The sequence below is a fragment of the Bacillus sp. F19 genome, assembly GCA_023823795.1.
Classification (GTDB): domain Bacteria; phylum Bacillota; class Bacilli; order Bacillales; family Bacillaceae; genus Bacillus_P.
In genome coordinates, this window is sequence record CP085710.1 from 4,785,770 (window position 1) to 4,843,440 (window position 57,671).

The following is a 57,671-nucleotide window of genomic DNA, read 5'->3' on the forward strand; positions in this document are numbered from 1 at the left end:
AAATAGTTATAGTGAATTTTTCAGAAATCTAATTCACTTTTGTTTCACGTTTAATAAAGAGAAGGTTATTTCATTATTTTTATATCTGAATTTTAAATTGAATAAAACTTTCCGCAATTTCTTCCAAATATGTGCGGTTCATATTTAGAAGCATACTGTTTTACATAATTTACTACAATATCAATTGTAGCAGCATAATCTTTACTAAGAGTGCATACCGGCCAATCAGATCCAACCATTATTCTTTCAGGCCCAAAGGCATCAAACACAACATCTAAATACACTTTGAAATCTTTCTCTTTCCATTCGTTCCAATCGGCTTCTGTCACTAGTCCTGATATCTTCACATAAGTATTCTCCCTTTCCGCGAGTAATGAAATGCCAGTCTCATTTTTATAATTCAAATAGATCAATTGTATAATTTTCTTTATTATTGATAGAAAGATGTAACGGACTCCCTTTTACCACTTTTCCACAAAGACTAAGAACAAATTCGCTGAACATAGAATTGGACCAAGAAAACCATTCTCTCGTATACTTTTCAGGCATATCTGCATGAAAACCTTCGTGCATAAAACCCGTATTTCCATCTGTGGAAGTCATGATCTTAAGAATCCTCAGCTTTTCTTCATGTGAAACAGCAGTCATCCCTTGAATGGACAATGCAATAGGCCAGACATACTGTCCAGGAGTATGAGGGCTTCCAATTCCTCTAGCCTTCAGCCCTTCGTAGTAATAGGGATTTTCCCGACTCAGTATATAGCTGCGCGTATTTAAATAAGTTTCGTCCCTAAAATCTGAGTAACCAAGATAGGGGATAGATAATAAACTTGGAACATTCGCATCATCCATAAGGTTAAATCGCCCGAGCCCATCTGTTTCATAAGCATAAATAGAATCAAATACTGGATGATTAAAGACAGCATACTTTTCAATCCCTGTGTTAATTTCATCAGCAAGCTGCTTACATGCCTGCTTCAGCTCCATATCCTTTATTACTTCGCCACATATCTCTGCAGCGTAATTTAATACAACAGCAGCAAACATATTTGACGGTACCAAAAATCCGTATAAACAAGCGTCATCACTTGGCCTGAAGCCACTCCAAGTCATTCCCGTCTTCGCTGTTTTCGATCCCTTTCCATCACGGATTAGTGTGTCATAATAACGGCTGGTCTCCCTTATAAATGAATACGGGGAGTTATTTTCATGATCCTGTTCTGCCGTCCATACATTTATAATCTTTTTCAATGCTTCTACAAATAAATGATCAAAGTGATCCACTCTGCCTGTAGACTTCCAAAATAGGTAAGAGAGCTGAATAGGATAGCAGAGGGAATCAATTTCATATTTTCTCTCCCAAATTTCGGGAAGCATTTCTGTTTGATCAGTCTGATACCCTTTTCCATTTGCAGATTCGTTAAAGGCATTGGCGTAAGGATCTATATTAATGAACTGCAATTGACGCATAATCACCCCTTTGATCATCTCAGCAATATTTTCGTCTTCTTCTGCTGCCATTAGATACGGGCGCACCTGTGCTGCCGAGTCACGAAGCCACATAGCAGGAATATCACCGGTGATGACAAATGTTGTTCCATCTTTCTGAGGCTTTAGAGTTGTTTCATACGTATTAACAAAGCATTGTTCAAACATCGTTTGCAGTTTTGCATCCTCAGGAAACGTTTCTTTAACAAGTGCAATTAATCTGTTTAGTGATGCTGGAATGACTTTATTTTTCATAAATGTTTCCCTCCCTTGCACCCTAGTGTGATAATTTCACAGGGTCTTACCTTTTCCTCAGCAATGGATTGAAACTTTCTATTTTTTCTTCAATTCCATTACTTCGGGTAATAAGAACTTGGCATATTTTAATGAAGAGCAGTTATTTTAATTTGATTTCAATAACTGGGACTATAACATTGGGCTTAATAACTGGGATTTCAAGAACAACTTCACCAGCTTCAACTACCGGCACGTTATGGTGGTGTATATCAGACTCCATATATTCATAGAATTTCACTTCGGAATGATCATGTAAAAATTGAACATATTCTATTTTTCCTGCTAGTTCGCTTAGATGAATTGTCCTGAATGGCCAAGAAAAAATATGAAGATAAATAGTTTGATCTTTTTGAGTTAATCGGCAATCTGGAGGAGTGGGAAACTCACTTTCTCCAGCACCATATATGGATGAATCATGATACTTCATCCATTCCGAAATTCCTTCCATAATTTCCATTGATTTTAAATCCCATTCTCCTCTGGCATTTGGACCGATATTCAATAAAAGATTTCCATTTTTAGATACAGTATCGATTAGCATTTTAATGACCATTTCCGGCGACTTCCAATGAAGTTCATCCCGGTCATATCCCCAGCTACCATTCAAGGTTTGACAGGCTTCCCACACGATATCTAAGCCGTCTTTTTTTATGGACCGTTTTGGCTGATATTGCTCGGGTGTATAAACACCACGATTCAGATCCAGCCGATTATTTAAAATGATATGCGGCTGCAGTTTAAGAATTAATGCTTCCAGCTCTTCAGCCTTCCAATCTTTTGCCCCTTTGCCTTTGGACCAGTCCCAGTCCCTGTCCGGATAGGAAAAATCAAACCATAGATAATCGATTTCCCCATAAGACGTTAACAATTCATGAACTTGTTGATGCAGAAATTTTACATACTTGTCAAACTCTCTTTTTTTAGCCTTTTCTTCTTCGTTTTCACGGAGTGAATGCAAGCCATCAATCGTAAACTCAGGGTGATGCCAGTCGATGAGGGAATGATAGAATCCTATTTTTATTCCTTCCGCTCTGAATGCATCTGCAAACTCTCTTACAACATCTTTTCCATAGGGTGTATTTGTAACTTTATAGTCCGTTGCATGTGAGTCCCACATGGCAAATCCTTCATGGTGTTTTGTTGTGAGAACAGCATATTTTATGCCTGTCTTTTTTGCATTTTTTGCCCATTCCCTCGCGTTAAAAAGATCGGGATTAAATCGATCCATATATTTTTTGTATTGATCTGAGTGAATTTTCTCTTTCGTCATCACCCATTCATGTCTTGCAGGCAATGCATACAATCCCCAATGAATAAAAAGACCAAATCGATCCTCTATAAACCACTGAATATCTCCGTAATGATTTGGCCAGTCATATACGCGCTTCGTCATAAACTCAACTCCTTCTTATTCCAAATACAATGACAGCAGGCAGGATGAACCTCCTGATTTATGTCATCTCTCATAATCAGATGGTTAAAAGGTTACCTCTATGCATTTTTCACTGGATTCATAGATTCCGCAAAGAATCTTCATTATCTCTACTCCATCCTGTACCGGACTAATCGGCTCTTTATTTTCAAGTAAGCATTCAACAAAATGATCGATCTCTGAATGAAAAGCTTCTGTAAAGTTAAAGGTTGCATGATTGATTTGAGGCGTAATATTAAGGATCGTATTGTTTTTCTCAGATACAATTTCTAAGGAAGGCTCTATTTCTGCTCCGCCTTTATCCCCATAAATTTTTATTGTTGTCTCATCTTTTTTTGCATGCAGGGTGAAGCTTGCATCTACAAAAAGAGTAGCCCCATTTTCAAAGCGAATCAGAGCATTTGCCATATCTTCTACATTATTTTTTGAAGCGTCATAATCTGCAGCTTTATAAAAAGAGAGATTCTTAACATTTGAACGATTTCCTAATAAATGATAAGTGTTGCCTGAAATAGATTTGACCTTTGGGCGGCCCATTAAATACCAGCATAAATCTATTACGTGGACACCAATATCTATCAGTGGACCACCGCCGGAACGCTCCTTATCAGAAAACCATCCGCCTGGATTTCCCAAACGGCGAATACTTGAAGCTTTTGCATAATAAATCTCGCCGAGCTCTCCAGCATCAATAAACGTTTTTAAAATTTGGGTATTGCTTGCAAACCGCCTTACAAATCCGACTTGAAGAATTTTCCCGCTTTTTTTGACTGCATCTTCAATTTCAAGAGCTTTTTCAACACTTGTGGTTAATGGTTTTTCTACTAAAACATGTTTTCCAGCATTCAACGCTGCAATGGCAATTTCGGCATGTGTATTATTCCATGTGCATATACTGACAGCTTGAATTTCTCTGTCTTCTAATAATTTTGTATAGTCCGTAAAGTATTTTTCTGCATTGTATTTATCTGCTGTTGTTTTTGCTCTTTCTTCGTTTAGATCGCAGACAGCGTAAAGTTCTGCACGCTCATGCATTGAAAAGCTGCGTAAATGCATTTCTGCAATTGAACCCGCACCAATAACCCCTACTTTAAGTTTCCTCATTGATAATCCCTCCGATTTAAAATCTACTTCCATAACCTTTTGATATTGTTCAAACCAATTTCAATAGCTTTGAGGCAATCTTCCATGCCTTCAAATTCAAGTGAAATGTACCCGTCATATCCAAAGGATTTGAGAACTTGTATAATTCCTGTAATATCCACATCACCTTGCCCTACAATTGCACCTCTTAAAAAGTTTCCAGCAGTTGTCTCGAAGAATCCTTCTCCCGGGAATTGAGTATGCGGACGAGTATAAAAATCTTTAAAATGGACCATTGATGCTAAAGGAATGGTGCGTTTTACTGCAGATAATGGATCTTCATCCACACATAGAAAATTACCAATATCGAGAGTTGTTCTAAAGTTTTTTCTATCAACCGAGTGAACAATCTGTCTAATCCGGTCTGCATGCTGAACATAAAAACCATGATTTTCGATGCTGGTAATAATTCCATATTGAGCAGCATAGTCAGCAATTTCTCGACAAACCTTGATGATAATCGGCAAATCACACACAAACTGTTCAATAGAAGTATGTTCTTTTTCTCTTGATGCAATATCATGGCGCATTCGCTTTACTCCAAGTGCATGTGCTATGTCAACCTGCATTTTCAGCTGTTCTAATTCTTGATTAAATTGAGCTTCATCTTTGTCAACGAAATTGGCGCCTACCGCATAATTAGAAATCTCAATCCCTGCCTCTTTTGCTTTTTCTACAATATCGTTAATCAGTGAGCTATTATCACTTAGCGTAAAACCAATGGGGACGATTTCGATATGTTCTCCGCCATGGTCTTTAAGCCAATCAATCGCATCTAAAATGCTCATATTTCCTGATCGAAGTGCGGAATAAAAACTGTAAGAACTTACACCTAGTTTCATAGATATCCTTCAGTAGTATGAATGGGAATTAAGAAACAATTGAAATCAAGTATATTTTATGTAAACAAATTAATAGTAAGGCTTCATCCCCTTAATGAATGGGAATGAAGCCAGACCTTTTATTTCTCTTCTGTATATCGGTCGTATGCTTTCTGATAGATTTTAACCAATTTATCCACGCCCATTTTATCAATGGTTTTGATGTATTCGTTCCACTTCGAAATTGGCTCTTGACCTGTGATAAACTTAGCTTCCATTTGCTCTACATAAGCTTCAAGATCAGCATTGATAGCAGCAACTTCTTTTAGCTCCTCAGGAGTTAGAAAAACCTGCGGCATTGCTACTCGTCCAACTGGTTTGATTTTATTTTTTGTTTCAGCCACAACAAATGGATCATATGCATTTCCTTCGTATACAATTGGAGAGTCTAAATGAGCCCATGTAGGAACATTTATCCCATAGTTTGGTGTTAAAGTTCCTTTGTAATCTTCAATCGATGTTCCATCTTCACGAGGTATTAGTCTTCTTAGATTCTTATCCTTATCTGCCCATTCCCAAATATCTCCTTCATCCAGAATGCTCAGGAACTCGTTCCCTTCCTTGGAATAAGAATAGTCCACCCAGCGCATAGAAGCTTCAGGGTTTTTATTGACATTGGTAATGGCAAACTGTCCGACACTTTGTCCGGGGCTAATGGCAATAACAGGTTTATCGGCACCCTTGCCGGTAACAGGCTGCATCATAGGGTTTGTTGCATCATTTGGCATACCAAGAAAATCTCCAGGCGCCCAGTTTGCAAACAATCCGACGCGATTAGCTTTTCCTTTTGCCCCCTTTTGGTCCCAAGACTGAGAGAATACTTCATTATCCAGTAACTCTTCTTTATAAAGCTTATTCATATATTCGAGATAATTCTTAAACCCTGGCTGAGCTGCTCCATACTTCACTTTGCCGTCATAGGTGCCTACGCCTATAGACACAACACCAAAGAATCCCATAAACCATTGATTAATATCCCACATCTCAGCTGCAGTTAGCGGAATTTCATCTTGTTTTCCATTTCCATTAGGGTCTTCTGTTTTAATTCGTACTAATAAGTCGTACAATTCATCACTTGTTTTAGGCAGTTCTTTCACATTTAAAGCTTTTAAAAATGAGCCATTATACCACATAGGATGAATATTCCACTGCAAGGTTCTATCTACAGTCGGCAGAGCATAAATATGACCATCCAGGGCAGTTATACTTTTCTTTACGTCCGGATACTCTTTAAACATCGCTTGTATATTTGGAGCATACTTTTCAATTAAGTCATCTAATGGAACTAACAGTCCCTGTTCGCTGTATTTTATAATTTCACTGTTCGTCAAGGAAGCGCCATAAAATAGATCAGGAAGTTCATTACTGGCAAATAAGAGATTCTTTTGTGTTTCAAAACTATCATTAGGAGGCGTATCAAACTCAAAATTAATATTAGTTTTCTTCTCCATCATTTTAAAATACTTCATATCTTCCCACTTCGCTTTGCCAACATTGGGGCCAAACATAGATAATGTAACTTTCTCATCAACAATCGGAAAACCTTCGCTGTTAATCTCTGCACTTTTGCTTTTTTCAGAACTTGCTTCCTGATTGTTTGAACATGCAGAGAACATACCTGCCAATAGAATTGAAATCATTGGTAAAGCTAATCTTTTTTTCACAGTAATCCCCCTCATAATAATTTGATAGTAATAAATGCTAACCTTAGTCTTTAAAATACTGCCTCCAAAAAAAGCAGGCCATTATCCTTTAACAGAACCAATCATCACACCTTTGACAAAGAAACGCTGCATAAACGGATAGATGATGATAATCGGCAAAGTTGCTACAATGATGACGGCATATTTCACAATATCCGCAATTTCAGCTTTTCGCTGCAACGCCTCAGCAGTCGCCCCAGACATAATATCTGCACTCATTTCCTGTAAGACAAGGATTTGTCTTAAAACCAATTGTAAAGGATATAAATCCTGATCTCTCAAGTAAATAAGCGCTCCGAAATAACTATTCCAATGTCCTACTCCGTAAAATAAGGCCATTACAGCAATGATAGGAGCTGATAGTGGAAGAATAACCTTGAGAAACAAATTGAAGTTGCTGCATCCATCGATTTTTGCCGCTTCTTCCAATTCATTTGGGATTGACGTTTGGAAAAAAGTGCGGCAAACAATAATATTCCAGACTGAAGCTGCACCAGGAAGGATTAAAGCCCACATAGAATCCATTAACCCAAGGTTTTTCACAATAATATAAGTTGGAATGAGTCCTCCGCTGACAAACATAGTGACAAGCATCATTCCCATGATAAAGCCTCGGCCAACAAAATCTTTCCTTGCTAACGCATAGGCTGCAGGGATTGTCACCATCAGATTAACTGCTGTTCCTACTGCTGTGTAGATAATGGTATTTTTATAGCCAAGCCAGATTTGCTCGTTTTGGAAGACACGTTCATATCCTTCAAATGTTAGGTTGATAGGGAAAAGCCACATCTCCCCTGAGTTCACAAATTTCGGATCACTAACAGATGCACTGATAATGTAGATTAGCGGATACAATACGATGATAAGTGCCAGTGATAGATAGAAGTAGCATAAAAGCTTAAAAAATCTGTCAGCAGCTGTATCTTTAATCATTCCAACACCCCTCTTTTTACCATAAGCTCGTCTCCGATTTTTTCCGAGCAATTTGGTTAACAATTATAAGCAAGGCTGCATTAATGACGGAATTGAATAATCCGACCGCAGCACCGAAGCTATATTGACCTTCTAAAAGACCGACACGGTAGACAAAGGTAGATATGATATCAGATGCTTCCATATTCAAAGGATTTTGCAGAAGCAGCACTTTTTCAAACCCGACTGATAATAAGCTTCCTGTATCCAGAATAAACAGAATAACCATTGTTGGAACAAGAGCAGGAATATTGATATTCCAAATCCTTTGCCACCTTGATGCACCATCTACAATGGCTGCTTCGTGCAGCTGCTGGTCAACGCCGGCTAATGCCGCTAAATAGATAATGGTTCCCCAACCGGCGTTTTGCCAAATTCCCGACAGTACATAAACAGTCGAAAACCATTTAGGATCTGTCAGAAACGGAATAGGTTCCATCCCCAGCATCACGATAAGATTATTAATCATTCCTGTTGTTGGAGATAAAAATGTAATAATCATCCCAGACATAATAACAATAGAAATGAAATGGGGTGCGTATGTGACGGTTTGAACGGTTTTCTTAAACATGCCATCACGTATTTCATTCAGGGCAAGTGCTAGAATAATAGGGATGGGAAAGCCTACAATCAGGCTATATACGCTGATTTCGACCGTGTTTTTAATCAGGTCCCAGAAATAATAGGATTCAAAAAATCTCATGAAATGATCAAATCCTACCCAAGGGCTCCCCCAAATACCTTGTACTGGATAATAATCCTTAAATGCGATTTGTATGCCATACATTGGCATGTAGTGAAAAAGGATTAAGTACATTACTAAAGGAAGTACAAAAAGATACAATTGCCAATTCTGTCTGACATTTTTCTTGGTTTTCTTTCGCTGTATTCTTTTAAACTCCTGATCTTCCTTCTTTTTTCTAAACTTGATAATCTTACTCGCAGGCTTTAAAGTTTCAGTAGATGCACCCTCATTCTTCTCTTTAAGAACACCCAAGAATTCCCCTCCCTTTATCAGTATTTCTTTCTGTTTTAATTTTTTCACAATTTTGAATACGGGGTAAATATGTCATATATTTTTGTTGTGTAAGCGCTTAAAAACGCTGGAAATCCAAGTAAATAACAGTTTTTACACATTAACGTTAAATTCTACATATGCCGGTTTCGCAAAGACTCTATTTAAAAATCCGCGATTTATTGTTATTCTTATGATAGATTTTATTTAGAATTTTCAATCTTGTTAACGCTTTCTTAATCAGAAATAATTTCGGACGGTGGTGATAGTTAATGGGGTCTAACACTTTGATTGGAAAATTCTACACTCTGGCAGAGTGGATATTAAAAGCTATGTATCTGCATTTGTTGTGGATCATTTTTACTTTAGCAGGAGGGATTGTATTAGGGGTTATGCCTTCATCTGCAGCTGTCTTTTCAATCATTAGGAAGTGGCTTCAAGGGGAGACAGAGTTGAAAACCTTCCCTTTTTTCCTGTCCGTTTATAAATCAAGCTTTAAAACGACGAATTTAGCAGGCTTTATCTTTTTATGTTTAAGCATTGTACTTCTGGTTGATCTGCAGCTGAATGAACTTACTATTAAATCTGCTCTTATCCATTTACCTCTTCTGCTGTTTGGTTTGTTATTAAGCAGCACCATGATCTTATTCTTTCCTGTTTATGTGCACTATGATTTAAAATTCTTTCAGCATATTAAGCAGGCATTTATCCTATCACTGGCACAGCCATTGTGTGTAATCGCCATTTTATTATGGATCGTAACAGCGTATATCCTTTCGCTGTATATCCCTATTATCTTTTTATTCATGGGGATCTCTGTTGTAACTCTTCCAATAATGTGGTTTTCCCTGCATTCCTTTAACAAATTGGAGACAAAATGAATGAATTAAAAGATTAAAAGGGGTGTTGCTATGAAAAAGATGACTTCGAGATTATTGCTGCAATACATCTTTTCTTATTTGATTATATTTTTTGTTCCATTTTCTGTAATGGCCTTCATTTTATATCACAATTCTGTTTCCAGTATAAGAGAAGAAATTGAACTGTCAAATTTGCATAATTTAAATCATGTGAAAAACCTGATAGACAGCCGCATGCAGGAGCTTAGCAAGATCGGAACTCTAATATCATATGATCCAAATCTTACTCCTTATATGATAAAGATGAAGGAAAATCATCCTGAGGCAATAAAAAGCCTGGATAAATATAAAGAAAACAGCTCTATCATAACGGACCTTTATCTCTACTATAATGAGCAGGATCATATTTACTCTTCTGAAGGACTAATGTCAACAAATACATTCATAGAATACAAGACAACCTATACGGAAATGAAGACATTTCTGAAAGATATAGAGTCCTCAACCTACCCTTTTATAAGCAATAATCTGAAATTATCCAACAATACAACCGCCTATATTTATCCGCTTCCCTCAGGGGCTGTAAAGCAATACGGCAGTGTCATTTTTAAACTGAAAGACTCTTTCTTTAAAGACATGATTAACAATATTCTTGGTACATACGAGGGGAAAGTATTTATTTTAGATCATAATAATAAAGTAATTGCGACCAACAATAGGTATTCCGAAACCATCGATTTAAACCAGATCGAAAAGATAGCTTCTTCAAAAAAATCATTTATTGGAGAACTTAAAATTGATGGAAACTCCTATTCTATTTCATCCGTAAATTCAGAAAGAAGCAACTGGTCATTTGTTGCAGCCATACCTACTGAGCAATTTTATGGAAAAGTATCAAAATTCAGCACGTTTATATGGCTGATTATACTTGGGATCGCAGCCGCGGCTTCAATTCTTGCCATCATGCTGGGTTTATACCAATATCGTCCGATCAAAAAAATAATTGAATTTATTAAAAATAAAGATGAAAGCTTACAATTTACGAGTATTAACGAACTGGATACCGTGCGCAGCACTTTAGAAAACATTTATCTCAATCAGGAACAGTTAAATAAAATCGTATTGCATCAGGAGCCACTCGTACGTGATCAATGCTTAATGATGCTTTTGCAAGGACAGATGGATAAATATATACAGTCAGAAGGCTTATTGGAATCGCTGAACATTCAAATTGATGGTCCCTATTCATTTGTATTTACGACAGAATTAACAAGCAGGCAGCTAAGCACCATTGATATGAAGGAACTTGAGCTTTCCTCAAGCAGTTTAATAAAAGAGGTGACTATTTTTAGTGTTGAATTAATTAATAATAAGACTATGGTTTATGTGGCCAATGGAAATTCTGATCATCCTTCTGTTAAAGAAAGACTTATTAATGAATTTCAAAGAATCCTAATGAAGCACAATCCCAATCCCAAAATTGGTGTAGGTGAAACGTATAAAGGAATTAATCACATAAATCGTTCTTTTATTGAAGCATCAGCAGCCTTGGAATTCGCAAAATTAAGCGAGAAAAGAGATATAATTGCATTTACAGAAATAGATGAACTCAATGAAAAAATGTGGATCCCTAAAGAATACCTTTTAAAATTGTCGATGAGCTATAAACAGGGGGATGCTGAAATTGCATCTGAAACAATCATAACTTTGTTTAATTGGCTTCGAGACAACAGTTCATCTATTCATTTACTAAAAGGGATGACCTATGACGTTGTAAACACAATCACTAAAACAGTGAATGACATGAATGTATCCTGTAATTTCGGCAAAATCTATCAATTGATAGAAAGACAGTCATTTATCGAGATTGAAAAAAACTTAATTGAAATGACAATTGATATCTGTGCAGAAATTTCAAAAACAAAAGAATCTCAAAAAAATCAATTAGAGCAAAATATTCTCGATTATCTTACAACCCACTACGCTGAGTACGAATTAAGCCTTGAAGGAATGGCAGAGCAATTTGGCTTATCAAGCTCTTATCTGAGCCGTTTTATAAAAGAACAGACAGGAACAACTTTCTCACAGTATGTATGGAACTTACGGACAGACGAAGTTAAGAAACAACTGCTGCAGACTAATTCTTCAATTAAAAAAATTATATCTGAGGTAGGATATATTGACGTACCGAATTTTATCAGGAAATTCAAAAACTCTGAAGGAATTACACCTGGTCAATTCAGAAAATTATATACAAAAGCCACGGAATAACTGAGGGACAGTCAAAATAACACAAGAAGCCTTTTCCTGAATGTGAAAAGGCTTCTTTTCTTCTTTCTACTTAATGTGAGTGAAACCAGATTGAATGACCGCTGCAGATACTTCATGGTCCCGATATACACCTATTAGCTTTCCATCCTTCCCGGCTGCAAACAGCACAGACCGTTCAGCTTCCAGCAGGAACTCATATGTTGATCCGTTTTGTGTATTTTGTATTTCCATCTCAACATCTTCCCCGCATTCCGAAACAAAGATAAACAGATCCCCAGAATGAAAACTGAGCTTGCGCCCATATATACCTGGGTAATCGCCTTTTATCCATTTTAAATCTTCAGCGACACCAGCAATATTCAAAGCATGCTTATAAAGGCTGGAAATTGGTTCATTTCTTTCGTTTAGTTCAATTGATAACGGTGACCACAAAAGCTTCCCTTTTCCGATATTATATTGCTGAATCTCTGTTGGCTGTATACAATCAAGCGGGATCTCCTTTATAACTTCTGCTATTCGTTTGTCTGGGAACGATGCGAGATGCCTTGTATTATTAATGAACATAAATTCTTCTCTTCTAATATTTCCAACTGAAGTTTTACCGACAATACGCTTTGCTCTTTCAGTCTTATTCCAATACTCATCCAAGCTTATTGGTCCGGTATATAGCAATGTAGCTTCAGTAGCTTCCACTATTTCAAGAAGCTTTTCAAAAGCATTTGTATTAAAGGTATGCGCACTTGGCACTATGATTAATTTAGACGGATTTATCCTTAAATCATCCAGATGATATTCACTTATAGCCCGAAAAGCTACATTTAATTCATAGGCCATAACTCTAGTTAATCGTGAAGTAGAATCAAAAGCCAAACGCCTATTTGAAAAATCATTGGAAAATGGGAAAATAACAGCCACTTCTTCAATCTTTCTTCCTTCAAATATGTGGCTGATGTCTTTCATAAACGCCCCAAAATCATACGATACATTAGCCTCTGGCTTTTCTGTGCCATCGGCTCTTAATGCTCCGATATTAGACTCATTTATATTGTTCATAAAATAATTTGTATTCCATATCCATTGAACAGCGCCAGCCCCGGCCCCAGCGAAAGAATAAGCATATTTCCTTTCGAGAATATTCCTTAACTCTTCTTCGTTTCTCTTTGCGAGATTATCTGGACGCTCGACATACATGATTCCTGTTTCTTGAATTAAATTTGGTTTATTTGGAGCTTTAGTAAAGATGCTGTCCCATAAAAGCTGATCCATAAACCACCAAGAGTGATTCGTTGTATAGTCTACAGCCTCTTCATAAAACATCGGTGAGGGTCTTTGAGACGTCAAAGCTTCATCCTGTCCCACTGTGACCAATTGATCTGGTGTGAAATGCTTAATTGCTGCTGTTAAATCTTTTGCCCATTTATTATGCATATCCATGGTGTAGAAGGTATAGTCGAACCATTTTAGTCCGCGATTTCCCCAAGCCATGTTTTGAATATGTGAATTGATCTCACTAGGTTCAGGGGTATTGATGCTGTTGAAATCAGAAATTTCTGCCGGAGTTACATTCCAATTTTCTTGAAGGTTTTCAATCGTTTGATGTTTACTCTTTAACCAATTGCGGAATTCCTTTTTATCGTACGAATCATGAAGAGATCTCGGTCCTGAAAATCCCCGATTTGGATCAAACATAGATGGCTCATTAATTAAGTCCCAATTTAAATTCTTCGTCTCTTTATGTCTTTGCACAAATGTTGTAACAAACCGTTTTTGCGCTTCTACACTCCTTGGATCTAAGTATGGATTTTCTCCATCCCACATTTCCGGTGTGAATGAGAAAAAGCAGAACGTAACATCAATTTCATATTTTTTCGCACAAAGAACAAACGCATCTAAAGCTCTCAAGACTTCCTCACTTACGTGCCCGTCAACAAACATTATGTTGCGGTAAGCGGTCCAGATGCCTGTTCTTACATAATTAATATTTGCCTTTTTCATCTGGGCAAAATCACGATCCCAGACCGCAGGGTTTGGCAGAAATAAAAAATAGCGCGATACATCTGAGGTCATGTAAGTCATGCCGACAATAGGTAAAGGCTTCCCGTTCTTTCGGAAATAATCCCGATCGACTGTTAAAGGCTCCCCTTTACTTAATAAAGATCGATCCATTCCCCAGAATCCCTGCTTATAAATCCTTTTTTCTCCTTCATTTGATGTCGCCGTACACACAACATCATATAAGCCAGGTGAGATTGTAAGGTCAGGATGAATTCTTTTAAAATCCAAGTAGCTTGAAACAGCTGCATTAAAACTATGAGTAAATACTTCAGCATGATCTTTTGTAATTTTTATCTCAAAAGTCCATTCTGTGCTCTTCTTATGAATTGACTGAAATTGAAGGGAAATTGCCGGTGATTCATTCAATTCATAACAGGCATAATTAGTTTTCAGCCAAATTTCTGTAACGCCGCAGTTAATGTATTGGGAAAGACTTTCTATTAGGTGAATGCTTTGTTCATGATAAAAAGAATTAGACAGCTCTTGATTAATAAAAATCCATCTTCCGCCCGGAAATTTCCCCTTATAATTTTCTATCAATACAACAGGAGCCGTTATTTTTCTTTCTCCCTTATTTTCACCTGTAAGCAAAGGGTAAATCCTGGCATCCATAGGTCCGTTAGAACCCATTTCTTTTTCTATTGAACTTTTTTTTGTTACATGCAAAATAAAATTATAGGTGTCTTCTTTAGAAAATAGAGCTTCAAAGCCATCAAGTAATGGAATTTCCTTATTATGATTCAGGGTTTTTACATCTCCAGATTTTACTGAGAGCGCTTCATGTATGTTTAAATGCATGTGATAACCGGTTTGTTCTCTTTCTATTTCCCACGAACCATTTGTAAAGTTACAAGGCTCGCGAAAAGGAATACCGCCAAGATATAAAAGCCCCTTACCCTTTTCTAAAAATGTCGATATATCGCCCCAGGATCTTTTAGGAAAATAAGGACCATGCATGTGGATAAAACTGCTATATACAGGATTCCTAAGTTCCATTTCCAAATTCTTCGAATCCACAACAGTAAACTTTTCCTTTAAAAGATTTAACCATTCACGTGTTGGCCTTAATCCAGAAAATGGAAACGTTTCATCATAAAATACCAGAACCTGCTTCAACTAAAATCCCCCCATATCTGTAAAAAAATCTATTGCCGATAATAAAAGAGCACCTCATAATTGAAAAGCTCTGCATCAGTTTACCATTCCTAGTGGTTCGTACAATATGTGTATTATGACTAGGCTTTGTAAGAATTTACTTTCCATTAAAGACCGTCTATTTCTGCTAATCTTGTATCAATATATTTCCACAGAAACATCCTATATTTTTTGTAAAAAGACAAATGAAAAAGGGAAAGGAACTTGTTATTCCTCCCCCTGTCCATTGTTTACTTAAACTTTTGTATAAAAGCAATTGCTTCAGTAATATCTTGTATTGGATTTGTTTTAACTTCTCTTTCTATTGTCAGGTAGCCCCTGTAATCTACCTCTTGAAGAGCTGCAAAGTAATCTGTAAAATTCACATGGCCCATACCCAGCGGCACTTCCATAAAATATTCTCCTGAACTAACCATCTCGGCAATTTTCTTATGATCTGTTCCGCTGTCATGGCCAAGGAACCCATAAACATAGCTTGGATCAACTGGTTTGTATTGGATTCCATCTTTGACATGAGTATGGACGAGATACTCTTTAAGCAATTTAACCCCCTCAACTGGATCATCTCCAGTTACCATAACCATATTTGCAGGATCAAAATTAACGGAAACACCATTTGTACTGAGCGAGTCTAAAAATGATTTCAGCCGTTTAGCCGTTTCAGGGCCTGTCTCGATGGCAAAGTAAGCATTCAAGCTCTTCGCATAAACACCCAGCTCCTCACATGCACTTTGCATAGAATCATATATTCTGGAGCCGGGATCCTCAGGTATGATTCCAATATGAGTAGTCACAATGTTTGTACCCAGCTCTACTGCCAAATCTAAAATTCTTTTTGATTTCTCTATTTTTAATGGGTTAAGACCATGATCTTGAAATCCGTGTCCGCCTAAGTCCCCACAAAGGGCACTTATCTCTAAGCCTAATTCTTCTATCATTGATTTAAGATTTTTTCTGGCTGCTGATAATAAATTTTCAGGACTCATTTCACCTGAAACAGCGTAGATCTGAACACCATCCGCACCGAGCTTTTTTGCTGTTATTAAGCCTTCTTCAAGCGGCAATTGCAAACTGTCAACAATAATACCCGTTTTATTCTTTAATTTCTTGGTATCCATTTTAACTCTCCCTTCCTTTATAAGCAGCTCTGTTTTGTCGTACTCACATTCTAGAATTTAACTTCATCCCAGATTCGGCGGACGTTATCCATGCCAATTCTGGTGCCTTCCTGACAGTTTTCCATCCCCTCAAATTCTACCGTTAAATATCCATCGTAGCCTGATTGCTTGACCAGCCTTAATGCTTCACGGATATTAATATCCCCATGCCCAACAATAGCCCCGCGCAGATAATTATTGTTTACAGTTCTGAACCAGTCACCGCCACCGGGATTCTCATAGTAAGGGCGTATATAAAAGTCTTTGACATGGACTGTCTTGGCATATTTTACATTCTTCTTTACTCCCACCAGAGGGTCTTCGTCAATGCATAAGAAATTACCTATATCAAGTGTTGTTTTAAAATTATCCCGTTTTACAGCATGAAGCACCCGCTGTACACGATCACTTGATTGTACGTTGAAGCCATGATTTTCAATTGTTGTTGTTATGCCAAATTGATCTGCATAATCAGCAATCAGCTGACTTCCTCTTACCATCTGCTCAAAGTGCTCTTCAAAATAGTGTATGGTCATTTCTTCTTGCTCTAGTCTAAATGCAGTAACATCATGCCGCATAATTTTAATGCCCATTCGGTTAACAACATCCACATGTTTTTTTAATCTGTCTACCTCTTCTAAAAACGCTTGTTCCGTTTCCTGGATAAAATTAGCCGGGAGGGAATAGGCAGATAATTCTATTCCTGCATCAAGAGCTTTTTCTCTTATTGCATCTGCCAGTTCGGTATTGTCAACTACCGAAAAACCGTATGGAACGAGTTCAAGATGAGTACCCCCATTATCAGCTACCCATTGTACTGCATCCAATATGGTAAGGCTTCCATTTGTAATATCCTTTAATAAGCTATAAGAACTAATTCCAACTTTCACTATGCATACACTCCTTATTTTATGATTCTGCAAGATAAATTTTTTTGCTTGTTTAAAGCTAATTTGAGAGATGAAACTAGTTTACTGACCAGGCAATATCTTTGCACAATGCCGTGCTTCTCGAATGATCAGGGCTAACAGCCAGCAGTTCTAAATAGGTTTTTCGTTCATAATCTCTATTTTTTAATTGATGAATATAGTAAACTTCATCATAAATTCTTCCTACTAACTCGCGATTCCTTTCTCCTGTTACATGGTATATTTCGTAAAATAAGACGTTTTCCGCATCGAAGTCCCAGGATAGGAATACATCGGCTGTTCCCTCACTCATTTTCAGGTGATCAATTGTAAATCCGGTTGGCTCTTTTGGTTTTTCTGTTTTTTCTCCTTTTGCCAAATGAATTTGACCAAGATTCAGACAATAATCTCTTTGGCCGTTAGCAACTTGCATTCCAATGGCTGCAATTACTCTCCCTTTAAAGTTAGCCAGTGAAAGAGAATTGGCAGTCCAATCAGATGTCATTTTTTCTTCACTATCCACCCAATAGAACTGATAAGGCTGATCTTCAAAAATAAGACCAAACTTAAAGTCTTTTGAGTGATCTTTTAGATTGCTTTTGTATGTAAATGAAAGAGAAACATCATCATCTACTGTTAAGCATGTCTTAAAAAGTCTTATTTCTGCTGTTTGATCCTCCGTTAAATCTCCGCTTATTTTAAGTGATGAGCCTCCATCGTAGGCTGTTTGGTAATCATAAGAAACAGAGATTGGATGATCTGACCTGCTGTTTGTCACCCACCATTGCCATGTTGGCAAAATATCTTGAATACTGGCATTATTCCATTCTTCCGTGCTTGCCAGTTTCCCATTAATAAAGAATCTTTTCCCATGCCCTGTATTGAAACTTGTAAGAAAAGGATAGGAACCAATAACAGACCTCTCAGGTATATAATGAGCAACACCGTCCCAGCAGCGAAACTCTTCGGGATTGACTGCTTTATATTCATCTTTGTACGGCTTATATACTGTTCTCCCTATAGGATCTAAAGGACTTTCTGTTGGACCGCACCAATAACGTCTTTCTCGTCTATATACTTCTTCTTGATCTTCTGGGTCCAATTTATTATCATAGCGATTCCATACAAAATCTGTGCCGAACAGAGCCCAGCCAGTTCTAGGCTCACCGTTCTCAGGGAATATTAATCTCGTATCATATGGGGGGTTATATCCATATTTATCATTTTCTGTTCCTGCAAATACTTCTGTATAAGGGTCTAAACCTATTTTTTCAGCATGGCTATTAGAATACTCCAAACGCTTATCGTTCCACGCATAATTTAAGAAAATACTGTTGCTGACCCTTTCTGCCCCATCTCTTACCCAAATCTCATTTTTTTCGTTAAACTCATTCTGATAGTTTAACTTTCCATCTTTAAGAATTGCATCATACCATTGAACATGAAAAGGCTTTGATGCTTTTTTTTGCATGTATTTCATCATTTTCATTAAACTCTCACTGTCTTTTTGTGTGATAGTAGCTTCCTGATTAATAAAGTATCCATCAAACCCGAAATATTCACACATTTCAAGCAGTTTGTCAGCAACTGGAAAGGTATGATCTTCTTTCTCCTCAACCCATTCAGAAAAGTTTTGGCCTTCACGCGGCCAAAACCATTTCCCTAAGCTCAAGACACCGTTCCGATGTGCAGCGTCCGTATAAGCGGGATTAGGTAAATTGATAACACCATATTGAGCACTCTCTTCTTCTGAATGTAAAATAGGCAGCCCGTGCCATGCCCCGTAAATATCTGTATACTGCCAAAATTTAAGGAGGTTCTTCGCAAAAGATTTACCGTATTTAAAACTGATTGCTGATTTATCATAATCTGCAGATAAATTCATTACCTGTGGACGCGAACTGAGTTTGGGATTAACTTGAGCTGGTGCAAAAAATGGAATTCTTTTTGCCAATGGAACACGGGACCGATTATATTTTGCAAAGGGATCTGACTCAGCACTCCAATTTTTAATGTCATTCACATTATAGCCATGCAGACGAACCTGGTTAGTTTCTCTGCCTTTAACACTATTAGTCAATGTTTCTCTCCTCCCTAATAAATAATTCCTCAATGTCACAGAGTGATTTATTAACACAGCCTCCAATCTAATGATTAATTATTTATAGCTTTGCAAATTAATAGCATTATTTATATATGTATCTTTTTTTTAATGTGTCGTAACTGACAATTCTCTGCTAAATTGGGAATGTGTATATTTTAGTTGAGGCGAGCAGAACATATTTTTCAAATAAATGATATTCTCGCATAGTACAGAGCTCTAAGAGTATTTTTCATAACCTAACATACAATCATCTTGAGAAAAACAACCAACACTTTCACTCAATAACAAAACAACAAAAAAAACCTTGAAAATACTCAAGGTTTTTTTTCGCCGATAATTAATAAACTTTGCTTAATAAAAAAGAGCTAGCAAAATACCGCTAACTCTCGTATTGATCAATAAATGGCCTAATTACAATCTTTGAATCAACCAATAAAATGACAGCACAAAAATAAGGCAAGACGTTGAAATCATCATTTTACGATACCATGGGAACCTTCGCAGCCATAGCAAGAAGGGAAGTAATAGGCATAGGACCATGAGCTGGCCCGCTTCCACACCTAAATTAAATGTCAGGAGTGAGCCAATCAGATTTCCTTTTGGAAGTCCTGTTTCAGCTAAAGCCCCGGCGAAGCCCATACCGTGAATCAGGCCAAATATGGCTGTCAATATCCACCGCCATTTCGCCTTTTGAACAAACATATTTTCCACGGCCACGTAACAGATCGTCAGGGCAATCAAGGCTTCGACCCAATGCGAACTGACCTGAATACGGTCGGTGGCCACCAAGAATAGTGTTATGCTGTGGCCGATTGTAAAAGCAGTAACAATTTTCAACGCATCCTTTAAGCGAGATGCGATTAATACTAAGGATAACAAAAACAGCAAATGATCGTACCCGGTCAAAATGTGTTCGATTCCAAGTACAAAGTATTTCCATAGGACGGATCCAGTTTCAGGCTGGGGAGGGTCCTTAGGAAGGTCCTGGGAAAGGTTGATCAGAATATCTCTATTAGTGCTATCAATCATATCCTGCTGAAAATATTCCCCTGCATGGACCATGAGTACACTCGTATGAGCAGGCGCATCGTCAAACACCAGATCGTAATGAAGATTAAATTGTTCGATTTCTTCATCGGCGATAAACGTCAGTTGAAATTCCATGCCTCTTACGGCACCCTTTTGCGCCATGTTCATCGAAACCAATTCCATCGTTAAGGGCTTCGAATCCGCATCTATGCGAAGACCTTTCTGTAGATAGGATTCGATTTTTTGCGAGGCCTGTTCATCGTTCACCAGATTATCCAAGTCAGTACCGAATTGTGGAAACAAGTCTGTTTGTTCTATAAAAAGATCATAGAGAATCTCGTTCCCTTCAATGTTTAAATCCGAGTAATTCATATTTATGGAATGCGCATGTGAAGTTGTGGCAGTCCCAAAAAATAATAAGATCATGATGATGAACATGGACAGAAATGAACGCTGCTTCATAGCGGAACCTCTTTTCATGAAATGTTAGTATTACAATCTGCAATATAGTTTATCCGGTTACGAACGTTCATTCTGCAGCTTGAACATGTTGCTCGACTTATTTCAAGCTGTCCAAGAGTGTTTTTACTTGAGGGTTAAGGTTCAATGCGTACAGAACGATCGTAAGCGCCTCTGCGCGTGTGGAGTTGCCCTTCGGATCAAATAAGCCATTGCCCTTGCCGCTGATGATTCCCGCTTTTTCCGCATCCTTGATTTGATTTGCTGCATAAGAGCTTGCGCTTGCTATATCCGCAAAGTTGCCTTTGGAAGCATCTTTGTCCACTTTACTTAAGTCCACAATACGGGATAGAATAATAACCATTTTTTCACGGTTAATCGTTTTGTTCGGCTTGAACGTCCCGTCATCATATCCGGTAATCACTCCTGCGCTAGCAAGCTTCTCAATGGCGTCTTTACCCCCAGTGTCTGTCAATATCTTTCACAACAACCGACTGGACAACAATTAGGTCAATTTCTACACCGACGGCGCCAGCGACTGTCACATTACATATGAAATATGAGCCGGTATCCCGTTGCAGAGCGAGGAAATGCAGCTTTAGTACACCTTTGATACCATTAATCGTCCAAATCGATGAGGGGGAGAAAATTGATCTCCCCCAGTTTCATTACCGATCCATCCTAAATTTCGATTATGTGATGACACCTGCGTGTATACTTTTGGTTTCAAACACTTGAATTGCTCTACTTTTGTGTCAATACATATTGAGCGTCTCGCAGCAAATATTCAGCCGCTTCGCTTGAGATGTGCTTCCCGCTTTGAGCCTTCAATTTAATACGATTCAATACAATAAATTCTTTTAAGTTAGAAGCTAATTCTTTACAGTTTCTGTTTCAAGGACGCTAATCTCCGCGGCCGCTGCCCAGCCGTTAACACCCGCCGTCGCTTCGAGCTTGACATATGATGCATCTGTAGGATCAAAAGTTGCTACTTTCTCCGCATTGTCGTTTGCCCAAGTTCCGCTTGCAACTTTAGTAAAGGCCACTCCATCTGTACTTACATAAACGTTATATCCTGTAATATTTCCGTTGCTGCCTGATGGCCTTGGTAAATACGCGACCTTATCGATTGCGTAAGTTCCTCCAAGATTTAAGGTGATCGATTGGGGGAGAACATCAGATTTATCCCACTTTGTATGCCAAAACGTTTGTGGGTCTCCGTCAATCGCCATGGATGCTGAATTATTTTCACCAATCGTTTCCTGACTTGTCGCCGTTGCCGTCATTTGAGACTGAGGGATCTTATTAACCGTTACTTTAATGCTTGTTGTCAAAGGCACGTTATTGGGATTTTTCACCCCAGTTGGCAAAGTTACAGTTCCATTGACAGCGAAGGTTTGTGCAGTCTTTACAGTGGGATCATAGTTTGAAGCATCTACATTCCATGTCACATTGGCTTCTCCCCTGCCTGCATCAGTATCCAAGGATACTGTCTTTGGCAAGCCAAGGGCGTCCGCTGTCTTCGCCGTTCCGATTGTCAACCCTGTTAAGTCAGCAGGCGCAGTGATGCTGTTTAAATTAACACTTTGAGCCTCAATGTCAATGTCCTGCGACGAACGGTTATACATGGAATCGTCGGCGAATACCCTGAGTATATATGGAGTAGTCGGCGACAAATCTGTAAACTTATAATGTCTGTATTCATCGAATGGTTTGTCTAGCGGCAGTGAAAGGCTGTTAAACGATTTGTCCACTTTCCCGGTGAGCTTGTTGATAAGCTGAATATTATATTCCAAAACGCGCACATTGTCATTTGCTTGCTTTATTGTAAAAGCAAGTTCGTTGTTTTTGTAGGAATCGACCGTAATACCCTCTTCAAACTGCGGAGCTATGAGTTCTCTTATATCGCTCCTGCTATAGGTAAAGGCATCTTTGCCTTCACCAACGACTTTTACAGAAGGTGTCCCTACATATTCATCTGTACTTAAATTATACTGTTTGATGATAATTTTTGAACCGTAAACCTCTATGAAATTCGCGATGCGGGGTGTGGTATGGTAGTTGATATACGAGCCTTCTATATATCCGCCGTACGGACCGTTATCAATATAACTGGAATATGAACTCGCACCGCTGTCGAGATACGTAGCCGCACCTTGATAGTGAGAACGTTCGTCGGTCGGGTCGTATTGCGTATGACCTGACATATATACCACCTGCGAAAAATTATTGTCCGCAATATATTTACCTACAGCATTACTTCCCGCGCTGCTCCATGCCGATCCCCACGCGGTTCCGCTTATAGGGTAGTGAGAAGATACAAATATCGGTTTGGTTGGATCGTAATCCTCTTCTTTTTTAATTTGGTCGAGGAAATTGTTGGTTTTTCCCACCGTATTGCTGTTGTTAAAATTTCCGTCAAAACCCACAAAATTATATCCTTTTACCTTTACCCTATAAGCATCGTTATAGAAGTTGTTATCGTATGAATTCGTTGACTCGTTCCACGCGCCCGCCGAACCGATAGGTATTAAATTTTGGGAGCCGGCCATATCATGGTTGCCTCTTACCATATAAAGCTTCGTATTGTCAAACAGTCCCTCACTTTTAAGTTTATTGTGTACGTCTGTCAGGTGCTTCATCCACACATATTCCTCAGCTCTGTTACCGCCGGTAACGTCGCCAGGAATAAAGAGTACGTCGGCCTGTGGGAATAGTCTCAGTTCTGTTCTGTAATCTTTTTCAATGCGCGCGTGTGTTGCGGGATTACCACTGATTTCCGGGTCGCTGTCCACAATCATATTTAAACCGGCGGGAGTTAATGTTTTATTGCTTTTTTGATAGATGAATAAGGCGTTTTTTAGTTCACGTACGTAATAATTGATGGTTTCCTGTGTATATAATTTTACTTTTTGCGTTGTTGCAACCGTAGTTGCCGTATTCAAAACCTTTTTCAAATGATCAAAATCGGTTTGGCTGAAGCCTTTGCCGAGACCGTCTGCTATTATTGTATTTGCTTCTGATATTGTGTCGTTAAGTGCATTCACATCTACTTTATTTACAGCGTAACTCTTATAATTAGCTTGAACTACATCGCTGCTAAATGCACCTTTCCAAACATTCAGATCAGCTATATCGAATGAATTACCGCCATGTTTGCCCAATCCGTCGCTACCTATATTTAATGGGTTCGATGTATCTAAAGTTCCGATCCCAAGCGAAGTTTCAGTCATTTTGTAACCATCAATATACAACGATCCGAGCATTTTATCTCTGTCTACAACAAATGTCACGTAACGCCATTCGGAAGCATTAAACGTGTCGCGCCCAAATTTTACTGATGTGGTCGGGAATCCTAAATTCATATTGACCGAATTGGCTGATGTATAAATCGCCCAGCCTTCGTTAGAGCTCTTAGTAAAATCCTTGTTTGATAATATGACCTGATTATTGTTAGTGTCACCCTTATACCAGAAGGATGTGGTAAAACTGTCATTACCAAAATTCAAGCTATGCTTCGTACCGACATAATTGCCGTCTCCGCTTTCTAAGTGCAGAGCTTTGGTCCCGGGTAATACACCGTCTACATAACTATAATTTCCTTTCCCTTCCAAGTTCTCTTGATTTGCATCGTCCTTTAAATTATTGTCGAATTTCATCGATGCAATAAGGGGGTTGGCATTTAATACTGCGTTCGTGGGCAATGAAGTTTTTCTGTCACCATTTGATGGTAAACCAACTACAACGCGTAATTTTTTACCAATATCATTTAACGTTACGGTGTAGCTTTTGGATGTACCACCCGATTTGACATTAATATATTTATCGCTTATACGTGATTCCTGTACTTGCCATTGAAAAGTTAGATTTTTGCCCATTGAATCATCATCCATGATTACACTGGCGGTGATCGTTTGACCGTAAACCGGCTGCATATTGTCGATTTTGACGATATTGTCGTCCGACTTGTTTGTAAGTGCGTCTGCGGTGGTCGATAACATAACGAATATCATCGTGAATGCGAGGGTAATAGATAAAATTCTTTTCATTACAGAAAACCTCCATATTTTAAGTATTTTAAGAGTCTGTTCAAAAAGCTTGTAAAATTGAGTAAAAAACAAAACCGTAGCGAAACTTTGATGCGGAATATTGATTATATCGATCATGTCGACGACTCCATTGTGCTGGAGAAGGTCGCCCCGCTTTACAAAGATGGCGGGCATCCTCCCATCGATCGGGATGAGAGGAGATTTTCCGTCACGGAAATCCCCCTTTCGTTTCCAATATTGGAACCTTGATTTTCTCCTTCTACTGCTCTCATTAAACTGAAATGGTGCCATCTCAAAACAACATAAAATATAACACAGACACACAAATTACCTCTTGTATAAACAAATAATACACAATCATTATTAATTTTCTGTAAATACCGTGTAAATTATTGTTGATTTTATGCAAAATTACACATAAACACACAATTACACAATAAATAGCTGATGGTGGATTTTATTTTCCTGGCTGCAAAAAATAAAGATTTACTTTGCTGCTTGAAATTTGAGGAGAGAAGCTGAAATGAGATAAAATGAGTTTAAAAAACACATAAAAAAAAAGGAAAGTAGACGGCTACTTTTCCTTCAAATTAATCTTATTCACAATTTCAATACCTTCTTTTTTATATTTCTGCAGTACCTTTTCGGATAGATTTGAATCAGAAATAATACGGTCAACCCTTTCAAAATGGCAGACTTTCAATAATGATGCAACATCAAATTTACTGCTATCCGCCAGCACAATGCAACTTTGAGAATTCTCAAGCATTTTCTTTTTCACTTGGAATTCACCTAACCCGTAATCCGTCAGCCCTTCCGTCAAGGAAATACCACTGATGCTCATAAAAAAAGTATCAATGTGAAATCCTTTAAAAAATTCTTCCGCCAAAGAACCTACTAGACATAATTCTTCATTTCGGAGTACACCCCCGGGCATCAAAATCGTATAATGAGGCATTTCTGAAAGTTCTTTGGCAATGATTAAGGAATTTGTTAAAACGGTAAGTCTTTGAAACCTGCTTTTTAATTCTTTCGCCAATTCGGTATTTGTTGTGCTGACATCTAATGCAATGGATTGTCCTTCTGTAACATAATGTGCAGCAATCTTCGCTATTTCCATCTTTTCCTCAATATTTTTGGTTTCCCGCAATGAGAAATTGATTTCTTGACTGTTCGCATTATCTAAAACCGCTCCACCGCGCACCCTTCTTATATACCCTTCTTTCTCGAGATATTCAAAATCCCTGCGGACTGTTTCGGTAGACACACCAAACATTTTTGTGATCGAAGACACCTTGACAGACTTATTTTTCCGCAAGCATTCCATTATATTTTCATGACGCTCATGAGCTAACAATATTTTCACCTGCTTTAGTTATTAGGCAAATTTGGTATTTCTTAATTTTTTTACTTATTCTATAAATAACACAAATTCGCATAAGTTCACAACCTAACTCATGTAAGATTTTTGTAAAGTTTTTACATATGGATATGTACATACAAGCTTTCTCAGTATTTTTCTACAAAGCTATCCAATATAAATAAGATATGTTTGAATGAACATAATTTTTGGAAAAATGAAGAAATAACCAAAAAGCTGGTTTATAGGAGGCGGAAAACATATTGAGGAGAAGGATGGCCGTTTCATTACTGTTGGTATTTAGTATTTTTACTGGATGCACACAAATTCCCCGCGAAAGAGAATCTGGCATTATCAAAACAAAATTTTTTATAAATTTTCGAACTTAATTTTAAATCCACTGCAAGCTTATATTGCAGCCAGTATAAATCGGTATAGATTGAAAAATTGACAGCTCATATGCTGTCAATTTTCTCTTTATTCGGTCTGCTTTTGCAGCAATTTTTGATTATAAGGCAGGTAGTACCATATGTTTTATCATTATTCTTTCCTGGTCCAAGCTGCGCGTTAAGAAATTGACCACTCAGTAAATCATATTCCAATTGGATTTTCACGCCTGCCGTATTACTACTCCCGCCTGAACCTTGATAGTCAGTGGCAACACGCTATATCTACGTGGTTTTTTACTATTATGATTATCCTTAAAAAACATAATAGCACCTCTTTTTTATTAAGCCTAATTCCTAACTTATTAAGAATTTTATCTTTATTCTTTAAAAGAGTAAACCTAACTAATTCTGCATAAATTGCCTTGGAATCATTCCCGCCCCGACAACTCCAGCTTTCTGATCCAATAAAGCAAGCTTTAATTGCAGATGGGGTCTAAGACTAGGGTACAAAAGCGGAAGCACTTTCTCTTTTAATGGATCTAGCATCAAATCCTTTGATTTCATCACTCCGCCTCCAAGAACGATAACCTCCGGATTTAAAGTATGAACAATATTGGCAATCCCCATTGCCAAATAGCTCAGCGCTTCATCAATAATCTCAGCTGCCTCTTGATTGCCTTCTTGAGCAAACAGGAACACTTCTTTTGCACCGTGGCCCGGCCCAAATACAGACTCAGCTTTTCTCCCAATTGCCGTGCCGCTTGCAAGTGCCTCTAACGCTCCTTTGTTAAGGTTAGGAGCATCTATTGCATGTGGATCTACTATCATATTTCCAATTTCACCGCAGTTTCCCTGAGCACCTGGTATTAGCTTGCCGTCATATACGTATCCCCCGCCAATGCCTGTAGAAACGGTAATATAAAATACGCTTTCAGCTTCTTTGCCAGCACCGATCAGTGCTTCTGCAAGTGCAGCTGCATTGGCATCGTTTTCAAGATACACCGGCAAATGCATGGCCGACTCAATCATTTTTGTTAACTCAATATTTTTCCAGCTAGAAAGATTAGGAGGTTCTATAATGATTCCCCTTTTTGCATCCAGTGGTCCTGGCGCACCAATACCTACTGATCGTATAGCATGTTTTTCCTGCAATGATTGAATCATTGCAATGATCTTTTCAATAGCCGGAAGCGGCCCATTCCCCGCTTCTGTAGGGCATCCAAGCTCTTCTAAAATAATCCCATTATCATCAATCACTGCCACCCGAATGTTTGTACCGCCTAAATCGACTCCGATGTTCATTTTCCCCCACCATCCCATAAACTTGTATAAGATTAATCATATTGTCTATGCTTCTCGTGCACAACAGGAAAATTGAAATTATTTTTTAAAATAAAAAACCTCTGGTGAGGATCTAGCTCACCAAGGTTTATTATTTAAACGATCTATTAAAAATCATATGAATGAAGTTTCAATGAAAATCTGAATTTGGCATCTTCTTCGTACCACATTGGAAAATTCGTTCCCCATACATTGTTGTATAAATTAAAATGAAAGCCGTTCTCTAAATTCGGAGGTTTATTATCCAGCTGTAATAATCGTTTCTCTCCTGGAGACACAAGAGGGACATCCTTTGTTTCAATGACAGCCCATCCGTCGGCGCCATGGTAAGTTACTTCCGACTGAATGCCATGAAGGTTGCGGTTGCCGTTTTTTACAACCTCATACGGAGAAATCAGGGTGCCCATTTTATCCATTTTCCAAAGAGACGGATTATCTACCTGCAGACTAAATGAGAACCATATCGCTTCAGGAAGACGGTTTGCATCTTTTCCATACCAATTCATTTCAATATCAATTATTGGCTCATGCTTTAAAAATGTATAGATAATCTCAACTTCTCTTGGAGCACCGTACAGCTCTGCAGCCTGAACTGGCAAACGAAGGTTTACATAGACTCGATCTAAGCTCTGATCTTTATGCTTTGTCAGGGAAATTAATTCAGGACGATAGAGAGTATGTACAGGAATGGGCTCTACCAGCTCCATGCCCGGCTTCCCTTGATCTGCTTCTGACCAGCGGTAGGTTTGATAAAGATTTTCTACATACTGCTTAAACCACGTCTGATAGTTTTCTGCTCCGAAGGATTCATAGGAAAATACCCCAAGCCGATGATCATGATTTGCCCACTCTTTACCTGATCGATCAAGTAATCGGGAGATGGAGCCATCATCCGAGAATGATACTTGGAACTCACCAAGTGAATAAACAGCGCCTGTTCTTATTTCCTCTAAAAAATTCTCATCATTTTTAACAGGCACTAATGCCTCAAGTGCTGTCTTCACTTCCTGCTGTTTGTCAGAAGAAAGCGCGCAAACAGCCTTTTGAAGAAACCCCCTCTGCTCCTTCCATGAGCTTTCAAATAAGCTGTAGCTTCTATTTTCCCATGTGGTTGAAAAAAGCTGCTTGGACATATTATCAAATTCATGCATCGCAAATGAACCAATATAGCCGTATTTATCAGGAACTGCATCTTTTGAAATCAAGTCGCGCTCTCTAGCCGACTTAAAATCTTGTTTTGCATAATGTTTATAGTCATTTAAATACTTTTTTTCATCAAGGCCCCATGTATGCTCAGGAATTAACAATAACCAATCCGAGAACTCCTTGAATTCTTCGCTGTCTTCTTCAAGTCTGCCTTGTGTGATCCATGTATTTCGAAGCCTGATCAGCTCACGGTATTCCGCAACTTTTTTGGGATCGGTGCCGGCTCCATGAACCCATGTATCGCCTATCTCTTCATGTACAACTGGAAGTGTATGCTTGATCGTGAGAAGCTTTTCTGCAAAGGCATCCATAGTAGACGCTTTAATACTGGCATTCGGGAAGCGTTCTCTTAATCTAGTAAACTCTTGTTTGATATCCTCTATTGATGGCGGTCCGCAATTGTCGCCGGTGTGGGCAAATACCATCACCTCATTCAATCCATCAATCCTTAAGACATCCCCATAATTGTCTGCATAATTAACAATGACGTCAGAGCCATCATCCGCTTTCCATACAAACAGGTTAGGGACGGAAGGGACCTTTGAGGCCGGGTTTACTCCAAAATGCAAATACTTGATTCCACTTTCAGCGAGCAGTGGAATCATAGCCTTTGTATGTCCCGGGACATCTGTCATTTTTCCGGCAATCGTCTTTTCCCCATACTTCTTATCAAGATTCTTCGAGATCGTTAATGCGTATTTAAACAGATTTTTGTCCATCAATTCCGTATGTGTCGTGAAAGGAAGGCCGTGCCAGGCGATATAACCTCTTGAGATTGCATCATCCATGACCTTTTTTTCATCAGCATTTGCCCGTTTTAGGTATTCATGAATGAGCCATGAGCCCGTAGTCCATACAAACCCGGCACTGCCTTTCTCCTTCTCAAGCTCCCGGCTTAATTCAATGGCCTTCGGAATATAGGACTGAATATATTGATTCGTGACATTTTCAGCTAAATCTGTAAAGCCGATATCAAGATGTGTTTTAAATACGACATGAACAACTTCAATCTCTTTCAAATGAATGTCACCCCTTGTTTGTCTGCCATTTGGCTGTCAGTTTGATCAGATATGAAAGGCTCTGCTCCAGGCTATCCAATGGGCTCCCTTCACAAATATCCTGTTCAACCGCATACCACTCCGCACCATTTTGTTCTCCCCACATTAGAATTGGTTCAAAATCGATGCATCCTGCCCCTATCTCTGCAAAATTTTCTTTTCCGTCACTTGTCATATCCTTCAGATGCAGAATCGGCATTTGATTTGGAAAGCGGCGAATATAACTTAATGGATCAAGTCCTGCTTTTTTCACCCAATACGTATCAATTTCCGGAAAAATTTCTGGTGGAGCCAGAAGATAATTCAGAGCATATTCCCCATCGATCTCAGTTTGGAACTCGAAATCGTGATGATGATAGCCGATTCGAAACCCCTGCGGCACTGCTTTTTTTGATACGGCGAGCAAGTCTTTTCGGACGTTTTTGTATCCTTCTTCATTTTTTAAATGGTCGTCTAAATAAGGCAAAATGATTTCTGCTGTTTGAAACAGTCCCGCTTCCTGTAACACTTCATCCAGTTCATGCTTCAGCCTGTCTAAGCTGACATGCATGCCGGCCGTTTTTAGGCCTGTTTCATTAAGAACCCCGGCAATCTCCTCAGGTGAATACCCATACAGGCCATCAATTTGAACAGCATCCCAGCCCATTTTTTTTAACAGCCTTAAAGTGCCTGGAAAATCATTCTGAATTTCATTTCGCAGCGTATATAATTGGGCAGCGAATTTATGCTTCATATACTAGTCGCTCCTCTCCTTAAACACTTGCTTCTCGTTCCATCAAATTGAGCCAGTTCATTTCCTCAGCCGTCAGCTTGATGGCGGACCCTGCAACAGATGAAATCAATTCTTCTGTATTTTCCGGTCCTATAATGGCTGCCGTTTGGTATGGCTGATTCAACACATAAGCGAGTGCGATTTGAATAGCCGTGACACCCTTGTCTTCAGCAAGCTTCTTAGCCCGTTCATACCTTTTCCAATTATCCTCGGTGTAATAGACCCGAACCATTTCTTCATGATCTTTTTTATAAGGAGCAAATCTTCCGCTGAAGAAACCGCCCGCTTGAGATGACCATGAGAGCAGCGGCATCTGCGAACCTTTGTGCCAATTCTCCATGTGCTCATCCACTGAAATGCACCCAGGCCATCTTGGTTCCCTGCATTTTGCCAGGCTCAGGTTCGGACTATTAAACGTAAACCCTATTAATCCATGCGCCGCAGCATATTCATTCGCTTCCTGTATGCGCTGATGCGACCAGTTCGAAGCCCCAATCGCGTGAATTTGTCCTGCATCAAGATGCTGATTTAACACATCCATAATCACGCCAACCTCTACACTTTCATCATCACGATGAAGGGCATAGAAATCAATATAGTCTGTATTCAATCGCTCTAAGCTTTCTGAGATATCTTTAGAGATAGCTGCCGGATTCACACGGGGACCTGGTTCACCATCATCATGGTGAGCCCCTTTTGTTAAAATATGAATCTCACTGCGATTCTTCCGCAAATGCAGCCATTCCCCAAAAATAACCTCGCTGTCTATGTACTGATGAGCCATATCAAACATATTTCCGCCTATTCTGAAGTACTCATCCAGCATATCGAATGCCTGCTGCCTGCTGTCATATTGATAGAAATGAGCCGTCCCCATTATTAACCTTGAGCATGCTTTCTCAACATATTTTTGATCGATCATTCCTTTTAAACTGTGAAATTCCATTTAAAGGCCTCCCTTATGAATGATGAATCATTCTTTCTCTTATCATGACGTCAGGAAGATTCGTGTCCATCGCGTCAATTTTCCATTCCTGAAGCGTTTTCCATACACGGATATCGTCGCTCATGCTTCCATGCACATAATAGCCAGCCTGATGAAGCTCTTCTATTAAACTTGGAGATAATTGATTTATCGGCACATTTAATACTTGTGCCTGAAGTTCTTTCAGATAACGGACAGGATCTGCTAATCGCGAGGAGCAGATAACATTTGTGAGGATGCGCTTGCTGTGCCTCCTCGCTTCAGCTAAGGATGCATGGTTAAAGGACATGAGCTGGATTTGGTCTTCCATTTGATAGCTCCGGTTAAATCTGTGACTCTTTTAGCTAATGGTTCTTTCAGGTGCTCCATCTGCTTCAGTTCGATGCTGAGCACGATTTTCCCCTTCGCCCATGCTAAAACTTCCTCGAGTGCCAGGATCTCTTCATCAGCAAACTCCTCTGAAAACCACGCACCTGCATCTAATTTTTTCAAGTCAGATAAAGTGTGTTCGCTCACAAATCCCGTTCCATTGGTTGTCCTCTCAAGTGAGAAATCATGAAAGACAACAGCATGCCCGTCACTGGTCAGCTGGACATCCAGCTCGAGCATATCAGCCTGCAGCTCCTGCGCTTTTTTAAAAGACGACATCGTATTCTCCGGACAATACGCAGATGCACCGCGATGCGCGCCAATTAGAGCTCTGTTCTTGCCTTTAAAAATTCTATCCATCTTTCCACCGCTTCTTATGAAAAATAAATCGGATTGCTGATGACAATCGGAGTGTCCGTTTCCACATCCCATAATTCAGCACGCACATAAACGCTGTTCCCTGGAATCTCAACAGTTCTAGACAATGTTCCTGGGGGTTTATGGCTTTTAAAAACGTTTCCTTGATCCGTAATGATTTTCAAAAGACCGCCAATACTTTCCGGAATATCAATTTTTATAAATGTCCTGTCATGATTCCTTTTAAAAGTACCGCCCATCAATATCTCATCCGCCTGCATTTGAATCCAAGGGGAATTTGGACGGCCTGCTATACACACTTGGCCAGCTGTTAAAGCTTCTAATAGCTTTCTTGGTGTATGCATATCCGAATAAATCCATGTCGTTGGCGTTCCATATTTAATGGTTTCATGAAGGCGATGGGTATCGCTTCCGCCAATCGCCACGATTTTCTTCCCTTGCTGCAATTGCAGATCCCACCATGTTAAAGTCGCTTGATTTTGTTTGCTCCAGGGGCCATTCCAAATCTCCACTATTTTCACATCGAAATGCTCCAGGCCCCAATCCCATGAGCAAAACGAACAGTGCGGATGGTTGATGGAAATAACGGCGCCGTTTGCCATCCCTTCATCCAGCTTCTCTTGAACATCTTCCTTCGTTTTACAGCGAAAATCGGCAAAGGGCTTGTGCACGCCGTAAAAGTTGCAATGCCCGCGGTTTGTCGTCAGTTCAACAGCTGGAATAACAGCCAAATCTTCAACCTGCGGATAGTGGTAGTTTTGACTGAACGTATTATGATCGGTTAAAGCCAGAAAATCTAAATCAGCCTGCCTGACATTTTCAACCACCTCTGCAAGAGTAAAGGCACCATCACTGTGATTGGAATGCAGATGCAGATCCCCTTTGAACCATCTCTTTTTGCTCATCATAAGAGTGACTAGAACATTGATCTCACACGACCCAGGAACACGATAAGCATTCAAGATGACCCCCCACTCGCCGGCAGGAAGCTCACCTAACATGTAGCCTGGCGTGGCACGGTCTTCACGGACAAAAATGTCCTTGCGGGCACCGCCGCTCCACCCTTTAAATCCATTGGGATCCTCCAAACCCAAATCAATCATATTTTCATCAGCATGACTGAAAGACAGCTCTACCTTTATTTCTTCAATATCGTCTGGGACAGAGAAAGGCAGGGTGATGTATTCCCCTTGCTGCGAATGATGGATCACCTTAGACAGGGTGACTTTGTGAACTCGGCTCACGATTCTTTTCCTCCCGAACCCAGTCCTCCCAGTCCTTGCTCAAATAGAGGCTGAAGGATAAAGTACAAGATAATCATCGGCAAAGCAGCAGTGGTTGCACCCGTCATGATTAACGGCCAATCGATGTTATATTGACCCTGGAATGCTTTAAGAGCAATCTGTATCGTATACATTTCCTGCGACCTCGCAATCGTCAACGGCCATAAATATTCGTTCCAGTGACTCAGAAAACTGAAAATCGCCACTAAAGCAATCGCCGGTTTATTTAGAGGCATAATCACTTTCCAGTAAATTTGAAATTTAGAGCAGCCGTCAATGGTCGCCTGCTCATCCAATTCCTTTGGAATGGCAAGGAAATTTTGCCGCATCAGGAAAATGGCAAAGCCTGTGACTGCAAAGGGAAGAATGAGTCCTGCATAGGAATCAAGCCATCCATCAGGTCCAGCGAACGGTACATTTTTCATCATGAAAAAGAGCGGAACAACCATTAAGCCAGAAGGAATCATCATTGTCGCAAGCACTAATAGGAAAAGCTTATCTCTTCCCGGAAAGGTCAGTCTTGCAAAGGCAAAAGCCGCCAATGACGCCAATAATACGTTAATAATTGTAGCTAAAGCTGATACAACAAAACTGTTTAAGAAAGCTCTCGGCAAATTCGTTTCCTGCCAGATTCTCAGGAAATTTTCCCAATGAAATTCTGTTGGCAAAATTTTGGGCGGCCAAACCATGACATCACCCTGAGACTTCACGGCCGTCATCAGCATCCAAATATATGGACCTAAAAACACGAATAAGACAAACGTCAGCAAAAAATACAGGATGAAGTTTTTCAGAATTTTTGACTTTTTCATCGTATTTAGTCCTTTCCGGAAGATAGCTTTAATTGAAGCCAAGTCACTGCAAGCAAGAATGGGAATAGGACAAGTGACAGTGCAGCTCCATAGCCAACATAGTTAAATTCAAACGACTGCTGCCAAATATGTTTAATGACAACCATCGTGCTGTCCATTGGTCCGCCATTTGTCAAAATATCCACAACCGCTACGACCTGGAACGATCCAATGACAGACATAACCATGGTGTAAACTAATATATGGGTGATCGATGGCAGTGTAATATGTATAAACTGCTTCCAGGAATTAGCTCCATCAATCCTCGCTGCTTCATATAAAGATTGAGGTACTGCCTGAAGGGCTGCCAAGAAAATCGGGATATTATAAGCTGTGCCTCTCCATGCTCCAATCAGAATCAGAATGATCATCGCTGTAGTCGGCTGCAAAAGCCATGCCGGCGGTGTTTCGACTCCTGCTATCTTCAATAAATAGTTAAGGATGCCCAGGTTGTTATCAAAAATCCACAAAAAGATCATGGCTGTAATAACCTCAGAGGTGATCGTCGGCAGAAAATAAAACACTTTAAAAAATCGTAAGCCTCTAAGCTTTCTATTTAAAAGCACAGCAACAGCAATCGCGCCGCCCAGCCCTAAAAACATGGAGCCGGCTGTATAAACAATTGTATTTCCGAGACTCTTAATGAAAAGCTTGTCTTGAAGCATTTGTGAAAAGTTCTTCAAGCCAGTAAACACAGCGGGATTCGGCAGGCTATAATCATGAAAGCTCAGCCAAATTAAATAGAGAATAGGCGCTATGGAGAAAATAAATAAGAAACTAAGTGCAGGTAAAACAAAAAGATAAGACCCGATATAATCTTTCAACTTATGAAACTCTTTTTTGGTTTTGATTTCAGTATTTATTTGAGAAGCCATTTCTGTTTTCATTATGATCACTCCCTTTAAAGGAAAAGGGCATGCCTTCACATACCCTTTCAAAATCAACCATTCGATTCCAATGTCTATTTAGCTGAATTCACAGCTTTTTCGGCAATTCCCTGTGCTTCGTCCAGTGCTTTTTGCGGATCAGCTCCGTCAAACACAGCACGCAGAGCTTTACCCCATGCATCATTTGCTTCTGGGTACGCTTCCAATTTATACGGTACAGCATCTTGTAAGGTCTCTACATATGGCTCCAATAATGGATCGCTGTACATTTCATCTTCATATAAGTGTGTTTTCACTGGATGACGGCCTTGCTCTTTTGCTAAACGAATTCCGTATTTGTCCGAAACAAACCATTTCATCAGCTCAAAGGAAGCGACTTTGTTTTTAGATCCTTTTGGAACAAACAAGCTGCCCCCTCCCAATACAGAACCATTTCCATCACCAGGAAGCGGAGCTGTTGCAAGATCTTTATAGGAATCAGGAAACTCATTTTTGATTCTTGCGATATCCCAAGGTCCAGAAATGAAGGAAACAGCTCTTCCTGTTCCAAACATCGCTACAGGATGATCGGTTTGTCTTTCTTGCGGCGGAGGAACAGGAGATGATTTATCAACTGTTGCTAAGCCTGTATATTTCGCCATCGTTTCAACAATCTTTGGATCATTCAGATTTGCTGTCACCTTGTCCCCATCAAACTTCAGCGTGTTCGTTCCTGCTGCAATGACATTTCCAAAGAAACTCCATCCGCTCGCACTCGTCACGATTCCATATCTGGATCCATCTTTCTTCGTCAGCTTCTTTGATACAGCCACTAGCTCATCAAGCGTTTTAGGCGCTTCTTTGATGCCATTCTCTTCAAAAACCTTCTTGTTATACAAGTAGATTGTAGTATTTATATCAATCGGCATTCCGTATTTAACACCTTCCCAGGTCGTATCCTCAATACCGCCTGGAACAAACTTATCCTCTTCGCCCCACTCTTCCCACAGATCATCAACCGGTTCAGCAAGACCCTGTGCACCCATTGCAAAGGCATGGGCATGAGCCATATCAGGAACCGCTCCACTGGAAACCGCAAGCTTCACTTTATTGCTCATATCTCCCCATTCAATCCCAACCGTTTTAATTGAAATGTTCGGATAGACTTCCTTAAATTCCTTGATCGCATCTTGAATTGGAGCAGTATTGGCATAGTCAGCTGCAAGCCAAATTTCCAAATCTGTTTTGCCTAATTCTCCAACCTTTTCATTAAACTCCGGCAAGCCTTCTGCCGCTAAATCACGATCCGGCGCCTTTACAGGTTCCGTTTTCCCGCCCGAGCTGCCCGTGCTCGATTGACAGCCTGATAAAACAAGAAAAACAGCAAGTACTAAAAATAGCCATTTCTTCATCATAATCCCCCTGTTAATCGTTGTTAATTAAATGTAAACCCTTACAATTAAGTATGTAGAATCTTGATAGATTCCAGGGTTCCCCTCCTTTCATGCTTCATCCATTACGCTTCTTGATGATTCATATCTTGACAAGAATCGCGAATAACCAGCTTTGCAGGAATCGTTCTGATTCTTGGTACAAGCTGTTTGTTCAGCATATTAATCAGAACCTCAGCCGCTTCCTCCCCCAACTTCTCAGGAAACAGCTCGACACTCGTTAAGTTAGGAGTCGTCTCTAGAGCCAGGGTTTCATTATTGCTCAAAGCAATCAGGGAAAGATCTCCCGGAATATCCACTTCCATTTCCCTTGCGGCTCTCATCACCCCAAGTGCAACACGATCCGAATCCGCAATGACCGCTGTATATTTCTTCTCTTTTACCTTTTCTAAAAAAGAGACATACCCATATTCAGATGCGTTTGAAAAGGTCGATTGATCATAATAAACAACATTCCCCTCGTCAAACGGCATATTGTAATTATCATAGGCACGCAGCAGCCCAGCTTTTCTGTCCTCTGCTACCGTCATATGATAGGAGGCATTTAAAAACAAAATTTCGCGATGGCCATTGCCGATTAAATACTCCCCGACCTCTTTCGCCATTTCAATATTGTTATTATCAACACATTTGATATCCATGTCCGTTCTGTCTGGCCGCCCGATCAGGACAAACGGCATGCTGGAATCCCTGTATTGCGCAATACGAGGATCATCTTCACGGGGATTTAATAGAATCACTCCGTCAACAGGATCCCTTGAAAAGTTCGACTGGTCATCTCCTTCATAGATGCGGTCCAAAAGAACCCGGTATCCGCTTTCCGAAGACTTTTTCACAACCCCATTAATCACTTTCGTTTCAAAGCTGCTTAACTCATAATCTTTGACAGTCGGCATCTTAAGACCAATAATCATCGTCTTCTTAATAGCCAGACTTCTTGCCATATGATTAGGAACATAATTCAATTCCTTTGCAACCTGAATCACACGCTTTGTCACATCCTCACTTATCGGACGCTTCTTGCTGAATACATTTGAAACCGTACTTTTAGATACTCCAGCCTGCTTTGCTACATCGCCTATTGTGACCATTAAGATCTCCTCTTCCACATTTCGTCGAACCGGTTTCATTGACAGTAAAAAAATAATGAAATATTAAAGAAGTATTTCACGGACTATTGAAGATACTATTAAAATATATTTCTATTTATGTAGAATATGCCTTTTGATGTATCGAACCGGTTTCATTAATCTGACTTCATTATAGTAAATAGTTTTAATTCAGTCAATATTCAGATTAATAAAATTACAGAATACTAAAACAAGGATTCCTGCATCGGAACCCTTGTCATTTTTCATATATGAGAAACGATTAAATCACATTTACCGCTAATCGAAAAAACTCCAGTCTCTGAAGGCAAAATAAAATGGGTTCCTTTTGGAATCGGATATCTTTTACCATCATGAATAAGCTCGCCATCTCCTTCAATCACACTGCAAAGAAGAAAAGGCTGATCCTGCGTAAATGACGCTTGTCCATTTACTTCCCACTTGCCGACAGTAAAATACTGCTCTTCTACAAAAGTCGTAATGGCTACATCTTTCATCTTTGCTACAGCTGGATGATTCTGACCATCAACATGCGGCACTGTACTCACATCAATCGCTTTCTCAAGATGCAGTTCCCGCTTGTTCCCTTCGTCATCCGTACGGTCATAATCATACACACGATAAGTCGTATCAGAGCTCTGCTGCGTTTCAAGCACAAGTGTACCCTCACATAAAGCGTGAATCGTTCCGCTTGGCACGTAGAAAAAATCACCAGGCTTAATTTTGACACGGCGCAGGAGTGAATTCCATTCCCCGCTGTTCACCATTTGAATCAGCTCTTCTTTAGAAGCAGCGTTATGTCCGTAAATCATGTCTGCCCCTTCTTTGCAGTCAATGATGTACCAGCACTCTGTTTTCCCAAGCTCGCCATTTTCGTGTTCATTCGCATACTCATCATTCGGGTGTACTTGAACAGAAAGATCATTGTTGGCGTCAAGAATCTTTGTTAGCAGCGGAAATGTGTTTCCTTCCTCTCCGCCAAACAATTCGCGATTTTCATCCCATAATTGACCTAACGTTTTTCCGGCATATTCCCCATCAGAAACAACACTCTGTCCGTTTGGATGGGCAGAGATGGCCCAGCATTCGCCTGTGGTTTCAGTTGGGATATCGTAGTTAAATTTTTCTCTTAATGAAGTTCCTCCCCAGATGCGATCTTGGAAGAGAGGGGTTAAAAAAATGGGCGTTTGACTCAAATGTATACACATCCTCATTTGTTTAAATCGTTAATTTTAAGAAGAATATGAATCTATTATAGCGTTTGCATTATTAGAAATGAAAGCCCCTGGATATCAGTAAACCGTTTGATAACGGATAGTTATCAAGAAATGCTAATACAATCATCACAACGTTGGATTCAGGATGATCTGTTTCTTGAGACTTTGCTGCCGGCTAGGTTAACAAAAAGAGAATCAATTGCTTATGTTCCAACAAAAAAGGTAATGGACCAATTATAAATGGTCCATTACCTTCTTTACATACGAATACGCGCAACTCCCTGAGAACAGCCTAATAGACTTTCTCTTTAATCATATTCACGAACAGTAGCTTTAATAGCCTTAACTGTCTCTTCATAAGTCTTTCTTCGTTCTTCATCTTCTAAGAAGTGCAAATTAATCCTATCTATTAAATACAATGCACTCATATCAAGTCCTGTTGAAATATAGCTGTTGCACAGCGGATGGATTGTCCATAACACCTCATCAGAAAGCTTTGTTAAAGGCGTTTCACTATAGGCAGTAAAACTGACGAGTCCAACTCCGCGCTCTTTCGCCTTTTTCACAGAAGTTAATAAGTCTTTTGACTGTCCAGATCGTGAGAAGGCAGGATCTCAAGCTTCAGCTCCAACCACATGCCAATGCCTGTTTCTGCTCAAGGATGGCCTTGGCTTCATCACCAGGTCCACCTTGCAGCGCAAGGGTACACCGTGCCAACTGACGTCGGCATTGGCAGCTTTGACAACGGTCATTTATCACAGATTACTAACCCGAAGATTAAGATGATGGATATTGATTTATACTTATTTGGGAAGAAAGCTTTTGAGCAGCTGTTTTGGAGGATGGATAATAAAGAAGAACCTTTTAAGATGTCGTTGTTGCTTTTTTGTGAGGTGGTTTAGTGGTATAAACTAAAAAAGTAATGAACTTAAATAAGTTCACTACTTTTTTATTATTTAGATAATAACACTTTAGAGTACCCTTCTGGATTGTTAGATTGCCATCTCCAAGAATCTAAACACATTTCTTCAATATTTTTTTCAGCTTTCCATCCAAGTTCTTCTTCAGCTTTTGTTGGATCGGCAAAACATTCTCCAATGTCTCCAGAACGCCTAGAACCTATTGTATATGGTATTTTTGTTCCAGTTACTTTTTCAAATGCTTTAATAATTTGAAGGACACTATAACCATTTCCAGTACCTAGATTGTAGACGTTAAATCCACTTAATTCAAAAACTTTATCTAAAGCTTTTATATGTCCTTTAGCAAGATCCGTCACATGAATATAATCCCTTACGCCAGTTCCATCAACCGTATTATAATTGTCTCCAAAAATATTAAGATCTTTTAATTTGCCACTAGCAACTTGAGTTATATATGGCATTAAGTTGTTGGGTACTCCTTTTGGATCTTCACCGATAAGGCCACTTGCATGGGCCCCTATTGGATTAAAATAACGTAAAACTGCAATACTCCACCTATTCTCTGAGATGTAAATATCACTTAGTATCTCTTCAATCATTTGTTTGGTTCTACCATAAGGATTTGTAGGGTTTAACATACTATTTTCTGAGATAGGGACATACTCTGGTAAACCGTAAACGGTAGCAGATGAGCTAAATACAATTTTAAAAACCTCATGTTTTCTCATTGTCTCAAGTAGAATTAAAGTACCCGTTATATTGTTTTGATAATATTTAAAAGGATTTTTTACTGATTCTCCTACAGCTTTTAAACCTGCAAAGTGAATAACTCCTTGTATATCGTTTTCTTTAAATACTTGTTCTAACCTATCTATTTGTAATAGGTCAACATTATAAATTTTTAATTTTTTTTCAGTTATAATGTTTATTCTATTTAGTGATTCGGGATTACTATTAGAAAAATTATCCACTACTATAATTTCGTATCCAGAATTAATTAGTTCTACACAAGTATGACTTCCAATAAAACCGGCTCCGCCTGTAACCAAAATTGCCATTAAACAGCACCCCTTTATATAGCGCTAAGAGAAGTATAAAAATATCAAAATTGCGACAGTAAATATAGAGCTTGAAAAAACATTATGATAATTATATAAGGAAAGTGAGCGACTTTAGATAGCTGTTAACTTCTTAAAGTTTCAAAGCTTAGTTTTTATAAGTTACTAATATACCAATCCATGGTCAATCTTAAGCCTTTATCAACATCAATCTGTGGAAGATAATCCAAATACTTTGTCGCTTTAGAGATATCAGCTAGAGAATGTGGAATATCCCCTACTCTTGTAGGACCGTAATTTGGAGCAATTTCTTTCCCTAACAATTCAGTAATGTAAGAATACAATTCATTTAAACTAATGTTTTTACCATAAGCTATATTAAATGCTTCTCCACTTGCTTCTTTACCTGCAATACAAGCCTTTAGATTAGCTTGAATTACATTATCTATATATGTAAAATCGCGAGTTTGATTTCCATTACCATTAATTGTTGGAGCTTGATTATCCAAAAGCATTTTAACAAATACTGGGATTACAGCAGCGTATGTAGAATGTGGATTCTGTCTCCGGCCAAAGACATTAAAGTATCTTAAACCAACTGTCTCTAGACCATATAAATCAAAGAAGTTCTTAGCATATATTTCATTAACTTTTTTTGTAATAGCATAAGGAGAAAGAGGATTTCCCTCTTGCCCCTCATACTTTGGTAGTGAAAAGTTATCCCCATAAACAGAAGATGAGGAGGCATAAACAAACTTTTTTACATCATTTTCAACAGCTGCTTGCATTAAATTTAGTGTTCCATGTACGTTAATTGTGTCATATGTCAATGGCATTTTAACAGATCTTGGAACCGATCCCCATGCAGCTTGATGTAAAACATAGTCTACCCCTTTTGTTGCTTCCTTACATGTCTTTAAATCAGTTATGCTTCCTTCAATCATTTCAAAGTCGTATAATTCTTTTAAATTATTTATATTAGATCTTAATCCATTGGAATAATCGTCAAGCACCTTAACTTCATAACCTAGATGTGATACAGCCTCTATTAAGTTCGATCCAATAAAGCCTGCTCCACCAGTAATAAGGAACTTACTGCCTTTTGGTATATTAATGTTTTCTAACATCATCTACTTCCCCTTTCTTACTTTCAAATATTCAACTTAGGCTTTGTATTAACTTATAGTCTCCATAATGTTAATTCTTCTGGACATGTTTCTTTATCTAAACAACTTTTTATGTCAACTACAATTCCCTTACCATGTTTTAATAATTGGTTAAATTGTTCCCAACCATTGTTAATATATTTTTGATGAGGGACAGCTAATATCACAGCATCAGCAGGCTTTAGATATTCAAAGTCAATGAGATCTACTCCATATTCTTCTTTTGAATCATTCTTGTCTGCTAATATATCTGAAACTTGAACTTCTACACCAAAATCCTCCAACTCACGGATGACATCTATAACTTTGGAATTTCGAAGATCTGGTACATTTTCTTTAAAAGTTAGTCCTAAAACAGTTACCTTTGCACCCTGAATAGGTAAATTTTTACGAATCATCTCTTTAATTAAAGACTGAGCAATATACTTACCCATATCATCATTTATACGTCTACCTGCCAAGATAACCTGTGAGTGATAGCCCACAGATTCCGCTTTATATGTAAGATAGTAAGGATCAACTCCTATGCAATGTCCTCCTACCAAACCAGGACTAAACTTCAAGAAATTCCACTTAGTTCCAGCTGCTTCTAATACTTCTTTAGTATCTATTTTTAAGTGATCAAAAATTAATGCTAATTCATTCATTAAAGCGATATTTAAATCTCTCTGAGTATTCTCTATTACTTTCGCTGCCTCAGCAACTTTGATAGTACTAGCCCTATATACACCTGCTTCAACTACACTTTCATAAACATTTGCTACTATATCTAAAACTGATTCATTCTGACCTGATACGACCTTTGTTATCTTCGTAAATGTATGTTCTTTATCACCTGGATTAATACGTTCAGGTGAATACCCAACAAAAAAGTCAATGCCATACTTTAAACCTGAAAATTTTTCTAGTACAGGAACACAGATTTCTTCTGTAGCCCCTGGATACACAGTCGATTCATAGACAACAATTGTACCTTTATTAATATGTTTTGCTACCGTTTCAGAGGCTTTTACTAATGGTGTTAAGTCAGGTTGTTTGCTCTTGGTAATTGGTGTTGGAACAGCTACAATGATGAAATCACAATTTGCTAAAGACTCTGGATCTGATGTGAAATTAATCTTTGCTTCGTTCAATTCATTATCTGTAACTTCATTAGTAGAATCGTGACCTGACTTTAACGATTGTATTCTATGTTCATTTATATCAAATCCAGTAATGGTATGGTTTTTTCCAAAAGCTACTGCAAGAGGCAGACCCACATATCCTAAACCCACAACTCCAATATTACGATTCATAATAGTTCCCCCATTTGTTTTTAAGTACCTATGGTGTATTCTTAAATTAATTTGATATCTGTTGATACAATTTAATATATTTGTTTGATATCTTGTCCAAATCATAGTCTTTTTCAATAAATTTATAGGCTGCTTCTCCTATACTACTAACGTCATATTGAGATGACATAATTCCTTCTATTAAATTCTGTAGTTGCTCAATATTCTCTCTTTCAAATAAAAAACCATTTTCACCATGTTTTATTAAATCTGGGTTCCCTCCAACTTTACTAGCTATAATAGTCAATTTGGAAGCCATAGCTTCCAACAAAGCATTTGATATTCCTTCATATCTTGAAGGGAGAAGAAAAACATCTGCATTAGCTAAGTAATCTCTTACATTATCAACCTTCCCCATGTACTCAACGGATTCATCAGTTTGGAATCTAGATATGTCTATAGAGCCTTCCCCCAGTATAATCAACTGACTATTTTGTTTTAGCTGTTTATTGATTCTACTCCAAGCTTCCATTAAAATATCAATACCTTTAACTTTTTCTAACCTTCCTACATATAAAAAAGTTTTCTTTGACTTTAAATGAAATTCATTCTGATTTTTATTTTGATATAGTAATTTATCAATCCCATTAGGAAGAAATACTATTTTTTTAGAGGGTGTATTTACATAATTCAAATCATCTTCGATAGCCCTGCTTATTGCTATAAATCTAGAAATGTGTTTTTGCATAAACTTCACTTTCAATTTACCAATAATATTATCTAGATACATTCTTTTAATTTCACACCCAAGTTGATTCCCTCCGCCTGCTATCTTTGCAATAGAAGGAATACCCGTTACAAAACTAGTTAAAGCAGCAGTTAATCCTGGTGCACTTAGTGCATGTGCGTGAACAACATCTATATCTTTTTTATATTTCCACATATACATTAAGACTTTAATTAAATAAATAATCGGTGCAAATTTCGAGTTAGAAGATACTTTTAGTCTTACAACGTTTAACCCATCAATTTTCTCTTCCGGTTTTAAACCTTTATGCCATCTAGTTAATACCGTTACATTGTTACCTTTACTCACCAAATCAGCGCCTAATCTTTGAGCTTGTTTTTCAGCGCCGCCCAACAATGGGTGAAAACTCGAAATTAGCATTACTATTTTCATAAATTACTATCCTTCCAAAAATATTGAATTAAATATTCTTTTTTTGAAGTCACATTATTAGGAAATGGAGTAGCATTTTGTTGGCATCTATTAATATATTCTTCTATAGTCATTATTACCTTTGCAGGATTGCCAACTGCCACGCTATTAGGAGGGATGTCTTTTGTAACAATAGATCCTGCACCTACAACAGAATTAGCACCAATTTTCACATTAGGCATAATAATAGTTTCTAACCCTATGAAACAATTATTACCTATCTCTATTTTTCCGTATTTTTTTATATGTTTGTATTCTTTTTCCTCTCTAAATACCCACGTACCACCATCATGGTTTATAAATTTCACTCCACTTGTTATAGTGCACCTATCTCCAATTTTAATAAGATAAGGCTCACTACCAAAGGAAGAACTAAGGATTCTACAATTTTCTCCAATTTGAAGTCCTTGTTTAATAGCTCTCTTTAACTTAAAAGCATGTAATAAATTAAAAACCATAACTACCATCTCCACTAAATATTGTATATAATTTAATCACCATAAATACTTAACAACTTCTCCTTCTTTTCTATATAAGCCATGCCTTTTGTCATTATCCCTTCTTTTAAGCACTTTTGAGTATAGGTCTCCAAGTCAGATATTTTTCTAGCTGGGACACCAGCAACTACTGAATTTGGTTCAACATCTTTTGTTACTACTGAACCTGCACCTACAACAGAATTAGCACCAATTCTAACATTTGGTAAGATAATAGAGTTTATTCCTATAAAACAATTATCTTCTATAATAATTTCACCAAAAACATCTATCTTTGGATATTTGTCTCTTATTACCCAGACACCTCCATCATGTGTGACAAACTGCACATTCGCTCCCACAGTAACATGATCACCAATTTTTACCAAATAAGGTTCTGAACCAAAGTTAAATGTTTCTATTCTACAATTTTCTCCGACTTCAACCCCCATTTTTTTCAAACGGCTCATTCTGTCTTTGTAAACAAAATTCGCATATTTTCGTCGATCAATTTTTTTTAATATATGTGCATATATTTTTTTATACATAATTATTCTCACCTACCCCATGAAAATTTGATAAGGCCCAGAAATTTCCCTATTGTTATATAAATAATACTTATCACTAACGTTATAGTAGTTATTACTATGATTTGATTAGTTGAAAACTCTAATATTAATTGTTTTAGATAAAGAATAGAGATTATAACCAACATACTCACAATAGTCATTGAGATTATTAAATTAATTGTTTTTTTCTTTATTTTAAAGTTAATATTCTTTTTCAGAGAATAATAAAGTAACAAACAATTTATAGCGAAACTAATTGAAGTCGCCAAAGCTATACCAACATGTCCAAAGTAATAGCTTAGTAAAATATTTAAGACCAAATTAATTATCAAAGAGTTTATTGCTAAAATCATTGGAGTTTTTGTATCTTCTACGGCATATGAGACTTTCCCTAAAACTTCTTTTATTACCCAAAAAACTGAGCCACATGAATAAGCTATTAGAGCTGAAGATACCATTTCAATTCCAGTCATAGTAAATTCACCCCTATAAAATAACAAAGTAACTATTTCCTTACTCAAACAAATAAATATTACAGATACATATAATGTGAAGAAAGACATATAAATAAGCTGCTTCTCAATTAACCTAGTAAATGTTATCTTATCCTCTTTATATGAAACAGTGAGATTAGGAAAAAAGATGTTAGTTACTGTTAAAACTACAATAGTTAGAGGCAAGGTTTTTAATAAATTGGCATAGTGTAGTGCAGTAACGCTACCTGTAATTAAGTACGATGCAATAAATTTATCTAAAAATACAGAAACTTGAGTTACCAAACTTCCTACCATGACATATTTAGATAGATTGATAAAGTTTTTAATTATTGGAGATTTTATAATTTTTAAGGTGAATTTAAAGGTATATGAGGTTCTAATATTTAATGTATAATAACTAATAAAAACTTGAAAAAGAGAACCAATAATATACCCAAAAATTACAGATATCGGTCCGAATTGTTGGGAAAACGAAAAAAGAATTACAATAATAACCACATTGTTTACTATTCCAGCTGTTTCAAGAGTGCTGAAGATTCTAATTGCTTGTAAAAAACCAGTATTTATATAAAACACACCATATGTTAGTAATAATATAAGACTTAAGTGAAAGTATTCAGTAGTCATACTTATGGCCTCTTGATCAAAGCCCGGTGCAAAAATCACTGCAACTCTATTAGCATTTAGATAAAGAAATCCAGTTAATATTATAAGTATTATTAATATAAAACTTTTTAAAGAATTAAAATCTGTTACTGCTTTCTCCTGATTTATTCGATAACTTTGACTGAATATTGGAACAAATGTTGTCCTAATACTTGTTTGAAAGAACGAAAATAACAAGGTTACAATTGAAATCGCCATTAATAGAGCATCAGTTGTTATTCCAAATCCAAAGTAATTTGTAATCAAGATATCTCGATAGAAACCTAACCCTTTGCTAAACAAGGAAAGAATAATAACTACAAAAAATACATTTTTAAAGATTCTCAAATTTCCCACTTCTTTACATGAATTAAACGCTATTTTATTAGATATTTATTGTAGATACTCCTTAGTTGAAAAACTACATTTTCTATTGAATACTTTCTTATCTTTTCAAAACCATTTTTACCCATTAATCTTCTCATTTCTTCACTCTGTATTAGTACTTCAAAAGAATTTATTAGCTGCTGATAATTATCTAGGTCTACAACTAATCCGTTTTTATTATGAGTAACAAGATCTCTTAATCCTCTTGTGTTTGAAACAATTACTGGTTTAGAAGCGGCCATAGCTTCCATAATACACTTAGGTAAACCTTCTCTTTTAGATAACAATGTTACTATATCCGAATCTTGCAATACAGAAGGTATATCTTTGCGAAATCCCAAGAAATGGATATTATTCAATTTAGTCTCATGCACGTATTTTTTTAAATTATATTCATTCTCACCAGAGCCAACTATTAGCAACTGAATATCATCATATTTTCCACTTAAAATTTCCCATGCTTTTAAAAGAAAAAGATGATTTTTATTAACTGTAAGTTCTGCTACACAACTAACAATTAAATGATTTGGTGGAATATTTAGCTCTCTTCTAATCAATCCTTCGTCAGTCGATTCACTGTTAAAAGTATTTAAATCTACACCAACTCCATTAGTTAAAAAAATATTTTTCCCTGAGGTACGTCCCATTTTTTTACCAGCCTCGTAATCCTCTTTATTCATAACAATTAAACCATCAGTCCATTTATTAGCAATAAACTCAATAGGATAATATAGAAGCCAGTTAATAAACGGAGCACCTTTATAAAAATGGAATCCATGCGCTGTATAAAGTATATTACCTTGATTTTTTAGTCTTGCTAATAAGCGCGTTAAGAAAGATGCAATTGGAGTATGTGTATGTATAAGTTCATAGTAATTAGTCTTAAATAGTTTTAATAATTCTTTCGTTGCTTTAAAATTATTTAAATTAAATGGGTTTCTTGAAAAGGGTATATCCCAGCAAATTACACCTAGCTCCTCTATTTCTTGTTTTCTACCTTCGTTAGGATTGCAAGCAGCATGTACTTCATAACCTCTTTCTTGTAACATACTGATGTATGGCTTATGAAAATTTGCTAAATGCGTATACACAGTTGCTACAAATAATATTTTTTTGCTTGGATCATTATCTTTCATATTTCCACCTTTTTTCAGCGATAAATTCATGGGGAGTTGCTAAATTTGTTTTTTAATAAGCGTTAAATAAGCTTCTTCAAATTTTTGGGTAACTATATTCAACTCGAAATTTTTTATTATTCTCTCTCTAGCTTTATACCCTAATTCACCAAGGCTACTCTCAATTAATTGCAAACTCGCATTTGCTAATGCATTAGAATCTTTAGGTTGTACAACTAGCCCTGTATCCCCTACAATATATGCAGAATCACCTACATCCGTTACTACACATGGAACTTCACATGCCATAGCTTCGCCTATTACATTTGGAAACCCCTCACCGCTAGATGAAGAAATTAATAGATCAAGTCCTGGCATGATTTTCGAAATATCTTCTCGTCTTCCAAGCAAAAATGTCTTGTTTGATATGCCTGCATCTTCAATCCAGGAAACTAGTAACTCATTTTCTTTTGTAACACCATTTCCGCAGAGTATAAATTTCACATTATTTACTTTTTTAGATATTTTTTCAGCAGTCAAAATAAAGTTTTGATGGTCTTTAAGTGGATCCCATCTTCCAACCATTCCTATTAAGAAGTCATCTTGATTAACTTTTAAGAGATCTACTAATCTCGATTTGGCATGAATATCCGGCCTGAATTCATCAAGATTAAATCCATTTGGCAAAATAATCATTTTATTTTTGTCGTAACCAATTTCCTGATGACTTTCTACTGAGGCTTTTGAGCAACAAATGATACTATCCACATATTTTGAGAGTTTACTGCAAACTTTAGCGATTAGAATTGTACTCTTTTTATTCTCATCTAAATTTAAATTGCTATGCCTTATTCCCCAAACTATTTTTGAAACCTTCGCTATTTTCCCTGCAATAAACCCAATTAAATCTGAATGGTACATCCAAGTTTGTAATAAATCCGGTTTTTCTCTTCTTAATATCCTTATTAATTTAAACAAAAAAATTGGATTTGGTACTCCATTTTTCATCCCAAGAGAAATAACAGGTATGCCTAACTCATTTATTTTCTTACCAACGGGTCCAATATCAGTTAAAGATATCACCTTTAAATGGAAAATTGCATTATCTGTACTTGAAACCAACTTATACAGCATAGTTTCAGCACCGCCAATATCTAGCCCTGTGATCAAGTGAATTACTTTTATTTTTTTCATTTTTATCACCTCAACTAATCTCTGTTTAAAAAATTTACAGGAAGATTTTAAATCAGCCCTTTTATTTTCTTGTTTTTAATTGGCCACTTTCCATAATAACTATAGGCAATAAAATGTAAAAATAAGGATTTGTAAGAATATTATGTGTGAAAAATCCCAATATCAGTAGCATAATACACAGATAGCCGCCAATTAAATTTAATTCGTCGGATTTTCTAAGTAATCGAGTTGTAACATTTAGGATGAATATTAAAAGAATTATTAAGATTGGAAGAAACAATATTCCTGTTTCCACTAGAGTATTAACATAAAAATTATGGGAAGACAGATTTAATTCATTGATTGAACTATTTCCAATTCCTACTCCAAAAATTGAATCATTAAAAATTGTTTCTAATCCCTTTATTAAGGCATCATATCTTCCATTAGTGAAATCACCGTTATTATCCCCTTCAACCAACCGTAAAAGAAAAAGAGGATTTATTCTATTGATCAATAGAATAACTGTTGAAAGGACCACAATAAAAGTTGCTATAGCAAACATTTTGCTTTTAGTACTTATACTTTTTTCAAAAATTAAAAGCAAAAAAACACCAATAATTAGTATTAATATCCCACCTCTAGATTGTGTAATTAATAGTCCGAAAATATTTACAGCTCCAATAAAGAAACCTATATAACGGTTTACTTGTTTTCTCAATAATAAAAAAATAATTGGAAATGTCATAAATGTGATTATTTGAGCTTGAAGGTTAGCATTTCCAATGTAGCCAGAAGAACGATAAAAATATCTATCTCCGAATAAAGCTAAGTTTGAGTACCAATCAATAATTCCAAATAAAGATGTTATGAGACCTATTATGCCTAACAAAAGAAAGAATTTATTTTTTTCTATATTTTTATATAAGATTAAAACAAATAAAAGTGTTATTAAATTTTTAAATAATAATTTTATGAATTCAAAAACTTGGTCTGGAGAACTATTAACACTCCCAAATATTAAATAGAACAGATAAAATGCATATATACTTAATAACGAAATTATATATTTCTTATTAAATTTTATTTGCACTTTCTTTATAAGAATAATGAAAATTATTATTATTATTATTAAACTATCAAGGAATACAATTCCATATTCTTCTCTTAGCAATCTTTCTAGTCCAGAAACCTGCATTAATATAAAAAGGAAGATATAAAAGTTTAAAGAGTTAAATCTTAATGAAAAATACATAATAATTGGAATAAAAAAAACTGAGTAAAAAATTGTTTGATTCATATAAATTATCCTTTTTAAAAAGCTCTTAAGTTAACTTTAAAAGTTTTATCTAATAATTTTATGTAATTCACCTAGCACCATCACCAGTTAATACTACTTTGAAAGTTTTTATAATAACCTTTATATCTAATGTAATACAACGATTATTTATATAATATAAATCTAAATCTAACTTTTCTTTTGGAGTGATATCATAACCACCATTTACTTGTGCCCAGCCAGTTAAACCTGGAGTAACATTCAATCTTTCAGAAAAACCAGGGAATTCATTATTAAATTTTTCAGTAAATAAAGGACGTTCAGGTCTTGGTCCAACAATACTCATCTCCCCCTTTAACACATTTACTAACTGAGGTAGTTCATCTATTCTTGTTTTTCGAATAAATGCTCCAACACGAGTAACTCTAGGATCATCTTTAACAGCCCACTGAGCACCTTTTATTTCAGCATCTACTCTCATTGATCTAAGTTTAATAACATTAAAATTTTCCCCTTTAAATCCAACTCTCTCTTGAAAAAAAAATGAAGGTCCTCTTGTTTCAACTTTTATTAAAATTGCAAACAATAAGATAGCTGGAAAAGTTATAAAAAGACCTATTACAGCTAGAAAAATATCAATTAAACGTTTATGGAATAAATAAGATGTAATATTATATTTTCCAGCATTTATTATGGATAAATCTAGACTTTTTGTATGTTCGTTATAATATTCTCTTTTAGTCTTCTTAAATTCCATTCTCTTTCCTCCATTTTAACTCTTAAATAATGAATATTCATTTGTATCAAATACCTTACTATGTACTCTATTTTTCAATCTTTTTTCAATAGTACTTTTTAATAACTTTTCTATTTGAACAACTTGAGTATCAGTCGCATCATGTTTAATATAACGAACAGTTCTAACAATAGTCTTTGGAAATTTATCTAATTCCATCTGTTTACCTCTCTCTAAAATATGCCTAAAATCTTTTTTTTCTTAATTCTGTTTGGACCCGGTTTATAAACAGATAAATTCTTGATTAAAAGCTCTGCATTTTCATTAAAAAAGTATGTAGCATCTACGCCAAATTCTTTATTGAGAACACCATATCCGTCAGTTAACCGAAACGGACGATTTTTTAAACTATGAACATCTGAGGCTATGAAATGAGTTAGTTGTGATTCTATTAATTGCAGTGTAAATTTTTTGATGTTTTTTCCAAAGTGACCCGTAAGGCTCGATGCAGTAATTTGGGTTAACGCGCCCATACTCACAAGCTTATATATCAAGTCTGGGTTTTCGACTATTTCTGAGTTGCGTTCTGGGTGAACAATGATTGGTGTTAGGCCCTTCATTTGGATATCAAATAGCATTTTTTCTGTGTATCTTGGCACATGTCCAGATGGCAGCTCGATAAATACGTAGTTTGAATGGTTAAGAGGCAGGATCACATCCTCTTCAAGTTCATTCAGCAGATCTCCATGAATTCGTGTTTCCTGTCCAGGTAAAATGGTTAGAGGAATGTTTTCTTTGTTTAGAAGCAAGTTTAGCTCATCAACTTTTTCGATTATCTTATTTTTGCTGTTTATATACGTACCATTTTGATGATGAGGTGTAGCAATTATAGTGGTAATGCCCTCATTTACAGCAGCTTTTGCAATCAAGAGTGCTTCTTCATAACTGCTTGCACCATCATCAAGGTTAGGTAGGATATGTGAATGTATATCAATCATAAGAACCATCTCCCCTTGTTAGTCGGATGGGTATTTCACCTTTTGCACAAATCTTCACTGGTATAAATTACCTAAGCAGAAGGCATTATGGGACCTGGGTCAAAAGAGGTGTGCTTTGTTATAACGACTATTTTTTCGCACCATAGTAGTAATAATAATGACTGTCTTCCCGCTTCTTATTATTTAACACCGTGCCAAGAATTCTAGCTTGGGATTGCTCTAATGCATCCTTTGCTTTCTTTGCTGATTCCAATTCTGTTTTTCCGCTGTTTATGACAAGAACTACGCCATCTACTGCATTTGAAAGGATTTGTGCGTCCGATACCGCAAGCACTGGAGGTGTATCAAATAAAACAAAATCGTATTCTCTTTTTACATCTTCAATTAACTGTTTCATGCCATTTGATGCTAATAGTTCAGCTGGATTAGGAGGAATTGGACCGCTCGTTAATAAATACAAGTTTTCCTGTTCTGTATTTTTAACTGCATCATTTAGTGTGGCCTGTCTAGTTAAAACATTCGTAAGGCCAATATGATTATCCGACATGAATGTAAAATGCGCAGTTGGTCTTCTTAAATCACTATCGATCAAAAGCACTTTTTTCCCTTGTTGAGCAAACACAACTGCGAGATTCCCTGCTGTTGTTGACTTGCCTTCTCCTGGTCCAGAAGAAGTAACAATTATTGAAACGATTTCTTCATCCACTGTTGAAAACTGAATGTTTGTGCGAATCGTTCTGAATTGTTCCGCAATTGGTGATTTAGGATTTGTCATTGAAATTAAACTTCTATTTTGCAGCTTAAAAAGCTGTTTTCGGTCTTTACGAGCCAAAGGACCCACCTCTTGTTCGGTTCTTTTCTGAAGCTTTTTGATCTTTTAAGTCTTGGTCTATGTCAATTCTAGTTACAGCGCCAAGAACGGGCAATTCAAGATATTTTTCAATATCCTGTTCGTTTTTAATTGTGTTATCCAGGTATTCAAGCAAGAAAGCAAGTCCGACTCCTGCCATAAGTCCTACTACGAGGGCAATCGCAATGTTTAAAACGGGCTTCGGTTTGATCGGTGAAGGATCTGTACCAAGTTCTGCTTTAGAAAGGACGCTGACATTATCTGCGTTCATAATTTTGACAATATCTTTTTGGAAAACAGTCGCAATCGTATTTGCTATGTCAGCCGCTTGTGTAGGATCCTCATCTTGAACAGTGATGTTTACAACTTGTGAATCCTGTTCACTGCCAACCGTTATCTTGCTGTTTAACTGACTTGCTGACATCTCTAAACCTAACTCTGAAATCACTTTATCCAGAATGGCAGGACTTTTGATAATCACGTTATACGTATTGATAAGCTGCAGATTCGTTTGAACTTCATTGTACTGAACTGCCTGCTGATCACTTTTGGCTTGGTTTACGAGAATTTGTGTAGAAGATTGATAGATAGGAGTGAGAAAAAAGTAACTTACAATTCCGCTTGTTGCCGTGGCCATTGCTGCGATGATGATAATGAGTGAAAGACGCTTCTTCAAGGTGTGAAACAGCTCTTTCAAGCTGATGGTTTCTTCCATGGTACCCTCCAATATGTAGTATGGGAAAATATACAGATATATTTTTAACCAACCAGGGTAATATTCCCTATAAATTCCCCAAAAAAAAATCTATGTTTTTGTCAACATTTAATGTACGTGCTGAATAATGTCATTATAACAAGAAATTGTAAATTGTATATTAATTTTTTTGCAATACCCAAAAAAAGATTCGCCCAGGCGAATCTTCTGATTTTTAAAACTTATTTAATAAAACGGTTACAAAAGCTGTGATCAAGATCGTTAAAAATGGGATAGAAATGGTTAACAGCGCTTTTTTTCTGGCTTTTTCCCGCTCCATTTCTTCCGGGGTCATCCAATTTCTCATAGCTTGTACACCCCCCTCGAAATATGTCGATACTTGTCGAAAAGTATATATAAAATATATCGGGAAGATTATAAATAGTTTAATAGGGATGTTGACGAAAAAAGTCCGCAAATTTATCATTGCGGACTTTTTTCGGTAGAGATCTATTAAGATGCGTATACTTTTCTAAATTGAAGAATCAGCTCATCCAGCAATTCTTTGGTGGTAATTTCATTTGAATGCTCGCCTTTTTGGTAGGCGTGCATTAAAATTTGCAGAAGTTCTTCTTGTTTAAGGCTATTCTCTTTCATTCTACAAATTTTCCTTTCTTTAATTTACAATTTTATACAACAAGCAGATTATACTGCGTTTTGTGTCGACTGGCAACTAATTATATCGTTCGTGTCGAACTATCTTTTATGTCCCCGAATATTCTTACCTCTAAACCTCACCGCCGAAATTTCCCTTTCCGTTTTATCCTTTGTTGATTATCAGTTATAATTAAAGAATTGACTATGAAAAGCACTAGCGCCCGTTTAGCTCCAATAGACAGATGTGTTCTGGGCGATGGAGCTGGACATAGAAGCGCAAAATTATATACTTTCTTATTACTTAAAAAGGAGCGGTGTGCCATGCTTCAGCATGAACTGGATAAAGAGTTGATTCTGCATGCGGGTGAAGAGCTGCAGGATCAGCTTTCGCCTGAGTTAGAAGACGATCGCAATCTTGTTAAAAAAGGGCTGATGCTGTATCGGCAGGGCAGCGTATACAACGTGAAAATAGATGGACACACAATGAGTGCCAATGTGCAGGATGTAACGCCTGTTCGGGTTGTGCTTGAGCTTGATTTTGTTACGATGAGTTCCTGTTCCTGTTCACCAGCTTTTCCCTGCCGTCATGTAGTGGCATCTTTTCTTTATTTATATGCAAGCGTCCAACGAGTCGGTACATATATGGAAGCTTGGAATGCCAAGACGCAGCAGGCGATTCTTGCCCAGCTGAAGCCGGCCAGTCAGATGATACCATCTGTGAGCTGGAAGGATGATTCGCTTTCAAGCTGGCTTTCGTTTTTTGAGTTTGAATACAAGCGCTGGGCTCAGAATCGCCCGCGCAACATTCAGCAGATTCAAAGCTTGTACAACCATTATTATCCCGCGCTGAAGAAGAAGGCTCCGAAAGATGCTGACCTCAGACGGTTTTATACTATACATGCAAACCTTACGACATTGTTCTACATGCTTCGTCTACTTAATGAGACGAAACCAAATGATCATTTGTTACACCATGTTTATCATTCTTATTTTGAAGAGTGTATTGAGTCCATTACATACGAACTGAGGGAGATGCGGAAGTTTGCTTTGCCTTTCTCTTTGGATTCGCTATTTGAAGAGAGCATCGAGGTTTTTCATCAGCTGCTTGATGTCAGCAGTTATTTGCAGTTTGAACGGATTAGTCTTTATCGTTTTCTTTGGATCGGTCTGCTTAATCGGAAGAAGTGGATTGAGCGAGAGGTTGAGTGGCTGAATGAGCAATTAAGTGAACGGGATGTTCCTGAATATCGTCTTGCTTTGATTCATATGGATTTTCTGCAGGGTGATGATGATGCTTTATTTGAGAAGATGAAAGTCTTTAGTGATGGAGCTTTTCCAATTTTGTATGACTGGGTCGGAGATCTTGTTTCCCGGAAAAATTGGAAACGTTCTGCGAAATGGTTTACGTATTTGCTTGGGAAATCGGATGCTTATTTAAATAGTGACATTCCATATGAAGAGAAGCGCCGTTCGATTCGCTTTTTCCTGGATATGCTGTCAGAGTACTCGACTCAGACCAAGGATGAAAGGCTGTATGAGAATGCCTGCCGCAATCTGCTTCCTTTCAGCTATGCAGAGTATCATCATTTTCTCGTAAATCGGAAGCAATATAGAACATGGGCAGAGCTTCATTTGCTGCTTGGGTTTGAATTGTATGAGATTGACCGTGATTTGTTAAAGATGATAGAGAAGGAAAGTCCAGAGTCGCTGCTGACAATATATCACCATGCGATACGCCATGAGATCGCTCTCAGGACTAGAACCAATTATAAACTTGCAGTGCGTTATTTAAAGAAAACGCGCACGTTATATAAGAAGATAAAGAATGAAACGCAATTTGAAATCTATCTTGAAAAGCTTTCACATGAGCACCGGCGCCTGCGTGCTTTTCAAGAGGAGTTGAAGAGAGGAAAGTTGATTCATGCTGAATGATTTGAAGATCTCCGTCCATACGGAACAAATCGAGAATTTTCACTTTTACGTATGGTGCACGACGAAGGATGAGAAAACGCTCGGAACGAATCATATGCGGCGCTACTTGTTCACATGGCATGAATCCTCTTTCTTTGGATCGCTGCTTGAAGATGTGAGCTACATTGGAGTCCCTTCTGTTCTGCTGTCTCCATGGATGATGGTTGAGCTGATCGGAAAAGATACGACGAATTCGCTTGCTGATATTGAGTACAGCGGCGATGCTGTCCCGCTGATTGATGCAGCAGAGGCCATTTACGACTGTATTGTGAACGGCGAGTTTATGCCCGATTTTGAACGGTGGAAAAGTGGTGCCTTTGGTTGGCGTGATACTGCTGGAGAGCTTGAAGGTTTTACGGCGGATTGGCTGT

At 37.5% G+C, this 57,671-nt stretch carries 50 protein-coding genes and 1 pseudogene (1 of these 51 cut by a window edge); 5 read left to right on the forward strand and 46 right to left on the reverse strand.

The features are described from left to right. Positions 1-92 precede the first annotated feature (92 nt). The 8 genes from LIT25_24600 to LIT25_24635 form a co-directional block, all read right to left on the reverse strand. Positions 93-404 (reverse strand): amidohydrolase family protein, encoded by a 312-nt coding sequence (locus LIT25_24600; GenBank protein ID USK36400.1) that lies wholly within the window; start codon positions 402-404, stop codon positions 93-95. Further along, positions 394-1,743 (reverse strand): glycoside hydrolase family 125 protein, encoded by a 1,350-nt coding sequence (locus LIT25_24605; protein ID USK33645.1) that lies wholly within the window; start codon positions 1,741-1,743, stop codon positions 394-396. Before LIT25_24605 ends, LIT25_24600 begins: the two co-directional genes overlap by 11 nt. A gap of 142 nt (positions 1,744-1,885) precedes the next feature. Then, positions 1,886-3,178 (reverse strand): alpha-L-fucosidase, encoded by a 1,293-nt coding sequence (locus tag LIT25_24610; protein ID USK33646.1) that lies wholly within the window; start codon positions 3,176-3,178, stop codon positions 1,886-1,888. An 84-nt stretch (positions 3,179-3,262) separates the two neighbouring features. After that, positions 3,263-4,321, reverse strand: a complete 1,059-nt coding sequence (locus LIT25_24615; GenBank protein ID USK33647.1) for a Gfo/Idh/MocA family oxidoreductase — start codon at positions 4,319-4,321, stop codon at positions 3,263-3,265. Between the two features lie 23 nt (positions 4,322-4,344). Further along, a complete protein-coding gene (locus LIT25_24620) occupies positions 4,345-5,202 on the reverse strand; it encodes a sugar phosphate isomerase/epimerase (protein USK33648.1) in 858 nt (285 codons plus the stop codon). 119 nt (positions 5,203-5,321) lie between these two features. Next, on the reverse strand, positions 5,322-6,905 hold the full coding sequence (locus LIT25_24625) for an ABC transporter substrate-binding protein (GenBank protein ID USK33649.1): 1,584 nt from the start codon (positions 6,903-6,905) through the stop codon (positions 5,322-5,324). A gap of 81 nt (positions 6,906-6,986) precedes the next feature. Next, positions 6,987-7,877: a carbohydrate ABC transporter permease gene (locus LIT25_24630; protein USK33650.1), complete on the reverse strand. Its 891-nt coding sequence runs from the start codon at positions 7,875-7,877 to the stop codon at positions 6,987-6,989. 16 nt (positions 7,878-7,893) lie between these two features. Further along, positions 7,894-8,805 carry an ABC transporter permease subunit gene (locus LIT25_24635; protein USK36401.1) on the reverse strand — a complete coding sequence of 304 codons (912 nt, stop codon included), beginning with the start codon at positions 8,803-8,805 and terminating at the stop codon, positions 7,894-7,896. 398 nt (positions 8,806-9,203) lie between these two features. Between LIT25_24635 and LIT25_24640 the strand changes: the two genes are divergently transcribed. Together LIT25_24640 and LIT25_24645 are read left to right on the forward strand one after the other, a co-directional pair. Continuing rightward, positions 9,204-9,812: a DUF624 domain-containing protein gene (locus LIT25_24640; GenBank protein USK33651.1), complete on the forward strand. Its 609-nt coding sequence runs from the start codon at positions 9,204-9,206 to the stop codon at positions 9,810-9,812. Between the two features lie 30 nt (positions 9,813-9,842). Continuing rightward, positions 9,843-12,062: an AraC family transcriptional regulator gene (locus LIT25_24645; protein ID USK33652.1), complete on the forward strand. Its 2,220-nt coding sequence runs from the start codon at positions 9,843-9,845 to the stop codon at positions 12,060-12,062. 66 nt (positions 12,063-12,128) lie between these two features. Here the strand turns inward: LIT25_24645 and LIT25_24650 are convergent, their stop codons facing one another. The 22 genes and pseudogenes from LIT25_24650 to LIT25_24755 all read right to left on the reverse strand — a co-directional run bounded on the left by LIT25_24650 (position 12,129) and on the right by LIT25_24755 (position 40,179). Then, entirely contained in the window at positions 12,129-15,233 is a 3,105-nt protein-coding gene (locus tag LIT25_24650; GenBank protein USK33653.1) for a beta-galactosidase, read from the reverse strand. Between the two features lie 269 nt (positions 15,234-15,502). Then, the gene (locus LIT25_24655) at positions 15,503-16,390 is read right to left on the reverse strand and encodes a sugar phosphate isomerase/epimerase (protein ID USK33654.1); all 888 of its coding nucleotides are present in this window, start codon (positions 16,388-16,390) and stop codon (positions 15,503-15,505) included. 50 nt (positions 16,391-16,440) lie between these two features. Beyond that, a complete protein-coding gene (locus tag LIT25_24660; GenBank protein ID USK33655.1) occupies positions 16,441-17,319 on the reverse strand; it encodes a sugar phosphate isomerase/epimerase in 879 nt (292 codons plus the stop codon). A gap of 76 nt (positions 17,320-17,395) precedes the next feature. Beyond that, complete coding sequence (locus LIT25_24665) at positions 17,396-19,417, reverse strand: hypothetical protein (protein USK33656.1); 2,022 nt, start codon at positions 19,415-19,417, stop codon at positions 17,396-17,398. Between the two features lie 435 nt (positions 19,418-19,852). Next, positions 19,853-20,932 carry a HupE/UreJ family protein gene (locus LIT25_24670; protein USK33657.1) on the reverse strand — a complete coding sequence of 360 codons (1,080 nt, stop codon included), beginning with the start codon at positions 20,930-20,932 and terminating at the stop codon, positions 19,853-19,855. Between the two features lie 97 nt (positions 20,933-21,029). Next, positions 21,030-21,404 carry an S-layer homology domain-containing protein gene (locus tag LIT25_24675; protein USK33658.1) on the reverse strand — a complete coding sequence of 125 codons (375 nt, stop codon included), beginning with the start codon at positions 21,402-21,404 and terminating at the stop codon, positions 21,030-21,032. A 397-nt stretch (positions 21,405-21,801) separates the two neighbouring features. Further along, positions 21,802-25,269, reverse strand: a complete 3,468-nt coding sequence (locus LIT25_24680; GenBank protein USK33659.1) for a discoidin domain-containing protein — start codon at positions 25,267-25,269, stop codon at positions 21,802-21,804. Positions 25,270-25,552: 283 nt separating this feature from the next. Further along, positions 25,553-26,335, reverse strand: coding sequence for a DeoR/GlpR family DNA-binding transcription regulator (locus tag LIT25_24685; protein ID USK33660.1), 783 nt, complete (start codon positions 26,333-26,335; stop codon positions 25,553-25,555). A 515-nt stretch (positions 26,336-26,850) separates the two neighbouring features. Continuing rightward, positions 26,851-27,000: pseudogene (locus LIT25_24690) on the reverse strand (transposase). A gap of 129 nt (positions 27,001-27,129) precedes the next feature. After that, positions 27,130-28,029, reverse strand: a complete 900-nt coding sequence (locus LIT25_24695; protein USK33661.1) for an ROK family protein — start codon at positions 28,027-28,029, stop codon at positions 27,130-27,132. 146 nt (positions 28,030-28,175) lie between these two features. Beyond that, on the reverse strand, positions 28,176-30,293 hold the full coding sequence (locus LIT25_24700) for a DUF5054 domain-containing protein (protein ID USK33662.1): 2,118 nt from the start codon (positions 30,291-30,293) through the stop codon (positions 28,176-28,178). Positions 30,294-30,300: 7 nt separating this feature from the next. Next, complete coding sequence (locus tag LIT25_24705; GenBank protein USK33663.1) at positions 30,301-31,065, reverse strand: sugar phosphate isomerase/epimerase; 765 nt, start codon at positions 31,063-31,065, stop codon at positions 30,301-30,303. 19 nt (positions 31,066-31,084) lie between these two features. Further along, the gene (locus LIT25_24710; GenBank protein ID USK33664.1) at positions 31,085-32,050 is read right to left on the reverse strand and encodes an aldo/keto reductase; all 966 of its coding nucleotides are present in this window, start codon (positions 32,048-32,050) and stop codon (positions 31,085-31,087) included. Positions 32,051-32,063: 13 nt separating this feature from the next. Continuing rightward, entirely contained in the window at positions 32,064-32,399 is a 336-nt protein-coding gene (locus tag LIT25_24715) for a hypothetical protein (GenBank protein USK33665.1), read from the reverse strand. Next, a complete protein-coding gene (locus tag LIT25_24720) occupies positions 32,354-32,818 on the reverse strand; it encodes a hypothetical protein (GenBank protein ID USK33666.1) in 465 nt (154 codons plus the stop codon). The genes LIT25_24715 and LIT25_24720 overlap by 46 nt, the downstream gene beginning before the upstream one ends. A 14-nt stretch (positions 32,819-32,832) precedes the next feature. Next, on the reverse strand, positions 32,833-34,080 hold the full coding sequence (locus tag LIT25_24725) for a CehA/McbA family metallohydrolase (protein ID USK33667.1): 1,248 nt from the start codon (positions 34,078-34,080) through the stop codon (positions 32,833-32,835). Then, the gene (locus LIT25_24730) at positions 34,077-34,931 is read right to left on the reverse strand and encodes a carbohydrate ABC transporter permease (GenBank protein ID USK33668.1); all 855 of its coding nucleotides are present in this window, start codon (positions 34,929-34,931) and stop codon (positions 34,077-34,079) included. The genes LIT25_24725 and LIT25_24730 overlap by 4 nt, the downstream gene beginning before the upstream one ends. A 5-nt stretch (positions 34,932-34,936) precedes the next feature. Next, positions 34,937-35,857, reverse strand: coding sequence for a sugar ABC transporter permease (locus tag LIT25_24735; GenBank protein ID USK33669.1), 921 nt, complete (start codon positions 35,855-35,857; stop codon positions 34,937-34,939). Positions 35,858-35,931: 74 nt separating this feature from the next. Next, the gene (locus LIT25_24740; GenBank protein USK33670.1) at positions 35,932-37,248 is read right to left on the reverse strand and encodes an extracellular solute-binding protein; all 1,317 of its coding nucleotides are present in this window, start codon (positions 37,246-37,248) and stop codon (positions 35,932-35,934) included. Between the two features lie 104 nt (positions 37,249-37,352). Continuing rightward, positions 37,353-38,378 (reverse strand): LacI family transcriptional regulator, encoded by a 1,026-nt coding sequence (locus LIT25_24745; GenBank protein ID USK33671.1) that lies wholly within the window; start codon positions 38,376-38,378, stop codon positions 37,353-37,355. Positions 38,379-38,641: 263 nt separating this feature from the next. After that, on the reverse strand, positions 38,642-39,592 hold the full coding sequence (manA, locus tag LIT25_24750; GenBank protein ID USK33672.1) for a mannose-6-phosphate isomerase, class I: 951 nt from the start codon (positions 39,590-39,592) through the stop codon (positions 38,642-38,644). 329 nt (positions 39,593-39,921) lie between these two features. Continuing rightward, complete coding sequence (locus tag LIT25_24755) at positions 39,922-40,179, reverse strand: hypothetical protein (GenBank protein USK33673.1); 258 nt, start codon at positions 40,177-40,179, stop codon at positions 39,922-39,924. Positions 40,180-40,248: 69 nt separating this feature from the next. On the opposite strand from LIT25_24755, the gene LIT25_24760 reads away from it, so the two are divergent. Beyond that, entirely contained in the window at positions 40,249-40,515 is a 267-nt protein-coding gene (locus LIT25_24760; protein ID USK33674.1) for a substrate-binding domain-containing protein, read from the forward strand. Between the two features lie 50 nt (positions 40,516-40,565). Here the strand turns inward: LIT25_24760 and galE are convergent, their stop codons facing one another. The 16 genes from galE to LIT25_24840 all read right to left on the reverse strand — a co-directional run bounded on the left by galE (position 40,566) and on the right by LIT25_24840 (position 55,329). Continuing rightward, positions 40,566-41,594, reverse strand: a complete 1,029-nt coding sequence (gene galE, locus LIT25_24765) for a UDP-glucose 4-epimerase GalE (protein USK33675.1) — start codon at positions 41,592-41,594, stop codon at positions 40,566-40,568. A gap of 155 nt (positions 41,595-41,749) precedes the next feature. Further along, on the reverse strand, positions 41,750-42,724 hold the full coding sequence (locus LIT25_24770; protein USK33676.1) for an SDR family oxidoreductase: 975 nt from the start codon (positions 42,722-42,724) through the stop codon (positions 41,750-41,752). A 50-nt stretch (positions 42,725-42,774) separates the two neighbouring features. Continuing rightward, positions 42,775-44,055 (reverse strand): nucleotide sugar dehydrogenase, encoded by a 1,281-nt coding sequence (locus LIT25_24775; GenBank protein ID USK33677.1) that lies wholly within the window; start codon positions 44,053-44,055, stop codon positions 42,775-42,777. 46 nt (positions 44,056-44,101) lie between these two features. Next, the gene (locus LIT25_24780; GenBank protein USK33678.1) at positions 44,102-45,214 is read right to left on the reverse strand and encodes a glycosyltransferase family 4 protein; all 1,113 of its coding nucleotides are present in this window, start codon (positions 45,212-45,214) and stop codon (positions 44,102-44,104) included. After that, on the reverse strand, positions 45,211-45,711 hold the full coding sequence (locus LIT25_24785; GenBank protein USK33679.1) for an acyltransferase: 501 nt from the start codon (positions 45,709-45,711) through the stop codon (positions 45,211-45,213). Before LIT25_24785 ends, LIT25_24780 begins: the two co-directional genes overlap by 4 nt. Before the next feature lie 32 nt (positions 45,712-45,743). Then, complete coding sequence (locus LIT25_24790; protein USK33680.1) at positions 45,744-46,277, reverse strand: acyltransferase; 534 nt, start codon at positions 46,275-46,277, stop codon at positions 45,744-45,746. An 8-nt stretch (positions 46,278-46,285) separates the two neighbouring features. Continuing rightward, positions 46,286-47,788, reverse strand: a complete 1,503-nt coding sequence (gene murJ / locus LIT25_24795) for a murein biosynthesis integral membrane protein MurJ (GenBank protein USK33681.1) — start codon at positions 47,786-47,788, stop codon at positions 46,286-46,288. Positions 47,789-47,817: 29 nt separating this feature from the next. Further along, a complete protein-coding gene (locus LIT25_24800; GenBank protein ID USK33682.1) occupies positions 47,818-48,963 on the reverse strand; it encodes a glycosyltransferase family 4 protein in 1,146 nt (381 codons plus the stop codon). 39 nt (positions 48,964-49,002) lie between these two features. After that, positions 49,003-50,136, reverse strand: a complete 1,134-nt coding sequence (locus LIT25_24805) for a glycosyltransferase (protein ID USK33683.1) — start codon at positions 50,134-50,136, stop codon at positions 49,003-49,005. A gap of 61 nt (positions 50,137-50,197) precedes the next feature. Continuing rightward, positions 50,198-51,415: an O-antigen ligase family protein gene (locus tag LIT25_24810; GenBank protein USK33684.1), complete on the reverse strand. Its 1,218-nt coding sequence runs from the start codon at positions 51,413-51,415 to the stop codon at positions 50,198-50,200. A gap of 67 nt (positions 51,416-51,482) precedes the next feature. Continuing rightward, the gene (locus LIT25_24815; GenBank protein ID USK33685.1) at positions 51,483-52,151 is read right to left on the reverse strand and encodes an exopolysaccharide biosynthesis polyprenyl glycosylphosphotransferase; all 669 of its coding nucleotides are present in this window, start codon (positions 52,149-52,151) and stop codon (positions 51,483-51,485) included. 15 nt (positions 52,152-52,166) lie between these two features. Then, entirely contained in the window at positions 52,167-52,349 is a 183-nt protein-coding gene (locus LIT25_24820; GenBank protein USK33686.1) for a hypothetical protein, read from the reverse strand. Positions 52,350-52,363: 14 nt separating this feature from the next. After that, a complete protein-coding gene (locus LIT25_24825; protein ID USK33687.1) occupies positions 52,364-53,128 on the reverse strand; it encodes a tyrosine protein phosphatase in 765 nt (254 codons plus the stop codon). A gap of 127 nt (positions 53,129-53,255) precedes the next feature. Continuing rightward, positions 53,256-53,903 (reverse strand): CpsD/CapB family tyrosine-protein kinase, encoded by a 648-nt coding sequence (locus tag LIT25_24830; GenBank protein ID USK36402.1) that lies wholly within the window; start codon positions 53,901-53,903, stop codon positions 53,256-53,258. Between the two features lie 46 nt (positions 53,904-53,949). Then, positions 53,950-54,693, reverse strand: a complete 744-nt coding sequence (locus LIT25_24835) for a capsular biosynthesis protein (GenBank protein USK33688.1) — start codon at positions 54,691-54,693, stop codon at positions 53,950-53,952. Positions 54,694-55,185: 492 nt separating this feature from the next. Further along, the gene (locus LIT25_24840; GenBank protein USK33689.1) at positions 55,186-55,329 is read right to left on the reverse strand and encodes a hypothetical protein; all 144 of its coding nucleotides are present in this window, start codon (positions 55,327-55,329) and stop codon (positions 55,186-55,188) included. A 321-nt stretch (positions 55,330-55,650) separates the two neighbouring features. Here LIT25_24840 and LIT25_24845 point away from each other — a divergent pair, with 321 nt between their 5' ends. Beyond that, positions 55,651-57,261 carry an SWIM zinc finger domain-containing protein gene (locus tag LIT25_24845; protein USK33690.1) on the forward strand — a complete coding sequence of 537 codons (1,611 nt, stop codon included), beginning with the start codon at positions 55,651-55,653 and terminating at the stop codon, positions 57,259-57,261. After that, positions 57,251-57,671, forward strand: partial view of a DEAD/DEAH box helicase gene (locus LIT25_24850; GenBank protein ID USK33691.1) — the start only. Its footprint extends 2,336 nt past the window's final position; the window shows 421 of its 2,757 coding nt (coding positions 1-421); its start codon is at positions 57,251-57,253; its stop codon lies beyond the right edge, outside the window. Before LIT25_24845 ends, LIT25_24850 begins: the two co-directional genes overlap by 11 nt.

What these genes read in the sequence shown, in the direction of transcription:
- LIT25_24605 (USK33645.1), bottom strand. Translation starts at nt 1,743, where the DNA reads ATGAAAAATAAAGTCATTCCAGCATCACTAAACAGATTAATTGCACTT.
- LIT25_24610 (USK33646.1), bottom strand. Translation starts at nt 3,178, where the DNA reads ATGACGAAGCGCGTATATGACTGGCCAAATCATTACGGAGATATTCAG.
- LIT25_24615 (USK33647.1), bottom strand. Translation starts at nt 4,321, where the DNA reads ATGAGGAAACTTAAAGTAGGGGTTATTGGTGCGGGTTCAATTGCAGAA.
- LIT25_24620 (USK33648.1), bottom strand. Translation starts at nt 5,202, where the DNA reads ATGAAACTAGGTGTAAGTTCTTACAGTTTTTATTCCGCACTTCGATCA.
- LIT25_24630 (USK33650.1), bottom strand. Translation starts at nt 7,877, where the DNA reads ATGATTAAAGATACAGCTGCTGACAGATTTTTTAAGCTTTTATGCTAC.
- LIT25_24640 (USK33651.1), top strand. Translation starts at nt 9,204, where the DNA reads ATGGGGTCTAACACTTTGATTGGAAAATTCTACACTCTGGCAGAGTGG.
- LIT25_24645 (USK33652.1), top strand. Translation starts at nt 9,843, where the DNA reads ATGAAAAAGATGACTTCGAGATTATTGCTGCAATACATCTTTTCTTAT.
- LIT25_24655 (USK33654.1), bottom strand. Translation starts at nt 16,390, where the DNA reads ATGGATACCAAGAAATTAAAGAATAAAACGGGTATTATTGTTGACAGT.
- LIT25_24670 (USK33657.1), bottom strand. Translation starts at nt 20,932, where the DNA reads ATGAAGCAGCGTTCATTTCTGTCCATGTTCATCATCATGATCTTATTA.
- LIT25_24680 (USK33659.1), bottom strand. Translation starts at nt 25,269, where the DNA reads ATGGCACCATTTCAGTTTAATGAGAGCAGTAGAAGGAGAAAATCAAGG.
- LIT25_24695 (USK33661.1), bottom strand. Translation starts at nt 28,029, where the DNA reads ATGAACATCGGAGTCGATTTAGGCGGTACAAACATTCGGGTGGCAGTG.
- LIT25_24705 (USK33663.1), bottom strand. Translation starts at nt 31,065, where the DNA reads ATGAAGCATAAATTCGCTGCCCAATTATATACGCTGCGAAATGAAATT.
- LIT25_24710 (USK33664.1), bottom strand. Translation starts at nt 32,050, where the DNA reads ATGGAATTTCACAGTTTAAAAGGAATGATCGATCAAAAATATGTTGAG.
- LIT25_24715 (USK33665.1), bottom strand. Translation starts at nt 32,399, where the DNA reads ATGGAAGACCAAATCCAGCTCATGTCCTTTAACCATGCATCCTTAGCT.
- LIT25_24720 (USK33666.1), bottom strand. Translation starts at nt 32,818, where the DNA reads ATGGATAGAATTTTTAAAGGCAAGAACAGAGCTCTAATTGGCGCGCAT.
- LIT25_24730 (USK33668.1), bottom strand. Translation starts at nt 34,931, where the DNA reads ATGAAAAAGTCAAAAATTCTGAAAAACTTCATCCTGTATTTTTTGCTG.
- LIT25_24735 (USK33669.1), bottom strand. Translation starts at nt 35,857, where the DNA reads ATGAAAACAGAAATGGCTTCTCAAATAAATACTGAAATCAAAACCAAA.
- LIT25_24740 (USK33670.1), bottom strand. Translation starts at nt 37,248, where the DNA reads ATGAAGAAATGGCTATTTTTAGTACTTGCTGTTTTTCTTGTTTTATCA.
- LIT25_24745 (USK33671.1), bottom strand. Translation starts at nt 38,378, where the DNA reads ATGGTCACAATAGGCGATGTAGCAAAGCAGGCTGGAGTATCTAAAAGT.
- LIT25_24760 (USK33674.1), top strand. Translation starts at nt 40,249, where the DNA reads ATGCCAATGCCTGTTTCTGCTCAAGGATGGCCTTGGCTTCATCACCAG.
- galE (USK33675.1), bottom strand. Translation starts at nt 41,594, where the DNA reads ATGGCAATTTTGGTTACAGGCGGAGCCGGTTTTATTGGAAGTCATACT.
- LIT25_24770 (USK33676.1), bottom strand. Translation starts at nt 42,724, where the DNA reads ATGATGTTAGAAAACATTAATATACCAAAAGGCAGTAAGTTCCTTATT.
- LIT25_24775 (USK33677.1), bottom strand. Translation starts at nt 44,055, where the DNA reads ATGAATCGTAATATTGGAGTTGTGGGTTTAGGATATGTGGGTCTGCCT.
- LIT25_24780 (USK33678.1), bottom strand. Translation starts at nt 45,214, where the DNA reads ATGAAAATAGTAATGCTAATTTCGAGTTTTCACCCATTGTTGGGCGGC.
- LIT25_24785 (USK33679.1), bottom strand. Translation starts at nt 45,711, where the DNA reads ATGGTTTTTAATTTATTACATGCTTTTAAGTTAAAGAGAGCTATTAAA.
- LIT25_24790 (USK33680.1), bottom strand. Translation starts at nt 46,277, where the DNA reads ATGTATAAAAAAATATATGCACATATATTAAAAAAAATTGATCGACGA.
- LIT25_24800 (USK33682.1), bottom strand. Translation starts at nt 48,963, where the DNA reads ATGAAAGATAATGATCCAAGCAAAAAAATATTATTTGTAGCAACTGTG.
- LIT25_24805 (USK33683.1), bottom strand. Translation starts at nt 50,136, where the DNA reads ATGAAAAAAATAAAAGTAATTCACTTGATCACAGGGCTAGATATTGGC.
- LIT25_24810 (USK33684.1), bottom strand. Translation starts at nt 51,415, where the DNA reads ATGAATCAAACAATTTTTTACTCAGTTTTTTTTATTCCAATTATTATG.
- LIT25_24815 (USK33685.1), bottom strand. Translation starts at nt 52,151, where the DNA reads ATGGAATTTAAGAAGACTAAAAGAGAATATTATAACGAACATACAAAA.
- LIT25_24820 (USK33686.1), bottom strand. Translation starts at nt 52,349, where the DNA reads ATGGAATTAGATAAATTTCCAAAGACTATTGTTAGAACTGTTCGTTAT.
- LIT25_24825 (USK33687.1), bottom strand. Translation starts at nt 53,128, where the DNA reads ATGATTGATATACATTCACATATCCTACCTAACCTTGATGATGGTGCA.
- LIT25_24830 (USK36402.1), bottom strand. Translation starts at nt 53,903, where the DNA reads ATGACAAATCCTAAATCACCAATTGCGGAACAATTCAGAACGATTCGC.
- LIT25_24835 (USK33688.1), bottom strand. Translation starts at nt 54,693, where the DNA reads ATGGAAGAAACCATCAGCTTGAAAGAGCTGTTTCACACCTTGAAGAAG.
- LIT25_24840 (USK33689.1), bottom strand. Translation starts at nt 55,329, where the DNA reads ATGAAAGAGAATAGCCTTAAACAAGAAGAACTTCTGCAAATTTTAATG.
- LIT25_24845 (USK33690.1), top strand. Translation starts at nt 55,651, where the DNA reads ATGCTTCAGCATGAACTGGATAAAGAGTTGATTCTGCATGCGGGTGAA.